A 57,342-nucleotide genomic window follows, 5' to 3' on the forward strand; every position below is an offset into this window, starting at 1 on the left:
AACGAGGGGTATAAAGCGAAATACGAACTTGGTGATTGGAAAAGATCCGAGCATAATATAGAGTACATGAAGTATAGGATAGAAGGGATGCATTGAAAATGACAGGAAGATTAGATGAAGATTTAAAAGATGTAACGTTACTTGGAAATCAAAATACAAAATATTTATTTGAATATAGCCCAGAAATTTTAGAGACATTTGATAATAATCATCCAAACCGTGATTATTTTGTGAAATTTAACTGTCCTGAATTTACAAGTTTATGTCCAAAAACAGGACAACCGGATTTTGCGACAATTTATATTAGTTATATTCCGGAACAAAAAATGGTGGAAAGTAAGTCATTAAAGTTATATTTATTTAGTTTCCGTAATCATGGGGATTTTCATGAAGACTGTATGAATGTTATTATGAATGACTTAATCAAATTGATGGACCCACGCTATATTGAAGTATGGGGCAAATTCACACCACGTGGTGGCATTTCTATTGATCCATATTGCAACTATGGCCGCCCTGGCACAAAGTATGAAAAAATGGCAGATTATCGCATGATGAATCATGATCTATATCCTGAAACAGTAGATAATCGCTGATGAAAAAGGATCTGTATGTAGCATACAGATCCTTTTTTCTATTATATTATGCATGTTGATTAATAACTGTATAGTTTTTATGATTTACAACTGTAAGAGGTTCCATATCTAGTTCTCTAAAATTCTCCATAATTGTTATATCAACAATAACAGAGTTTTTATTTACTTTTTGAACGCGACCTTGCATTCCACCTTTAAATTCAATGATATCTCCAGTTTCTGCGATTTTCATAAGCAACTCTCCTTGTTACAGTTTTGCGAAAAAGAACAAGTTTGTTCTTTTTTTATTTCCCTTTATTTTGAACTATATTCCCTTGTTTGTAAATGTTTCCATGAGAAATTTTCAAAAAATAGACATTTTTCATAAGAAATGTATGATTTTTATATTCTGTGAGGGTATCATGATAAAAAATGATTATATCAAGATATAGGAGTATAATAAATCAGGGGCGGTAAAATGATGTTTGAAATTTTTGGAAGTGTAGGGGCGATTCTTTTATTTTTATTTTCATATAAGCAATTAAAAATAATTCGTATGCATGAAACCAGTACTTATTTTGATGGGCTAGATGATGTGCACGCTTCCGTAAATCATGGTAGCGGTGCGGATATGTAAAGAGTATGACTTTCTCTTTCTCCGTGGTATGATGACAATAAGAAAAAGCACATAATAATACAAGTGATGAGCGTTGAATGGAGAGTGGAGAAAATGCAAATTTCTTTTATTCGTCACGGCCGCTCGAATCATGTTACAGAATCAATGACAGCTCCAGTGTTTCATGAATGGATGAAGCAGTATGATTTGAATGGTGTGGTAAAAAGGACTGACATACCAATTAAGACGATCGAAGCGATTGAATCTGCAAAGCTCATCGTAACGAGTGATCAAAAAAGAGCGGTACAGTCAGCGGCGGAATTAACAGATTCGCTTTCTTTTATACAAAGCTCACTTTTTCGAGAGGCAGAAGTACCGTCTAGGTTTCTTTTCCCTAAATGGGTGAAATGTAAGCCTGAAGTATGGACCTTTTTAGGGCGCACATTTTGGATGATTGGATATTCTAAAGGTGTTGAATCATACCGAGAAGTACAAGGAAGAGCGAAACAAGCGGCAGATACGTTAGTTGGTTATGCGATGGTACATGCGCATGTTGCACTTGTGGGGCATAGCTATTTTAATATGATGATTGGTGCAGAACTGCGGGCTAGAGGATGGTCTGGACCGCCCATTTTTCATAGGAAACCATGGAGCTGTACAGAGTATACATTTCATAAAGCGATGAACGGAAATGTATTGAATACCAATTTCACATAAAAGCACACGATTCAAATAAAGAATCGTGTGCTTTTTTTTAAGAGACGAAAGCTTTTTTATATAGTGGTTTTACTAGATGAACATAGGGTTCTCCGACAAGCATAACTGTTTTATCTTCTTGGTAACCAAGCTTTTTATATAAAGAGAAAGCTCGTTTGTTTTCTAAATTTACAAGCAATGCAATTTTCTCATAGCCTTTTTCATATGCGGCAATTTCTGCTGCTTTAATTAGTTTTGATCCAATACCTTGTCCGCCATATGCTTTTGAAACAGATAATGTATCAATGTAATATTCATCAAGATCGGCTTCTTTTTCTAGTGTAATAGTTGAATCCTGTTGATTCTTTCGTAAGTGTTTGATGATTGGAGTATCCAGTTGCTCTGCATCACTGCCATGATAGGCTACGATGATTCCAACTGCTGTTCCATCTTGTTCTTCAACGAAACAGTTCTCATAGCTAAGTCGATTTCCTTTTTTTGAAAACCAAGATTCAAGCCCTGCCAATACTTCCATTTCAGTTGTGCCACCTGTCATTTTTTCAGCAATTTCGTGCAGAGCATTGTACAATAAAGGTGATATTGCTTTTGCATCTGTCTTTGTTGCTTTCCGAATCATTACTATCCCTCCTAGTTGTCTATTCTTATTGTAACATAAAATAAAATTTCAACCAATGATTCGGAAATTTGTTAAAGTGTATAAGATAAACCTGCTATTTCAGCAGTTCGGTGGGGGGGAACTGCTATGTTAGTATATGATAGTTGCTGTAAATGTCAGAAATTTAATATTGTCGACTTGTAGAAGATAAGATACAATGAAATATTGCAGAGAGGTGAAATACATGGATAAACAATTAGCGAATACAATTTTAGATCAACTGAAAAATGGCGAGATAAAAGAGTATGTTGCACCAGAGGATGTATTTTATACATTTCGTGACGTTTTAGTAAATCGAGAAGATTTTAAACATTTTAGTGGAAATGCACAGCGCGGAGGAAAAATTATTTATACATATATGGAAACACCGCGTTCTTAATAGAATGAAAAAGGAGAGGGGATTTATGGGAGAATTTAAACAAGGTATTTTGCCGCATTGGGATTACATGTGGAAAGATGGAACCGGAAGAAGATTTGTAGGGATGGTCATGTTCCCGGAGAAACGTAAACGTGCGGAAGACGTGATAGAAAAATTAAAGGTAGCATATGAGCAAGAAACAAAAATTCGAGCATCGGTAAAGTTTCAGCATACATATCAAAATGTAGAGGGAACAGTTGTATATTTTGATGAAGAAGCACCGGTTTTTACAGTTCAAGATAAAGATGAGAATTTCCACCATTTATTTATAAAAGATATTTTACGTGTTGAATATTGTTAATAGATAAGAACAGTCTTTTTCTTTTCGGTAATTCTCTATATTTTTGCAATATGTAGCACATTTCTCTTTTAAGCAAATCGTTTTGGTGTTAGGAGGTAAATTCTTCTTGAATTTTTCATAACACTAACAAATAGATGGGTGTGTCATAATCATTCTCCTTTTTTCATTGTAATCATATTTTCTTATAGTGTATTAAGAAAAGAAAGCCTATGTGCTTTTCTATGGATAAATGATGTGTAATCGGTTTCGAACAGCTTTCGTTTTAAAGTCTGTTCTTTTTTGTGTGATGCTGGAGAAATATATTTCTCCAGCATTTATCGTTTTTTGACAAAACATATTGTTATCATTTTTGGAAATATGGTTAAATTCGTTGACAAGTTTTCCGAAAAGCACTTTATTGACATGAGTTTTAGAATGTTGTTTCATAGTCTTTGTATTGAAAAAAACGGCTTGTCATGTCGAAAAGTAAAAGTTAAAAAAAGAAAGAATTTATACATACATCTTGTGTCTTGTTTTGAAACGTAATACAATATGTAGAGAAAATGAAAATAGATAGAGATATTAAAGATAGAAGGGGAGGGTCGGAAATGTTGGTTGCATATGATTCTATGACAGGAAACGTGAAGCGTTTCATCCACAAATTAAATATGCCGGCCGTTCAAATTAACGATGACCTCATATTAGACGAAGATTTTGTTCTTATTACGTATACAACAGGTTTTGGAAATGTGCCGGAACGTGTTTTAGAATTTTTAGAGCGCAATAATGCAAATTTAAAAGGCGTATCTGCAAGTGGCAATCGCAACTGGGGAGATATGTTCGGTGCAAGTGCAGATAAAATCTCATCCAGATATGAAGTACCTATTGTATCAAAATTTGAGTTATCTGGAACAAATAAAGATGTAGAATTTTTTAAAGAGAGGGTGCGGGAGATTGCGACACATTGAACTGAATAATGAAATCACGCAAATGCAAGATGGTTTCTATCAGCTGCATAAAGATAAAGAAGCATTAGAGGTCTTTATGGAAGAGGCGAGAGAGAATACCGTTCATTTTAATAGCGTGGCAGAGCGAATGGAGTATATGAAGCAACACGATTACTATTACAACGTTCTAGACGAATATAAGTTGGAGGAAGTAGAAGAAGTATACAACGTTGCATACGGTGAAAACTTCGAGTTCCAATCTTATATGGCAGCATCTAAATTCTACAAAGATTATGCGTTAAAAACGGATGATCAAAAACAATACTTAGAAAGCTACCAAGATCGCGTTTCAATCGTGTCATTATACTTAGGACGTGGCGATGTTAAAAAAGCAAAACAATTTGCAAGCATGATCGTAAAACAAAACTACCAACCAGCGACACCAACCTTTTTGAATGCAGGAAGAAGCAGAAGAGGCGAAATGGTGTCTTGTTTCTTGTTAGAGATGGATGACAGCTTAAATTCGATCGGATTTAATATTAATACGGCGATGCAGTTATCAAAAATCGGCGGTGGCGTGGCTTTAAACTTAAGTAAACTACGTGCACGTGGTGAGCAAATTAAAGGTATCGACAACGCAGCAAGCGGTGTTGTACCAGTTATGAAATTGCTTGAGGATTCATTCTCATATGCGAATCAGCTTGGCCAACGAAAAGGTGCTGGAGCTGTGTACTTGAATATTTTCCATTGGGATATTATTGAATTCCTCGATACAAAAAAAATAAATGCCGACGAAAAGAGCCGTATTCAGTCACTTTCAATCGGAATTATCGTTCCAAGTAAGTTCTTTGAGCTTGCGGAGAAAAACGAACCATTCTATGTTTTTGCACCTTATACAGTATATAAAGAGTATGGAAAACATTTAGATGATATCGATATTGATGAAATGTACGATGAACTCATGAGCAACCCGAAAGTGAAGAAGAAACCACTTGATATTAGTGCTCGTGATATGCTTATTAAAATCGCAATGATCCAGCTTGAGTCTGGTTATCCATACTTAATGTTTAAATCAAATGCGAATAAGCAACATCCGTTAAAGGATATAGGAACTGTGAAGATGTCTAACTTGTGTTAATTATCTAGCACCTTCTAGTAGAAATGCTAGTCGAAAACTCCGTTAAACGGGGAAAGCCTCAATTTGAGGTAACCTACCGTGCTAAATCTTATCTTAGAATGAAGCGTATTAGGTTCAGAAGGTATCTTATTATTTTGTATAAGACATAGATTGAAGAACATCATAAAATAATAAGAGACTTTCTGAAAGACTAAGATAAGTAAAAGCCTAACGACTATCCCACATGGGAGTAGGGCGCAAGCAATTGGCGTTCGAAAAGCGGAGCACCTAATCAGATTATGCTGTAGGTGATGATATAGTCTGTCCTGTATGGTGACATATAGCAGTTGCGTAAGCAACGGGCTGAGAGTAGCGACCTCAGTCGAACATTAGAGACTGAAATCTTCCAGTTACAAGAAACATCCGAAATCAATGATTACGGCACAGATGACATTATCCGCCGTGATATTAACTGTAACTTAGGATCGTTAAATATCGTGAACTTAATGGAGAATAAAGAAATTCGTGAAGCAGTTCATGCGGGGATGGAAGCTTTAACAGCTGTTTCTGATATGACGGTTATTCCGAATGCACCGACTGTGAAAAAAGCGAATGATGAGTTACACTCTGTTGGTCTTGGTGCAATGAACTTACATGGATATTTAGCGAAAAATAAAATTGCTTATGAAAGTGCAGAAGCGAAAGAATTTGTTCGTACATTCTTTATGATGTTAAATTACTACTCCATTGAAAAAAGTATGGGAATTGCTAAAGAAAAGGGCGAAACATTTAAAGACTTCGATAAGTCTGATTATGCAAACGGCACATACTTTGAAAAGTATGAAACAACAGACTACAGTCCTGTAACTGAGAAAGTACAGCAGTTATTTGAAGGAATCTATATTCCAACAAAAGAAGATTGGACAAGTTTAAAAGAACAAGTACAGAAAAATGGTTTATACAACTCATATAGATTGGCAATCGCTCCGACACAATCGATCAGCTATGTTCAAAATGCGACTTCAAGCGTAATGCCGATCGTAAGTCAAATTGAGTCAAGAACGTATGCGAATGCAACAACATACTATCCAATGCCGTATTTATCAAAAGATACATTCTGGTATTATAAATCTTCTTACGATATGAATCAGTTTAAACTGATTGATTTAATCGCAGAAATTCAAGAGCATATTGACCAAGGTATTAGTACAATCCTTTATGTAAATAGTGATATTTCTACACGTGAGTTAGCACGCTATTATATTTATGCACATAAAAAAGGCTTAAAGAGTCTGTATTATACAAGAACACGTAAGTTAAGCGTAGAAGAGTGCGTTGCCTGCACAGTTTGATGATGTGTTCGTACACAAATTGTCTGAGAAGCATCTAGAATAGAGAGTAAGACACCATGAGCAGGGTTTTTCTGACCCTGCTCATGCTTAATTATAAAATTTAAGATTCTAACGTGCGGTTAGATTTTCATTGCGAAATGGAAGTTTTACCGCACGTTAGAACGGTTTAATGATATAGAGAAGGGGCGATTCAATGCGCGCGGTGAACTGGAATAAAAAAGAAGATGATTTTAGTTTAATGTTTTGGAAGCAAAACATCGCTCAATTTTGGACAGAAGAAGAGATCGCTGTATCTTCTGATAAAAATACTTGGGTGCAGTTATCAAAGGAAGAACAAATTGCTTATAAGCGTGTACTAGGTGGCTTAACGCTTCTAGATACAAAGCAAGGTGGCGAAGGAATGCCACTTGTTCTTGTTCACCTTGAGAACTTACAGGCGAAAAGCGTACTAGCTTTCATGGGAGCAATGGAAGAAGTACATGCGAAAAGTTACAGTCATATCTTTACGACACTCGCAACGGAAGAAGAAATTGATGAGATTTTTGAATGGGTAGATACCCATTCGTTGCTTGAGAAAAAAGCAGGCATTATTACAGGCTACTATCGCCGTTTATTAAAGCCGCAAGTAACGAAAAAAGAACTGTACATGGCAATGGTAGCAAGTGTGTTCTTAGAAAGTTACTTGTTCTATAGTGGATTCTTCTATCCGCTTTACTTAGCAGGACAAGGGAAATTAACTGCGAGTGGTGAAATTATTAACTTAATCATACGCGACGAGTCCATTCACGGCGTATTCGTTGGTATTTTAGCACAGCAAATCTTTGCAAAGCTTTCTGCGGAAGAACAACAAGAAGTACAAAAGGAAACGATGGATCTATTAGAGGAGCTGTATGAAATTGAAACAGCATACACAGAAGAAATTTATACATCCATTGGCCTTGTAGAAGATGTGAACCGTTTCGTTCGTTATAATGCGAATAAAGGGCTTATGAATTTAGGCTTAGAACCACACTTTGAAGAAGAAGAAATTAACCCGATTGTATTAAATGGTTTACGTACAGATACGAAAAACCATGATTTCTTCTCTGTAAAAGGGAATGGTTATGTAAAAGCAATGAATGTTGAAAAATTATTGGATGATGATTTTGTCTTTAATTTTTAGTATTTAATATGAAATAATGAAAAAGGCTGTCTTATAAATTTTATAAGACAGTCTTTTTCATTATGATTCAGTTTACATAATCTTATTATATTCAGTCTATTATTTATGTGTATATAAAATTATTTATTTTCGGATATATTAAATTGACCACTTTATAGCGGTGTGTTAAATTAAAATAGGAACAAGGGATAATATTCCAATGTATTTAAATTATGGTATGGAATGGCGGCTGTAACTACAAGCTTATTATTAGCTACATCGGCATGTAGCATATCTGATGTATTCGGTGGTAAAAAAGAAGAAGTGAGCAGTAAGGAAGATAAAGCAAACGATAAACAAAATAACAATAATAGTAATTCAAACAGTAATAGCAATAATAATGAAAATAACAATAACAATTCAAACAGTAATAGTAACAATAATGGAAATAACAATAATAGTAATTCAAGCAGCAATAGCAATAATAATGGAAACAACAATAGCAATTCGAACAGCAATAATAATAATAACCAAAGTAATAATCAAAAACCCTCTGGTAGTGTAACTTTAGAGCAACATGGAGTTATAGTAACTGTGCATTCAGTAGAACAAGCCGAAGATATTGTACGTGTTAAATATACAGTCAATAACACTACAGACATACCTGTATCTGCTGGTGCCCCTGGTGCAAAAATTGAGCAAAACGGTAAAAGTAAAATGCCGACTTCATTTGAAGGAAATTGGGATCAAAGGGGAATTGTAGCTCCTCATACGAGTGTAGATGGAACAAACCTCTATACTTTACCAAATATACCAAATGAATTCGATTTTAAAATTACTCCAACGTTTCAAGATGATTCGAAAATAAATTTAATTCAGCCATTTATTTTAAAAGTTAAAATGTAAAATAATAGGATGATTGAATTATACATATTTTTGATTTTTAGCTGTAGGTATGATTAAAGTTTAGATGATTGTCTTCAAAGTGAATAGAATAATAATTGAAAAACACCTCATTAAAGTCGTAAGTTTCGATTTTAATGAGGTGTTTTTTTGCACTTTATTTTTATCACGCATTAACGGGCAGTAATACCCCCACCTCAAGATTCAGAGAGAAACAAAGAAGATAGGTGGGGGATAAACTGCCCGTAAAAGCCCGATTGGTGAGGGCTAATAATCAGTGGGGGATGAAGAAAACCCCCACTGATTAAAGTTTCACTTTATTATTTTGAGGTCTTTTTTAGATATGCATTATTGCTTGTGGACTAGGAAAAGAGAAGTTGGAGCTAATTCTGAGTTTGTGAAGAAACATTACTAAGAAAAATTGTATTTTATATGTGCTATTCATATGTAAACAGTATGAGAGACTGAATAAGTTATGTCAAAATGAATAAAGGGAAAAGAAAAAATAGAAAATAACCCATTTATAATTTCTCAATACTATTTAAAATATGCCGATTTTATCGATTTTTTTAGTTGAAGAAATTTTGGCTCAAAAATTGCATAAATATTTTGAATAATAAGGGGGTTTTAGGATGAAACGTGTAACGGATTTCATTTTGTGAAAGCGTTTTCTATCAAACTATCAATCTTTACATGCAAATTAGGTATATAAAGTAGGAGGAATGATAAGTGGGGAAAGTAGGAAAAGTAGTTGAGTTAAAACGTTCATTAGGACTTTGGTCAATTGTTATGCTAGGAGTAGGATATATGACACCAATGGTAGGATTTGATACATTTGGAATCGTTTCTGACAAAACAGACGGACATGTTCCAGGAGCTTATTTGATTGCATTATTGGGGATGCTATTTACAGCTGCAAGCTACGGCAAAATGGTAAAAGTTTTTCCTACCGCGGGCTCGGCTTACACTTATACACAAAAGACAATTAGTGCAAGACTTGGATTTCTTGTTGGATGGTCAGCATTACTGGATTATTTATTTTTACCGATGGTGAATGCACTATTAACGAGAATTTATATGTCTGCACTTTTTCCTAATGTGCCTGCTTGGTTATGGGTAGTTGGTTTTGTAATGCTTATTACGCTTATAAATATTATTAGCGTGAATGTTACTGCCAATTTCAATACGTTCTTAGTAATATTCCAAGTGCTAGTAATGGTCGTGTTTGTTTTTCTCGTTATAAAAGGACTAATAGCAGGAGAGGGAACAGGAGAAGTTTTTTCCATTCAGCCGTTTTTTCAATCAGATATACAAATATCGCCATTAGTTGCTGGAGCTACCATTCTTTGTTTTTCATTTTTAGGATTTGATGCGGTAACGACGTTTTCAGAAGAAACACCAAATGCAAAGAAAACGATTCCTCGAGCTATTTTTCTTACCGCTTTAATTGGTGGTGTGTTATTCATTACAACTACGTATTTTACACAATCTTTTTTCCCAGATGCATCAGTTTTTAAAGATCAAGAATCTGCGGCTCCGGAAATTGCACTATATGTAGGAGGAAAATTATTTCAAACTTTCTTTTTAGTAGGAACGCTTATGGGGACAATTGCTTCAGGATTAGCATCACATACGAGTGTGTCACGGCTATTGTATGTAATGGGACGAGATAATGTTATCCCTCAAAAGATATTTGGATATATTCATCCGCGTTTGAGAACCCCAGTTTACAATATTATTTTTGTGGGTATTATTTCGTTATCGGCAATGTTCATAGATTTGGAAACGGCAGCTTCACTTATTAACTTTGGAGCGCTTATTGCGTTTACCTTTGTCAATTTATCTGTGATTGCTTACTATGTTATAAAACAAAAAAGATATAAAACGGTAAAAGACTTTTGTAATTTCTTAGTAATGCCTATTTTAGGAGCAGGTACAGTGGCGGTGTTATGGTTTAACCTCAATATCCATTCACTTGTTCTTGGACTTAGCTGGGCGGTTGTCGGAATTGGTTACCTTTTATATATTACGAACATGTTTCGTTCAGCCCCTCCGCAAATGCATTTTGAAGAAGTACAGGAAATATAACAAACAAAAAAACACTGGGTTTTCCAGTGTTTTTTTGTTTGCAGGTTTTAGAGGTGCAAGAACTATGCAATATTGCATAAGTGATTCAACTATTCATACGAAATGCAAGAGAATTGCATTCATGTTACATCGAAAAGGCTGAAGGAATGTTGTAGAATGATATATTTCCAGTTGGCACAATTATTGCTTTATAACACTAATAACTATATAAAAATGAGGTGTTATTGTGGCAGTTAAGTCAGAAAAAGAAAATGGAACTCAACCTATGCAGGAAAAGATTGAGTTAGAAAATCCTTTAGAAGAATTTCAGGCTATATTAAAAGAAGCACTCCATGTTTTGTGTTATCCGGATGAAGTATTCGAGTTTCTTAAGAAGCCAATGCGCTTTTTAGAAGTAAGTATTCCAGTTCGAATGGATGATGGGACGACAAAAGTATTTCAAGGGTATCGTGCGCAGCATAATGATGCCGCAGGACCAACAAAAGGTGGTATTCGATTTCATCCAGATGTCACAGCAGAGGAAGTAAAAGCACTTGCGGGCTGGATGAGTTTGAAGTGCGGAGTTACAGGACTTCCGTATGGAGGGGCAAAGGGCGGGATTATTTGTGATCCACAGAAGATGAGTTTCAGAGAATTAGAGCTACTTAGCCGTGGTTATGTAAGAGCAGTGAGCCAAATTGTTGGACCTACTAAAGATATTCCAGCTCCTGATATGTATACCAATGCTCAAATTATGGCTTGGATGCTGGATGAATATGATCATATTAGGGAATTTGATTCCCCGGGTTTTATTACTGGAAAGCCGTTAATGCTTGGAGGATCACAAGGTCGAGAAACAGCTACTTCTAAAGGGGTATTATACACGCTCCAATTAGTAAGTGAATTGAAACATATTCCACTTCAAAATATGCGGGTAATCATTCAAGGATTTGGTAACGTTGGAAGTCATTTAGCAAAATATTTATATGATATTGGTGTGAAAGTTGTAGGAGTGTCTGATGCTTTAGGTGGCATTTATAATCCAGACGGTTTAGATGTTCCTTATTTGTTAGAGAATCGAGATTCTTTTGGTGTAGTATCGAATCTTTTTAGCAAAACAATCCCTAACCAAGAATTACTAGAAAAAGAGTGTGATGTACTCATTCCAGCTGCCATTGGAGGAGTTATTACAAAAAATAATGCAGAGCGGCTCGGGTGTAAAATTGTAATTGAAGCTGCAAATGGTCCGACAACGAAAGATGCAATCACAATTCTAGAGGAGAAGGACATTTTAGTTGTTCCAGATATTTTAGCCAATTCTGGAGGCGTTATCGTCTCATATTTCGAATGGTGCCAAAATAACCAAGGATATTACTGGACAGAGCAATATGTTGATCAATGTTTAAAAGAGAAAATTACATCTAGCTTTTCTAATGTATTTAATACGTCGAAGCATTTCGGTGTAAACATGAAAATTGCTGCGTATATAGAAGGCGTTCGTAAAATTGTAGAGGCATCACGTCTTCGAGGTTGGTTGCATTTTTAGTTTAAAGGGAGGAATCGTATGAAACTGGATATTTTATTAGAACAAATTGAAAGGCAACCGATTGGTTATTATTGTATTGTGTCGAATCATCATCGATATGATATAGCAGTTACTTACTCGCAGCAATTTTTTGGAAAAGCAATGGTCACATCTATTCAAAATGGAAGAATGATTTTATTAAGTCAAGAAGACATCGAAGAAGAGCAATACTGGGCACCTAAGCTAGGAATTGAAATAGAAGATGTAGTGGATTTTCAAAGTTTTTTTTATACGATTCTCCAGTCACAAATGTTGTCTGAGCAGTATTAATATCACGTATAACCGGGAAAGAATATTTGAATGAGAAAGGAATGATATATTTTGTATTATGAGATTGTTATGAGCCCATGTTACGGAACAATTGAAAAGGTATCTATTAATGGAGACTCTCGGATTTATGAGTGGGAACCACTTTTTTCTATAAAAAATATGAATGGTGAGGTAGAAGTGATTAAGATGGGATGTAGCGGAGAAGTACATTCTTTAGAGGTAGAAGAGGGAGATAAAGTGATTCCAGGAATGGTATTAGCTTACGTTCAAGAAGATATTTTGATTGGCGGGAGCGATTAATCTCTCATAAAAAAGCTATTGTCAGATTAATTAAAAAAATCTGTTTTTAATGATACAATACAAATTAAGCAGTTTAAAGGAGGAATAGCAGAATGTTTTTCATTGCTCATAAAAAAATTAGACCTATTGTTTCTCTATCTATCGATCAATCTGAAAAGGAATGGAATATAGATTTTGAAAAAATGAAAGAATCTTTTTTGTTTTTAAAAAAGCAAGATCAATTATTTGCATACGTCCATGTTAAGGAGCTGTTATTAAAAAGTGAGCAATTAACTCCTGAAACATTACTCTCAAGTGCTATTTCACTAGACACAGTATGTCAGCTTAGCAAAAATATCTCTTTACCTGCTCTATTCCAAATTATTGGGGCACCAATTGCTATGGTTAAGAATGAAGACGGAGAGCTAAATGGTTATATAAGAAGAGAAGATGTGTTTGCAGAGCTATTTAAACAAGAAAATAAAAGTGTAGATTTACTGAAAATCATTTTAACGTCTATTCCAATGGGAATTTTTGTTGTGGATCGTGAAAAGAAAATTGTGAATTGCAATGAATCTGGTTTGAAGATGATTAAAGCAAATCAGGAAAAGGTAATGAATGTGCCTGCTGAACACATTTTTAATGGAGAACATATTAATAATGTGTTTGCGACAGGGAAAACGATTTTAAATCAGCTGCAAATAACAAATGAGATGGGAGTATTAGTTGATTACAGCCCTATTCCTAACTTTGATCAACAAATAGACGGAATGGTTATTATCGTGCAAGATTTACCGATGGTTGAGGATATGGCTATGGAAATTGAATATATTAAGGACTTAAATAAAGATTTAAATGCAATCCTATCTAGCATTTATGATGAAATATTAGTAGTCAATCGTAAGGGAGAATTAATTCGATATAGCGAAAGCGTTATTCATGACTTTTGGGGAAGGGACTTGAAGGAGCTTTTAGGAAAGAGCCTTTTAGAATTAGAGAGCAAAGGGCTATTTAGTCCCTCCGTTACTCGATTAGTGTTAGAGCAGCAGAAAAAGGTATCGATCGTTCAAGAAACAAAAAGTGGCCGGAAAATATTAGCTGTTGGAAATCCTGTATTTGATGATGATGGCAAGATTCATCGCATTATTATTGCATCAAGAGACATTACGGAAGCAACGAGATTAAAAACAGAATTACATGAGATGAAAAAGATATCAGAACAATATAAGAAAGAGTTAGATAGTTTTAAAAATCAGGATCGTTTTCTTAAGAAACTCATTTATTGTAGTCCGAAAATGGAGCAAATCATTAATCAAGCAAAAAAAATAGCTGATTTTTCTTCAACTGTTCTTATTTATGGAGAGTCCGGCGTCGGAAAGGAAGTAATCGCACAAGCCATTCATCAGCTGGGCAGCCGTTCTTCTCAGCCATTTTTGAAATTAAATTGTGGTGCGATTCCAGAACCGTTGTTAGAAAGTGAATTGTTTGGTTATACGAAAGGTGCCTTTACTGGTGCTGATAAAAATGGAAAAGAAGGATATTTTAAACGTGCAGACCAAGGGATTTTGTTTTTGGATGAAATTGGAGAAATGCCTTTACATTTACAAGTGAAATTACTTAGGGTGTTGCAAGAACAAGAAGTGATTCCGATTGGAAGCACTACATCTACGAAAATAAATGTACAAATTATTGCTGCTACGAATAAAAGTCTCGAAAAAATGGTGGAAGCTGGTACGTTTCGAGAAGATTTATTTTATCGCTTAAATGTAATTCCGTTGCAAGTTCCCCCGTTAAGAGAACGAATGGAAGATGTTCCAGTACTTGCATTTCATTTCTTACAGCAGTTAAATGAAAAATATAATAGAAACTATCATTTAACTCCTGATGCACTTAACTTACTAGAGTTTTATTCATGGCCAGGAAATGTACGAGAGTTACAGAATATGATTGAACGTTTAGTGGTATCAGCAGATGATCCAGTTATTGAGGCTGAATTTGTTAGTAAATTTTTAACTCCTGGATATGATTTTAAAAAATCAAAGCCGGTTATTACAAGAGTTTTACCATTGCAAGAAGCATTACATTCTGTAGAAGAGCAATTAATCTTACTCGCAATGAAGCAGTATAAAACAACGACGAAGGCAGCGAAAGCCCTTGGAATCAGCCAATCTTCTGTTAGTCGTAAATATCAAAAAATCGTGAATGACAAAGAAATGGAAGTTGATACAATTTCATATTTCTAAAAGGAAAAGGAGTAGCTTATATGAGCTGCTCTTTTTATTTAATCCGTAATTATGCGAAATGTAATAACCTATGCAAAAATGCATAGGTTTTTATGTTTTATTAGAGGGAATAGTCAGTTTTTTTAGGATTATTTGGTATTTAAAATGTTGGCACAATTATTGCTTATAGAATATATGAACGATCGACAAAGGGGGATTATATACAGTGCTAGATTTAAAAATGTATCTAAACGGTGAATGGAGAGATTCTAGTAATCGAGAGAAACGACCTATTATTAACCCTGCAAATGGCAAGGTTATCGCATATGCACCCGAAGGAACGATCGAGGATGCAAAGGAAGCGATAGAAGTAGCAAGAGCGACTTTTGATAGCGGGATTTGGTCAGAAACACCCGCTGCTGGAAGAGCATCTTATTTATTTAAAATTGCAGATGAAATTGATAAAAATATGGAAGAACTTACTCGCCTTGAAACAATGGATAACGGAAAAACATATCGTGAGGCAGAAGGTGATATTGGGGATGCGGCAGCTTGTTTCCGTTATTATGCTGGGCTTATTACAAAACCAGATGGACAAACCTATCATGTAGCTGATCCGATGCAAGCTATGGTAGTCAGAGAGCCAGTTGGTGTTTGTGGATTAATTGTTCCTTGGAATTATCCCTTACTAATGAGTGTATGGAAAATTGCTCCTGCTTTATCGGCTGGAAACACAATTGTATTTAAGCCTTCTGAGGTTACACCAATCACTGCAACAAAGCTATTCGAAATTTTTGAGAAAGTGGAATTACCAAAAGGTGTTGCGAATATGGTGATGGGTGCGGGACCAATAGTAGGAAATGAGATTGCGGCAAGTGAGAAAGTAGATATGATTTCCTTCACAGGTGGAACGAAAACTGGAAAGCACATTATGAAAACAGCAGCAGATAATATGAAAAAGATTTCGCTAGAACTTGGCGGGAAATCACCAAATATTATTTTTGAAGATGCAGATTTTGAAACAGCTGTCGATTACGCATTGTTTGGTATTTATGCAGGTACTGGTCAAGTGTGTTCGGCAGGATCAAGAATTCTCGTACAGGAAAGCGTTTACGATAAGTTTGTTGCTCGTTTTGTAGAACGTGCAAAGCAAATTAACGTCGGTCCTGGTGATAATCCAGAATCAGAGATGGGGCCACTTGTTAGTCAAGAGCATATGGAAAAGGTATTACGCTATATTGAGATTGGAAAAGAAGAAGGAGCGCAGCTTGCTTGTGGGGGAAATCGAATTACAGCTGATGGTAAAGGAGAAGGATTTTTCATTGAACCAACAGTCTTTGTCAATGTAAAACCTAATATGCGTATTGTTCAGGAAGAAATTTTTGGTCCAGTTGTAGTAATTCAAAAGTTCAAAGATGAACGAGAAGCAATTGAACTTGCAAATGGTACAGATTATGGTCTAGCTGGAGGAGTGTTTACAGTTGATGGGGCAAAAGCGATGCGTGTAATTCGTAGACTTCGTGCAGGCATTACTTGGATTAACAGCTATCATCCAACATATAATGAAGCGCCTTGGGGTGGATATAAACAAAGTGGTATTGGTCGTGGATTAGGTACGTTTGGTTTAGAAGAATTCCAGGAAATTAAACAGATTAATATAAATTTGGAAGTAGAACCAATTGGTTGGTTTGCAAAATAAAAATGATATAGGAGTGGTAGAGATGGGGACGAATGTACAAAGTAAATCTACGGAACAAGATGTGAATTACAATGGTGTTAATGATTATATTACGAAAGTACTTCAATTAATTGAAAAGGATAAAGTATCTGAGGAAGAAGCAAGCTGGATTACAAAAGAAACAGTAGAAGGATTCCGAGAGCACGTAAACCCTGGTTTCCTTGCATACAGAAAAACGGTAACAAAAGATGGACAATTTGCAGCTGTAGAATGGTCTGATGAAGGATCTTGCTTTATGGATATCAATGGTAAAAAGTATATTGATTGTTTAGGTGGATTTGGAATTTATAATGTTGGACACCGTAATCCAAAAGTAGTAAAAGCTGTAACAGATCAATTAAAACGCCAAGCACTTCATAGTCAAGATTTGTTAGATCCGCTTCGGGCTATTCTTGCGAAAATTTTGGCGGATATTACGCCTGGCGATTTAAAATATGCTTTCTTTACAAATAGCGGAACAGAAAGTGTAGAAGCAGCATTGAAACTGGCAAAAATGTACAGTGAACGGACAACTTTTATTTCAACAACACGTGCTTTTCATGGAAAAAGCCTTGGTTCATTATCTGGAACAGCAAAAGGAATGTTCCGTAAGCCGTTCTTACCATTAATTCCAGGTTTTCGCCATGTTCCATTCGGTGATATTGATATGATGAGAAAAACATTTGAAACATGTGCGTTAGTAGGAGAAGATGTTGCCGCTGTTATTCTAGAACCAATTCAAGGAGAGGGCGGGATTATTTTACCTCCAGAAAACTACTTGAAACAAGTGAGAGAATTATGTGATGAGTACGGATCTTTACTTATTTTCGATGAAGTCCAAACAGGAATGGGACGCACAGGGAAAATGTTTGCAGCAGAATTGTACGATGTTGTTCCAGATGTTATTTGTCTTGCGAAAGCCTTTGGCGGAGGTGTCATGCCTGCGGGTGCAATTGTTGCCAAAGAAAAAGTATTTAAAAGTTGGTTTGAAAACCCATTCATGCACACAACAACATTCGGTGGGAACCCACTTGCATGTGCAGCTGCAATCGCAACAATTCATGTTTTATTGGAAGAAAAATTACCGGAAAGAGCAGCGGAAGTCGGAAAATATTTCTTGCAAGGACTGAAGGCAGCAGCGAAAGGACATGAAGATAAAGTATTTGAAATTCGTGGTCAAGGTTTAATGATTGGTATCGAATTCCATAAAGATGAAATTGGTTATGAAGTATCCAAAGCGATGTTTGATCAAGGAATCCTTGTTGCGGGAACGTTAATTAACTCTAAAACAATCCGTATTGAGCCGTCCCTCACAATCAGTTATGAAGAAGTAGATACTGTAATCAATGCATTTAAAGAAGTACTATCTCAAGTGAAAGTACAATAGTCCTCTTATCCTGCATTAACGGAAAGTAAGCCCCCGCTTCAAGATTTAAAGAAATGTATAGAAGAAAGGCGGGGCTTATTCTTAGTAAGGGATGAAGAATAAGCTCACTGAGAAAAGTTTCACTTTATAAAATAACTTGTAAATACAAACCAGTAAACCATCATGTTGCATTTCTTTATAGTGGGCTTTACTGGTTTTTTACTATAGGAGGAGAGGGAGTGGAAGGAGCATTACAGGGAATCAAAATTGTTGATTTATCTCGCGTTCTTGCTGGTCCTTTTTGTACGATGATTCTCGGTGATTTAGGGGCTGAGGTAATAAAAATTGAGAATGTAGTAAACGGTGATGATACAAGAGAGTGGGGACCGCCTTTCGTTGGAGGAGAAAGTGCCTATTTTCTTTGTGCAAATCGCAATAAACAATCCCTTACATTAAATTTGAAATCGGAAATGGGAAAGGATATTTTGAAAAATCTTATTTCTGATGCTGATATTGTCGTGCAAAATTTCAAACCGGGAACACTTGAGCGAATGGGGCTTGGGTATGAGACGTTAAAAACAGTGAAGGAAGATATTATTCTAGCTTCTATTAGTGGCTTTGGTCAGAATGGTCCCGCTTCGCATCTTCCAGGCTATGACTATATGATTCAAGCAATGAGCGGTCTAATGAGTATAACAGGAGAAAGTGATAGAGAACCGGCGAAAGTAGGTGTTGCGATTTCAGATGTGCTGACAGGTCTCTTTACGTGCATTGGGATTTTAGCAGCTTTGCAGCATCGAAATAGAACAGGAGAAGGACAAGAAGTAGATATTTCTTTATTTGATTCACAACTAGCTGCATTAGTAAATGTGGCTAGCAATTATTTGTGCACAGGAGAGCTTCCGTTAAGACTTGGTAATCAGCACCCGAATATCGTTCCTTATCAGGTATTTGCGACGAAGAACGGAGACCTTGTGGTAGCGATAGGAAACGACGGACAGTTTCACAAATTTTGCCTCTTGCTCGGTAGACAAGAATTATCGAGTTCGGACCGTTATAAAACAAATGCAGTTCGTCTTCAAAATAAAGAGGAACTTGTAGCCATTATTGCAAAAGAAATGAAAAAGAAAGAAAAAGAGGAATGGAAGAAGCTTTTGGATGAAGTCGGCATTCCAAATAGTCCAATTTTCAACGTGAAAGAAGCATTAGAAACAGAGCAAGCGCAAGTACGAGAGATGATGATTCATATGGAGCATCCAACCATCGAAAATCTTAAACTTGTTGGTTCCCCATTGAAATTATCAAAGACACCAACGCTTATGAGGAAGCATCCACCACTTCACGGAGAACATACAGAGCGTATTTTGCAGGAATTAGGATATTCTTCGGAAAGAATTATCGAAATGAAAAAAAATCAATGGATATAAGGAGGCGTCAAAAATGAATTTTTCTTTGACAGAAGAACAACAAAGTGTAAGAAAAGTGGTAAGGGCGTTTGTAGATAATGAGATTATTCCGCATATTAAAGAATGGGATGAAAAAGGGCATTTTGAAGAAAAAATCTTGAAGCGTTTAGCAGAATTGCAATTTATGGGCGTTTGTATTCCAGAGAAGTATGGTGGCGTTGGTATGGACTATAACACGCTCGCTATTATTTGTGAGGAGTTAGAACGTGGTGATACGGCTTTTCGTACAGCTGTATCTGTACATACAGGACTGAATAGTATGACACTCTTGCAATGGGGAACAGAAGAGCAGAAGCGAAAATATCTCGTTTCACAAGCAAAAGGAGAAAAAATTGGAGCGTTTGGTTTAACAGAACCAAATGCAGGATCAGATGTCGTTGCGATGCAAACAACAGCGGTGCGAGAAGGAGACTACTATGTATTAAATGGATCGAAAACATGGATTTCTTTATGCGATGTAGCAGATCACTTTTTAATTTTTGCTAAAACAAATCATGAATTAAAGCACCGCGGTATCTCTTGTTTTATTGTAGAACGGACATTTCCGGGTGTAACGACAAAAGCAATAAAAGGAAAGCTTGGCATTCGGGCTGGCAATACAGGAGAAGTTTTTTTAGATGACGTTAAGGTACCGGCATCAAACCTTCTTGGTGAAGAAGGAGAGGGGTTTAAAATCGCAATGGCGTCATTAGATAACGGACGTTTTACAGTGGCTGCAGGTGCATGTGGATTAATTCAAGCGAGTTTAGAAGCAAGTATAAAGTATTGTGAAGAGAGAAAGACATTTGGCAAAGAAATTGGGAAACACCAGCTTGTGCAGCAAATGATTGCAAAGATGTCTGCCAATCTAGAAGTATCACGTTTATTGGTTTATAAAGCAGGGTGGTTAAAAAATGAAGGGAAGCGTAATACACGTGAAACGTCTTTGGCGAAATGGCTTGCTTGTGATGCAGCGTTCGAAGCAGCAAATGATGCAGTGCAGGTGCATGGTGCATATGGTTATTCGAATGAGTTCCCGGTAGAACGGTATTTACGAAATGCGAAAGCACCGGTTATTTACGAAGGAACACGTGAAATCCACACAATTATGCAGGCTGAGTATGCGCTCGGTTATCGTTCTGATAAAGAGCTTCGCAACATGTTACCGAAGTGGCCTTTTGAAGAGAGTGTAGTAGGAACATTAAATAAATAAATGGTACGGGAAGGCAGTGCAATTGAAATTGCACTGTTTTTTATTTTTTAATATATATTTCAAAATTACAAGTATTTACATTTGTTTTGTATTGGTGTATTATTTAACTAGTACACTAGAGCGATAGGAGGGAAGAAATGAAAATTGAGTTTTCTCCCAACATCCCGATTTATATTCAGGTGATGGAATACATAAAAAAAGAAATTGTAACAGGCCATTTACAGCCTGGTAATAAAATCCCCTCCGTACGTGAATTAGCGAGTGAATTACAAGTGAATCCGAATACGATTCAACGTACATTTCAAGAGCTAGAACGAGATGGTATCGTCGTGACACGTAGAGGAATGGGAAGATATGTGACGAGCGAAGGAGAGAAAATTATGGAGCTGCGTAAAGATATGGCAAAAGAGTTGCTTCATTCTTTTATAAACGGAATGGACAATCTAGGGTTTACAGAAGAAGAAATTCTCTCGATTCTCCGTTCTTCATTGGAAGAGAAAAAGGAGGAGAACTGATGGAGGGGTTAGTAAGAATAGAAGGCCTTTGGAAGCGATATGCTTTAAAGGCAGTGATTCGAGATTTGAAATTGACGATAACAGAAGGGAAAATTATAGGTCTTGTTGGAGATAATGGGAGCGGAAAAACGACGTTATTGAAAATGATTGTGGGCCTGCAGCATCCTTCTGAAGGAGAAATTTTGATTGATGGTAAGAAGGTTGGCTTAGAAACGAAAAAAATTGTTTCATTTATGTCGGATCGTCCGATATTTGATGAATGGATGACTGTAAAAGATGCTTTGTTTTTTTATCGTGACTTTTATCAAGATTTTGATATTCAAAAAGCAGTGGATACGGTAGCTGAATTCAAAATACCGTTAGAAGAAAAAATTACTTCTTTGTCCAAAGGGATGGTCGAAAAGCTACAGCTTATTTTAACGTTTTCGCGAAAAGCAAAACTATATGTATTAGATGAACCGCTTGGCGGAATTGATCCTGTTTCACGAGAACATGTGCTAGAGCTCATCCTCCAATTTTATCGTGAGGATTGTACTATTTTAATTTCTACTCATTTAATTGGCGAGATTGAAAATATCTTTGATGAAGTCATCTTTTTAAAGGATGGAGAAATTGTATTACATGAGAACGTGGAAGAACTTCGTTTTCAAAGAGGGAAGGCGGTAAATGAGCTGTTTAAGGAGGTGTTTGGAAAATGAGTCAACTCCTTCGATATTTATATAACTGTAATAGAAAGAAAATATGGGTAATTTATTTCGGATTTATTACTATTTCTTTAATTCTATTATTTAATATGAAGGGATCTTCGAGGACAATGATTCCAAATAGACAAGAAATAATATTAATCATATTTATATTATTATTTTGTATAACTGTATTTTCAATCTTCTTGCTGGCACTCTCTTCTTTTCGAAATATGTTAAAAGGTTCTATGATTCGGTATACTGCAATTCCATCAGAGAAATATATATATGCCAATTTGCTGTTTTTTATAATAATGTTTATTTTGCTATCTTTAATAAGTATTGCTTTTTTACATTTTCTTTCTTTAAATATATATGAGAAAAAGACAAGTGGAGAGATTCAACAAGCTATTAATAGTTTGTACAATTATGGTTTGTTCCATCATTTGTTTTCTATTTTTTTATGGATTGTAGATTTAATAAATACATTAGTTTCTGTGTATTTCATAATTGTAATTATAAAACTGTTTAATATAAAATCCTCATTAAGTAAGGTGCTATTTATATTTTTCTTTTTTATTTTTAGTGGAATTCAGCTTGCGGTAACTAATATTTTAGAAAAAATAGATCGATATATATTTTCTGTAAAAGATGCTGGATTTATAAATAAAAACGGTTTTTTTGAAACATCTTTTTATTTCAGTGATACTTCAAACATTACTTATTTATGTTTTAGTTTGTTGTTAATCTTTCTATTGGTATTAATGACAAGCCATATCATCGACAAAAAACTAGAATTTTAAAGGAGGAACAAGCATTGGGAAACGTAGTAGTAAAATTAGAAAACGTCCATAAAAAAATAGGTAGCACAGAAATTATTCGTGGTCTTTCGTTTGAAGTACAAGAAGGGGAAGTATACGGATTTCTTGGACCAAATGGTAGCGGGAAAACGACGACAATTCGTATGATGACAGGTCTTATTGCCATGACAGAAGGTGATATTACAATTTGTGGTCATAGCGTTCGTACAGAGCGTGAAAAAGCACTAGAGCATATCGGAGCAATTGTAGAGAACCCTGAACTATATGAATATATGACAGGGATGCAAAATTTAAAGCATTTTGCCAATATGGCAATTACGCCGATTAGCAAAGAACGTATTGCTGAAATTGTGAAGCTTGTAGATTTAGAGCACGCTATTCATAAGAAAGTAAAAACATATTCACTTGGAATGAAGCAACGTCTTGGAATTGCACAAGCACTTCTACATAACCCGAAGATATTAATTCTAGATGAGCCAACAAACGGATTAGATCCAGCTGGTATTCGCCAAATTCGTGATTATTTACAGCGTTTAGCGAAAGAAGAAAACATTGCCGTAATTGTATCGAGCCATCTGTTAAGTGAGATTGAATTGATGTGTGACCGTGTTGTTATCATTAAGAATGGTCAATTTGTACAAGAGTATAACTTGCATGAGCAAGCGAAAAACGATGAAACAGTTGTGGTAGCATTTGAAGTGGATCAAGTAGGGAATGCAAATGAAGTAATTAAAGGTAAGGCGCAAGGGAATGTAATTGTTACATCTGTAACGAAAGAGGAGATTCCAAAGCTCGTAAAAAAGCTTGTTCATGCTGATGTGCTTGTATATGGTGTAACGGTTCAAAATAAAACATTAGAAGATGAGTTCTTAGCGATTACAGGGGGAGTAGAGGCATAATGATAAAATTAATTCAAAATGAATTGTTAAAATTACATGCGAAAAAGGGTATGTACATTTTATTAGGCTTACTAGTAGTGTTAGAGATTGCAGCAGCCATTGTTATTAAAACATGGGCGCCGGCAGAAGTGCAATATGAAGGTTTTTTAGCATTTGCAGATGAATTTATGGCAATGGTTATAATGTTTGCTACGATTTTTGGAGTTACGCTTGCATCTCGTACCATTACAGAAGAGTTTCAAAAAGGAACGATTAAGCAATTGCTTATCCGCCCAAGAAAACGTGTTACTGTTTTATTTTCAAAATATGTGACAGTCGTATTAGCGATTCTTCTTATTTGTCTCATTTCTGTACCAATTGTTATGCTAATTGGATTGATTGTCTTTGGTAGTGGAACAGGTGAAGTCACATTTACAGTCATGATAAAGCATGTATTGTATAAGATTTTACCGATGTTATTTTACGCAACAGTTGCCTTTTTCCTAGCAAATATTTTTAGAAAATCTGTTTTACCGCTTGTTATTACATTATTCTTATTTTTCTTGGAAGGACTTATTCAAATCGTTTTCTTTCAATTTGCGAAAGGAATTGCAAAATATGTTGTTACATTCCATTTAAATTTAAGTGTGTATGATAACGATAAATTAATTAGTGGTGGTGCAAAACCGCCATTTACAGAATTTAATTTCACAACATCATTATTGCTTGTGATTGCTTATTTTGCAGTGTTACTCGTTGCATCAAGTGCATTGTTTCAAAAACGTGATGTATTATAATAATAAAAATCCCCGCGGCAAGCAGGGATTTTTATTAACCAATTTTTTCGTTTATTTTTTCACGATTCCAGCATTCTGTGTTTTCTAAACCTGGGATCTTTTTTAGCTTCTTTTTGTTTCATAGGGTCTTGCAGGGCAGTGAATGCATATGTATTTAAGAAGATAGTTGTAAAAAATAGACTTCTTAAATACATATTTTAATAGCAACCCAACAGAAGCCTCTTTCCTCAGGCATGTGTAAGGCATAGCCCATGTGGTAGGAAGTGGGTTATTTATCTTGCTATTCAGGGGCATTAATCCCCCCCACTGATGGAAGTTTCACTTTATTAAAAATGAACTGAGAAAAATAGGAAGAATTTTTACGATATTCATATTACAATATACATATATTACCTTGGAGGTGTTTTTTATTCAGTACGCATTTTCACGTATACGACTTCGTAGTTTTTTTATATGGATGATTTTAGGAACAATTGTAACATTAGTACCGTTATCTATTGTGAATGTTCCAGAGAATGTAATAGAAGTCGCGTTACAAACGCTTGTTTTTTTTGTGTTTCCATTGCTCTGGCTTTTCTATAAAACTCGTAACAATAATGTTTTGTTTACGAGTTTCTTTGATAAGCCAACAGCATTATCATGGAAGTTAATTATTATTGCAACTGCAATGGGAATGGTTTTTGCATTTGGTATATCTTTTATTCAGTTTTACATATTAGCGCATCTTTTTCCGGACTTCTTAATTGGAATGTTGAGTGAAGATATCATTGATATGAGTAGTCCTTATGCGCTAGTATTTAGTTTTATTTCAGCTTGTATTTTTGCACCAATTATGGAGGAAGTGATTTTCCGCGGTTTTTTCTTAAATCGTATGACCTATAAATGGGGAATTAAGCGAGCTATTATCATTTCTTCTCTTATTTTTGGCTTAGGACATTTTGATGTCATTGGCGCATTTTTATTTGGCGTTATTATGTGTCTTCTGTACATAAAAACGAGAAATATATGGACGAATATTGCTGTGCACGCATTAAATAATTTTATTGCAACAGTTATTCAATTCAGCAGTGGTGAAGGAGCAGATGAGGTGCCTCCTATTGCTGAATTGCAGTCACAAAGTAATTTATGGATTGGGCTCGTTGTGATCCTGATTAGCTTCATATGGCTGATTCCGTTTATTCGTCGAAATTGGCGTACTGTAACGGAAGTAGGGGTACCGTGTCTTCGTGTCATTGACGAAGGGAAGAAAATGGTGTCATTACAGAAACAAGAAGCGCATAGTTACAGTCAAGTCATTTTAACAGAACGACTCATGGCTGTAGAATTACCAGATGAAGCTGTGAATCAGTTAAGATTAGAAGAGAATGATTATGTTAAGGTTGAAGTAGCAGGCGATAAAATTATAATTACAAAAGATGAATCTCGCTATATAAATACAAATTAAAAAACCGACATAAACCCATTCTTTTTAGGTGGGAGAGAGCATCCGGCCATGCATAGAAGCGGTCAGATCCTTTTCCTGCCCCAGACATAGTGAAAACAAAGAGAGAAAACGAGTGCAGGTCACCTTTTGTTATCCATAGCCGCGGCTTATATGTAGAAAAATCAAAATGGATTTATATAATAATATGAGATTTAAAAATAAACAATAGCTCTCCATATTGATGTAGGAGAGCTGTTATTTTAATGGATGACAATCTCAACATGAAAATTATTTCCGTTTTTTACATATTTAATATCTGTGACGGTACGAACGGCTTTTAAAATTTCTACTTTTTCCCCAATTCGGGGTATGGTGGGAACATTATCCCAAATGCCAAGTAAATCATCCTCTTGCGTTGTTTTTTCGTAAAACCAGATTTTCACTGTGATGCCCCTTTCTCGAACTTTATGTATTTTAATACATAATAAAACATTTTTATTCTTTTTGTAAGGGGTTTTGAAAGAAATTTTGAATAAAAATTAATTTTACTCTTCTGGGAAAATGTGTTCAATATCAGGAGTAAGAGATACTTCTGATAATACGATATGAGAAACTGTTGTTGCATATGAAGAAACATCATTAATAAATTCTTCAAGCTCGACTAATGAAGGGACAGAGATTTTAACAATATAACAAAGGCTTCCTGTTACGCGATAACAAAAGCTTGCGGTTGGATACGATTGAATAAATTGCTGCATACGAGTTGTATCGCCATTTTTTAATGTGATTTCTAAAATACAGTCTAAAACAAGACCAGCCTTTTTATAATCGATATCAATTGTATACTTTTGAATTACGCCTTCACTTTCTAATTTACGCACACGTTCTGTAACAGAAGGAGCGGATAAGTTTACGCGTTTTGATAATTCACGCATGGAGAGACGGCTATCATTATATAATTCATTTAAAATTTTACGATCTAAACGATCTAATTGCATATGTAAATATACCCCCAATAAAATAATAATTATTGTAAAGAAAATCAATCAATAAAGATTCATATGAAATGTGAAAAGAATCTACTTTATTTTACAATAAAAGAGTAAGGAATAGGGGGAAGAATGATGGAGAGAATTTCATTATCAGATGTAGGAGAAACAAGATTTCAAAAATTATTAGGGCATTGTCCGGATTTACTACATGATTGGAGTTCATTAGAAAGCACATTATATGAAAAAGGAAAGCTTTCTGCAGAATTAAAAGAGCAAGTGCGAAGAACACTTGCATTTGGAAATGAATGTCCGTATTGCATGGCAAAAGGGAAACCAAATGATATACAAAAAGTAGAAGAGATAGGTGTTGCTGTAACTTTTGCACATTTATTTGTACATAATCGTTCGGCAATAGATGATAAGATGTTTCATGTATTAAAACAATATTGGAGTGAAGCAGAGATTGTGGAGCTGTGTGCGTATATTGGTTTTATTTCTGCTTCACAACAACTTGGATTTTTATTTCAATTACAAGCAGCAGAGTAGGGGGCAAACAGTGATGTGCCAAGTCGCGCTTATTATTATTGATGTTCAAAAGGCGTTTGATTTACCAAATTGGGGAAAGCGAAATAATCCTTTTGCAGAAGAGAATATCCAAATTTTATTAGAAGAATGGAGAAGAAAAAAATTACCGATTTTTCATATTCAGCATGTTAACAAAGATAATCCAGAATCTATGTTTCATCCAAATTCAAAAACGATTGCTTTTAAAGAAGAGGTAAAGCCAATACAAGGTGAACCAATCATTCAAAAGTGTGTAAATAGTGCATTTATTGGAACGAATTTAGAACAACTATTGAAAGACAATCATTGTAACTCGGTTGTTATTACGGGATTAACAACAAATCATTGCGTAGAGACGACAACTCGAGTGGCGGGGAATTTAGGATTTACAACCTATTTAGTCAGCGATGCAACAGCTACATTTGATCGCATAGGGCCAGACGGTACACAATATCGTGCAGAAGAAATTCATAAAATGACACTCGTAAATCTTTATGAAGAGTTTGCTACAATTACTACAACTGCTGAAGTATTAGAGAGAATAAGAAATCATTCACATGTAACAATGTAACGTTTCGGCTTAATATTATCGTAATAAAATATTTAATAATTATATAGAAAAAAATAAGAATATTTTGTATAATTACAGTATAATCATTTTGAAAGCAGGGGTGGCAGCAGATGGAACAAATTCCATTAAAGAAAATAGAAACGGTACTCGTTTTAGCTGAGGATGACAAACAAAAACAAAAAGAATTTTATGAGTTATTGCTAACAACCCATTTTTATGTTGCCGGATCTGTTGAGGCAGATGTTTCTGAAACAGAAGGAACAGTGCGCCTACGCTATTTCCAAGGTGAAGGAAGATGGATTGTCCCGTTCTTTACACAGTTGGAATTTGTACAAGAAGTGTTGCCGGAAGGAACACCCCTTATTACGATGCGTGGAAAAGAGTTGTTTGAAAACATTGATAAAGAGGCGACAGCCGTATTAAATGTTGGTACTGAATTTAATAAAACGTTTATACCAGAAGAGATTGCTGATATTGCATCAGGAAGAATTTTCAATTATTATAAGTAAAAAATTGTCGCCATTTTCCCTTGTGGTCATATCGTATTAATAGCTTGACCGAGAGAGAGGGAAGAACATGGCGAAAAATAATAATGCGAAGAAAAAATCATCTTCAAACACAAAACAAAAAAGTAATCAAAACAACAATAAAAGCAACAATAAAAATAAGAATAAGAAAAACAAATAAAAAAGGAGAAGCGATAAAAAGCTTTTCCTTTTTTGATTTTAATGAAGGGCTGGATGTTTTACTTACGTGTTATTGCTCGGTAGTACGGGATAGTTTCACCCCCGAAGGAATAGCCAATGTATTTTTCTCAGTATCCATTGTGACAGTAATACCAAGTGGAACGCCAATATTGGGTTGAATGTGTCCGATAGGAAAGCCAAACATAACCGGGATATTGTAATGGACGAGATAGTCATACAAAATGTCTTGTAAGGATAAAGAGTGTTTAGAGGCTATACAGTCTTGGCAACTTGTGAAAATCAGACCTGCACATTGACTCAGTTTTTCAGTTAAACGTAATTGATTGAACATACGATCAATGCGATATGGTTCTTCGCCGACATCCTCAAGTAATAAAATTTTATTTACTGTATTTACTTCATACGGTGTTCCAAGTGTGCTTGTAAGAACTGTTAAATTCCCACCAATTAACGGTGCGGAAACCGTACATGAGGATGAAGAAGCCAGACATTCTGCTGCTTTTAAAATAGTAGAATAAGGATGGAATAGCTGATTGAAAGAAGATAGAGAGAGAGAATCGAGTCCTTTACCGAGTGCTTCGATCATAGGTCCATGAAATGTAATGAGCTGTGCATACTGTGAAAAAGCGATGTGTAGAGCAGTAATGTCACTATAGCCCCAAAAGATTTTTGGATTGTTTCGAATGAGTTCATAATGAATATGAGGAAGAAGACGAGCGCTTCCATATCCACCTCTTGCACAAAAAACAGCTTTCACAATAGGGTTTGCAAACGATTCATGTAAATCGTGAAGACGCACTGCATCATTTCCAGCTAAATAACCATGTTTTTCATAGACACTTTGTCCAACGATAACAGATAGTCCCATTTGTTCTAGTATGTTTTTTCCTGCAAGAATGTGTTCAATTGTTGGCGGACCTGCTGGAGCAATAATCATAACAGTATCGCCTTTTTGTAGAGCATTTGGCTGAAGCATGTAATCTCCCCCTTTTCTTTCAATATATTCGTTTATAAGCAGTTCAATCCTTGTAAAAGAAGGGAAAAGTTTGTTGAAACAAGAAGATACTATATAAATCCATTTTGATTTTTCGACATATAAGCCGCGGCTATGGATAACAAAAGGTGACCTGCACTCGTTTTCTCTCTTTGTTTTCACTATGTCTGGGCAGGAAAAGGAACTGACCGCTTCTATGCATGGTCGGATGCTCTCTCCCACCTAAAAAGAAGGGTTATATGTCGTTTTTTTAATTTGTATTTATATAGATGAGAGGAGAGGAGAGAGAAGAATGTTTTCAAGCAGAGTAAATGATATATTAAAAACTCGATATCCCATTATTCAAGCAGGTATGGCAGGAGCAATTACAACACCGGAACTCGTTGCTGCTGTATGTAATAGTGGCGGACTTGGCACGCTAGGAGCAGGGTATATGAGTGCGGAACAAATTCGCCAAGCTATTCGTGATATACGCAAGTTAACAGACCGGCCGTTTGCAGTAAATCTATTAATTACGAAAGAAATACAGGTTGTTGAAGAAAAAGTAAAAGCAGCGAGACTTTTGTTAGAACCGATACAAAAAGAATTAGGAGTAGAAGAGGAAGAACAATCGGTGCAACTTCCAAAGAGTTATAAAGAACAGTTACAGGTTTTAATAGAAGAAAAGGTACCCGTTGTGAGTTTTGCTTTTCAAACGCTGACGAGAGAGGAAATTACATCATTGAAGCAAGAAGGAATAAAGGTAATTGGAACAGCAACAAATGTTGCAGAAGGAAAGGTACTTGCTGAAATAGGTGTTGATGTTATCGTGGGACAAGGTAGTGAAGCAGGGGGACACCGTGGAACTTTCATTGGAAAAGAGCAAGACTCCATGATTGGAACATTTGCGTTGATTCCGCAACTTGTAGCAGCAGTTCCAGATATTCCGATTGTAGCGGCAGGAGGGATTATGAATGGACAGGGCGCTGTTGCTGCTTATGCGTTAGGAGCAGAAGGTGTTCAAATGGGTACGGCATTTTTAACAAGTGAAGAAAGTATCACACATGAAGTACATAAAGAAGCGGTGCTACATAGTACAGATACAAGTACAACTGTGACACGCTCATTTTCAGGTAAATATGCAAGAGGTATTCGAAATGCATTTATTGAACAGCATAAAGGGAGAGAAGATGAGTTGCCGATGTATCCTGTTCAAAATGTGTTAACATCTAAAATACGCCAGACAGCGGCTAAACAAAATACGGGAGCATATATGTCTCTTTGGGCAGGACAGGCGTCTTCTTTAGCGAGAAGAGAGCCTGCACAGCAAATTGTGGAACGCATAGTGGAAGAAGCTAGAGTAACAGTAGAAAAGCTGCAGATACATGTATAAAAAGAACGCTTGAATCATTCAAGCGTTCTTTTTATTAGTTCGTTTTATAAAATTTTTGAACTGCCTCGTCGATGTATACCCAACCTTTCCAACCTAAATGCATATGATCTTTTAAGAAATATTTATCATATTCATGATTAGAAAAATCAGCGATAGGATATCCAGCTTGCTTAATTTGCTCATGAACTTTCTTGTAATATAATTCACGTCGTTCTTTTGGGAAACCTGCATAATCATACCAAGGTCCTTTAACTGGGACAGAAATGAAGAGTGGTTTTGCACCAGCCTGTTTTAAAAGATCAAGAACAATTTGTAAATCTTCATATTCTGGAGATTTATCATAAGACGCGTGTGCTAAATAGCCTTTGCGTTGCTTAACATCCTTAATTTTATCATGGAAATAAGAATCATCAATGCCAAATTTATTGGATTTAGAGTTAGCTGCACCAGTCTGATCAGCGTATTTGCGTGCTTCTTCCCAGGTCATGTTTTTCAACGCAGGATCAAGTTGTTGTTTAGGCGGTTTAATATTGAACATTGTTGTAAACAAGTCTTTACGATCTAAAATATTACGATAAATATAAGCAAATGGCTTAGCTGCAATAGCTTTTACTTTATGATTCGTATCATCATAGACAATGCCTTCTAGAGATGTTTTTAGTAATGTTTCTTTTTTTACAATATCAAAGTTTAATAAGCGCTTTGCAATATGTTTTTTCATTTCAGGCTGTAAGTCATTATTGAAAATAAAATGGTAGCCTTGTTGTTTTGAAAAGTTAGGTGCAAAGTGCAATTCATCAATGCCATGCGGTACAAACCATTGAGGCGAAAGAACAAAGATAATTTTCTTATCTTTTAAATCGTCCATTGTTGACGCAAAGTTTAATACATGGGTAAGGTTTTGTGTTCCGCCACGCCCGAGAAGAAATGGTGTAAAGCCTTCTGGTTTTACTTTAAAGTAGCTGGAGGGATGATAAGCATCCAGCCGTTTAAATTCCGATGAACCATACATCGGAAGGTACTTCGGATCTTCTAGCATTTTTTGCTGTAAAATCATACTTTGTATCTTCTCTGCTTCTACAGAAGTTGCAGCTTGTTCCACTTTTTTATCACTGACAAGAGGTAATAAAAAGCGTATTGGAATAAGTAAGAATACAGCAAAAAGGGCCAATGCTAGGAGCATCGGACCAAAAGTTGCTTTTTTCATCGCATATCTTCCAGTTTCTTAACGATCATGTTCGGTGTTGCCCACTCATCACGATCAAAATCAGAAATAGATACTTCAATTTCTAAACGCTCTTGGAATTCTACTAATAAAGATACTGTACCGAAAGAATCAAGGATACCTTCTTCGAATAATTGTACATCTGGATTTTCTTTTACAATATCGTTTTCGCATACTTCTTCTAAAATATCTAATACTTGCTCTTTAAATTCTGCCATTTTCATAAATCTCCTTTATATCTGTAATATATTATGTGTAACTTCTTAGTTGTAATGCATGTAAGAAGTTATTAACTAAAAGTATCTGTTTAAGTGACCAGAGAAGATTAGGAAACCAAAACAAACAACATGGAACGTAATAACAATTGCAACAACATGCATGATTTTATTGTTTGGCCAAAACTTATGCTTTTTGTTTTTTCGTTCAAAAATATCAAACAAGATAAACAAAGCAGCATGATAGAGGCCGTAAATGATATATTGATAAACATGCTGACCTGCAATGTGCCAAACACCCATAATGAAAAAGTTTAAAAATGCGCCGATATATGAAATCGTATATCGATTTTTAATTAATTTTTTCTTTGTTGCGAAAAAGACAAAGCGCATATAAATAAAATCACGGAACCAGAATGATAAGCTCATGTGCCAACGGTTCCAGAAATCTTTAATGTTACGACTGATAAATGGCTTATTAAAGTTTTCAGGTGTTTTAATACCCATCATATAACTTACACCAATTACGAATGCACTATAACCAGCAAAGTCAAAGAATAAATATAAGCTATAGCCATACATGTACATTATATTAGATGTAATTGTATCTACGTTAGCAAATGGTGCGTCTATAATATGTTGTTGTATTAAATGCGCAATGATGAATTTATACAGAAACCCTTGAAAAATACGATTCAAACCCGTATATAGTAGCTTCTCATATTCTTCAGCACTTGGTGGCTTCTGTATATCTTTTTGGAATCTTCGATAACGATCGATCGGTCCAGTTGAGATGGCAGGGAAGAACAGGACGAATTCCCAGAAATTAAAGAAAGAAATTTCTTTAATTAAACCATCACGAACTTCAAAGACCATTTGCACAGCTCTGAATGTTACATAGGACATACCAGCAAAAACAATAAATTTTAAGTCAGATGCAAATGGTGCGATTTTGGCCAAAACCAATGGTAAAATCGATAAAATAACAGCAATACAGAACGTAAGCGTGTTATTATTTCGTTTTCTTAATAATAAGTAGCCTTTAATAAGGATGTATTGCCAAATAATAAATGCCGCTAGCATCTTAGCTTGATGCATTTTATCTGAGAAGATAATAACAAGCATGATTAGCGTTAGGGCAGCATTATATTTGCGTAACATTTTACCTTTTAATCCAGCTACGATAGTAGGTATCAATAAAATGCCTACTATAGCGAAAAAATAAAATGATCCATATGCGGTCATGCTGTAACCTCACTCAATAATTTTTTGCGATCTACCTTTCCATTTGGTGTCATTGGAATAGAAGGTTGGTACATGAATTTTCTTGGAATCATGTAGTTTGGTAATCGCTCATTGAGTTCTTTTTTTATTGCAGATGTTAATTTGAATTCTTTTTCAAATGAATGTTCTCCAGGTACAACAACTGCTAATAAGTAATCGTATCGTTCACCTTTTTTTATAGGAATTACAACTGCTCCTTCTACATAAGAGCAAGCACGAAGGTGATGTTCGATTTCTTCTAATTCCATTCGATAACCATGTAACTTAATTTGGAAATCAAGACGACCGTTATAGAAAAGAAGACCATTTTCTACATAACCAGCGTCACCTGTTTTGTAAGCACGTTCGCCATCAATAACAGTGAATGCTTTTTCTGTTAATTCAGGGCTTCCTAAATAACCAACGCTTACGCTTGGACCAACAATTACGATTTCACCTTTTTCACCGTCTGGTGCAATTGAGCCATCTTCTTTCATAATAAGAAGGCGGCAATCGGATTTGCAGTAGCCGACTGGAAGGGATTGATAGGTATCAACGACTTCTTGTGTAACATGAATGCCTGTGACAGCTACAGTTGCTTCTGTTGGGCCGTACGTATTCATAATTGTTGCTTTTGGGAAGCGTTCTAATAATTTTCTTGCTACATCATTTGATAATACTTCACCACAGAATAAGAATGTTTTCATATTTGGCAGCATACTTTCAGAGAAAGATGGCTCCATTAAACACATTTCTGCAAAAGATGGTGTTGATGTCCATACACCTATATCTGATTGTTCTAAAGAAGTAAATAAGTCTTTTGGACGTGCAATCATATCTTTATCGATAGCCCAAAGTGTACCACCTGTTACTAACGATGGGTAAACATCCATCACAGATAAATCAAATGAGAAAGGTGCTTGGTTCACAAATACTTGTCCTGTTTGTAAGTTGAAATCTTCAACTGCCCATTTTGTAAAGCTTACAAGACAATTGTACGTAATTTGCACACCTTTTGGATTACCTGTGCTTCCTGATGTGTAAATAATGTAGAAGTTTTCATCATCTTTTACCGCATGTTTAGGATTTGGTGTTTGCCCTTTATGAGTAAAGAGAATATCTTTTAAGTTGTTTTCAGATACGATGCGAACTGGTAAGTCAGCTACGGTCACATCTGTTGGTGATAAAAGTAGCTTCGCACCGGAACTTTCGGCAATACGTAGTACACGATCAGCGGGTATAGATAAATCCACTGGAATGTAAGCATGTCCAGCTTTTACACACCCTAAAAAACTGACAATCATCTCTGGTTGCATATGGCCATATACCATAATTGGGGAATGATCATCTTCATATTCTGAAGAGATCCAATGGGCTAACGCATCAGAGTCTTCTTTCAATTGTTTGTAAGTAATTTTCGCATCTCGCCAAACGAAAGCGGTTTGGTCAGGCGTTTCAACCGCCCACTTTTCGATTTGTTCTAATAACTTCATAACGTTCCCACCCTAAAATTCATTGTAAATAAATGTGCTTGTGTTTGTATCATGGAATCCATACAACCATAGCAAAGTAAACAAAATTGCAAGATAATAAAAAGTTTTTGCAAACCATTGTGTGAGTGGTTTAGACCATATCTCTTTTAATCTTTCCATGTCTTTCCCTCTCTTATGAAATAGTAACTGTATGTAGGTATCATATCCTACTTTATTATGAAAAAAACAAAACTTCCACATTTTAGGTAAATAAAGGGCAAAAAGGCTCTTTTTTGATAGTAGCACTAAATACTAAAAAAGAAAATCCCTAACTTAGTAATTATATTACATTCTGTATGGAATTGTAATCGATTTGTTACCTTTGAAGTAAGAAGACAGTTTGGAGTGAATTTTTATCCCGCTATTCGTGGGCAGTAATATCCCAGCCTCAAAGTTCAGTAAAAAAGAAAAGGGGTTATCTGGAAATACTTCTGCTACAAGGACATTGTGTAATAACAATGGAATAAAGCTGGTAAGAATTAAAAAGGAGGTTGAAAGGAATGGCGCATATACAAAGGGATTGGTTAACATATATATCAGAAGAAAATATTATAAAGTGGCGACGACATTTGCATCAATTTCCTGAATTATCATTTCATGAGAAACAGACTTCACAATTTGTACATGATACATTATGCAAATTTTCTTCTTTCGAGGTGACAAGACCAACGCCATATAGTGTTATGGCAACGAAAAAAGGAAAGAAAATTGGCAAAGTAGTAGCGATTCGAGCGGATATGGATGCACTACCGATCCAAGAGGAAACGTCGCGGCCATATACATCAGTTGCTCCGGGGGTGATGCATGCATGTGGACATGATGCACATACGGCAATTTTATTAGGGACAGCGGAAGCGTTAGCAAAAATGGATGATAATTGGGAAGGGGAAATCCGTCTTTTATTTCAACATGCTGAAGAAGTACATCCAGGTGGGGGCCAAGAAATGGTGCAAGCTGGTGTAATGGATGGGGTCAATTGTATTATCGGCTTACATGTGATGTCTGGGTTAGAGAGTGGGAAAATTGGGATTGTATATGGTCCCATGATGGCAGCGCCAGATGTATTTACAATTGAAGTGAAAGGAAGAGGGGGACATGCCGCTCATCCAGAAGAAACGGTGGATCCCATTGCAATTGGGGCACAAATTATTACGAATTTACAACATCTTGTGTCCAGAAAAACAGGTGCTATTATGCAAAGAGTTGTTTCAGTAACGCAATTTCATGCGGGGACAGCAGATAATATTATTCCTGATGCAGCACATCTCATGGGAACCGTACGCTGTTTTGATCAAAAGTTGAGAAAAGAAGCGGAAGAGATGATTGAACAAATTGCAAAGGGAATTACAGGAGCACATGGTGCAACGTATAACTATACGTATCGCTATGGTTATGATCCGGTTATTAATGATGATGTCATTACGAACATAGTAGAGGAAAGTGCAGTAGAGTTGTTTGGGAAAGAGAGAATTGTAGCACTTTCTCCCTCGATGGGTGGAGAAGATTTCTCTGCATATTTGAGAAAATGTCCAGGATGTTTTATTAAATTAGGAACTGGGAATCAGCAAAAAGAGACTGTTTATCCGCATCATCACCCGAAATTTGATGTGGATGAATCGGCTTTAGTTTATGGAGCGCAATTATTTTTACAGGCGACAATAAAGCTACTAAAAATCTAAGTAAGGATTGGGAGCAAACATTCATTAAGATTTATCCCGCATTAATGTGCAGTAATACCCCCATCTCAAAATTCGGCAGGAAGCAAAGCAGTTAGGCGAGGGATAAACTGCACGTAAAAGCCCGATTGGTGAGGGCTAATGATTAGTGGGGTCCCACTAATCAAAGTTTCACTTTATATCGTACAAAAAAAGGCAACTGCGATTATCGCAGTTGCTTTTATATTCTTTCCGTTAGAGAGGGTTTTGAGAAAGAACTATGCTCATTTATAGTATATGAACTCCCAACGGACAAGCTTGTACCTTTTCATCATTTTTTTAAAAATAGTTATTGACTTTGATAATCGTTTTCAATTAATCTAATCTTATAATTGAAATTGATAATTATTATCAATTGATTGGAAGGTAGGGGAATGAAAGAGGGAAAGATGAAGAAATTTCGCTTTCAACAAAGAAAAATTAAAAATAAAGATGAACATATAGAGTGGCAGTAGCGTGTCATTCGTGATGAATGCGTAGCAGAAGACATAATAAACAAAATAGAAAAAGTGATACATAATCAAGGGAGAGAGTCAAATGAGTAAATTAGTAATGATCTTTGCAAGTATGAGTGGAAATACAGAGGAGATGGCGGATCATATTGCAGGAACTATTCGCGAAACTGGAAAAGAAATTGAAGTCATTGATATGATGACAATGCCGGAAGCATCTGTATTAGAGGGATATGATGGAATTATTCTGGGAGCGTATACGTGGGGGGATGGAGAACTACCAGATGATTTCTTGGATTTCTATGACGAGATGGAAGAGATTGATTTAGCAGGTAAAAAAGCAGCGGTGTTTGGATCTTGTGATTCTGCATATCCAAAATATGGTGCAGCTGTTGATATTTTAGTAGAAAAGTTACAAGAATGTGGTGCAGAAGTTGTACTGGAAGGATTAAAAGTAGAATTAACGCCAGAAGAAGAAGATGTAGAGAAATGTCTTCAATTTGGTGCAGAGTTTGTAAAACACCTTTCTTAATGGTGAGAGGGAGATGAAGAGCGAGTGCAGGGGAAAATCTCAATGAAAACGATGACGGATTATCATTTATATGATTTTATGCGCTGTCCGCATAAATTTTATTTCCGTTATATAAAAAGAAGAGAACCGTCTTCGTTTGAATGGAAGCAAATGGTTCAAGCGATTGTAAATCAAATTATAAGTGACTATTACATGTCACCAGCAGAAAAACAAACAACAGTGCTTGTATTAGAGTTACTAGAAAGACATTGGGGTAAAGTGCGTATTGGAATGTTTTCTTCAAAAGCAGAATATTATATTGTTCTTGCAAAGTTAACTGATCACCTGTTGCGGTATGTAAAAGGTGATTCGGGCGGAACACCACCTTTATTTTTATATGAAAAGTTACAAACATATATGGAAGAGTTGGGTGTGTATATTTCATTAACGCTTGAAGTCGGGGAATGGTCTACACAATCATTTGTGATTAAAAAATTTGTTGTCGATGCAAACGAAGAAATGCTCGCTCTTTTTCAAAAGTTAACAGCTGTGTTTTGCTATAAAGCTTTTGGTGTTCTTCCAGAGAAAATTGAGATTATTAATTTAATAGAAGGGACTAGCAGTGAGTATGTTCCAAAGCAACAAGATATTATGACTGGAATGAGTGATCTGTATAGGATGAAAGAAATTTTACAGCAAGCAGAGCATTATGTAGAAAGAACATTTCACTCTGAATGTATTGGATGTGCCTTTCGTAATGAATGTAAAGTTGATGAAGTAAAAGATGAACCTATACAAAACAATTCTATAGTCCATTAAAAGGGTGCGATTTCGTACTCTTTTTTGCTGTTGACATGAAAAGCTTTTCATCATTTACGCTACATGTGTAAGGCGAAAATAGAAGAGGGAGAGATGATCAATGGAAAACGAATTTGAAGTGTTTCAATGGTTAAAAAACCAACAGGCCCCTTTTTTCGTTCAACTGCAAATTTTTCAAGCGTTTCAAATGTATAAGTTAATCGTAGAAATGGATAAGAAACTGATGATGTATGAGGAAAAGGAAATGAGGGAAAGTGTTTAGCACATTCCCTGAAATATTTGCCCAAGCTCCTTTTGATTTTCTTCCATCATTTTTATATCGTTTATCTCAAAAGTATATATAAGGTTGTGCAATAGAGGGCTATATTGATAAAAGTGAATGATGCGTTCAAAGAATGATGAATCGCGATGAGGAGCGAGTGTGCGGTATTGTTTATATACTTCATATGTAAATTCACTACCGAAGTCGTTATATAGCCCAGCAAAATCAAAGGCAGGGTCTCCAATTTGGGCATCTCCGAAATCTATAATGCCGGCAATCTGTTTTCGCTTCTCATGAAATAAAATATGCTGATGCGTGAAATCGGCATGAATAATGGTTTGTGAAAGAGCGGATACATGTATTTGTTCAAAAAAAGCTTCAAAGAAATAATCAAGTACTTTTCTTTTTGGCGTTGTGAGCGTACTAGAAAGATAATGTTCCAGTTTACTTTGAAGGTGCCGCCAGTATGAGGTAGGATGTTCAACTGAAAAGCCACATTTTATTGCGCTTTCCACCGGAATCATATGTAAAGCAGCGAGAAATGAAGCGAGTTGTGTTATGATTTTATTTTGTTCATGGGGTGTTAAGCGTTCTAATGTTTCTCGAGTAAATGGTTCACCATGAATGAGTTTATAATAACTGCATATAGGAATTTTATCTGTTTTCTTTTTATATAAAAGGTGATATTGCGGAACCTTTATATTTTGTAAGGATTGAGAAAGTGCCTCGCATAATTGTTTTTCACGGGGGATTTTTTTTGCATACTCAAGTTTTCGTGGGAAACGAAATAGCCATTCCTGATTGATGATAATAGCTACATTGTCCCAGCCCTTGTCATTTTGTTTACAAGAGTGTATCTTCACATTTGGTAGTGCTCGCTGTACATGTTGAATATAAGAATTCATTTTATTAATCCTCTTTTCGCTTCTTATTTAAAAGCTCTGGGTAATTGACTTTCTATTCAATATTATCAGAAATCAAAAAGAGAGTGTATGACGCAATAGACGACTATCAAGTATCTGAAAATCTAAGTAGTAAAGAAGCGAATCAATTATTTTTTGATGAAATGAAGTTAAGCTATACAATGAAGATTGTAAAAGAAGAGAGCATTTTTAAAATTTGTGAACAGCAACAGAGTGTACGTTAAAAAATGTCCCCAGTGTGGGGACATTTTTTTGTTTTCACAGGTTTTCATTTTGTTGACCAATTTCCTTCTTACTTATTTCAAGATTTCCCTGTTCGACTTGCTTTAGTTCATTTACTGAATCTCCAGCATAACCTTTTTGCGTTTTTACCACTCTTTTACGAAATGTTGAGGATTGATTTGTCATACGTAAGCCTTCTTTCATTTAAAAATAAACGAAAATAATGAGTACAAGTAATATTGCTCCGAATATACCAATCCCGATTAAAAAAGAAGTGTTTTTGTATCGAGGTGGTTTATGAACATCTTGTCGATATCCAGGAGAAATTTCAGGAGCGAACTCTTCATCATAGGAAGAATGTTCTTTCTTTTCATCCATATGTTTGCACCTTTCTTTTTTACTAGGTTGTACGTTACGAAGAGGAACTATGCAGGACGAGGAAAAGAGGAAATAAAAAAGCCGCGAATATTAGCGGCTTTTTTGCATTGCATATTTTTTCTGTACTTGAAAGAGACGAATGAGCAGAAAGGCTGCGCCAAATGCTAATCCTAAAATAAGACCGATCCAATATCCTTTTGCTTCCCAAGATGTGTATGTCGCCAGTACATAACCAAGTGGGAGACCGATGATCCAATATGCAATTAGTGTCATAACTAGGGCGACATTCACATCTTTATAACCACGCAATGCACCTTGTACTGGAGTAGCGATTGCATCAGAAATTTGGAATAAAATCGCAAATATTAGAAACTCTTTTGCTAAATGATGGACAGCCGCATCTGCTGTATAAATAGATGCAATTTGATCGTCGAAGAAAAAGAGGAGAACAGAATAGAATAGGGCAAAAGCAATTGCGAGCCCTATGCCGATAAACCCGTATTGTTTTGCGCTTTCATAGCGAGTTGCTCCAACTTCAAAGCCGACTGTAATGGTCATAGCCATTGCTAAACTTAAAGGCGTCATATATAACAGTGTTGCAAAATTCATTGCTGCTTGATGGGCGGCAATTGTTGTTGTATCAAAGTTGCTCATAAATAACGTAACTGCAGCAAAAATACTCGTTTCAAAAAAGATAGCAAAGCCGATTGGTACGCCGAGTGTTAATAGTTCTTTCCAACTTGAGATAGAAAGGCGATATAAACGCTGAAATATACCGAACGATGCAAAAGGTTCTTTCGTATGGATAATAATAATGGTGATGAGTAAAATGCACCAATATGTCGCAGTGGAAGCAATTGCTGCGCCAACTCCACCTAACTTTGGAAAACCAAAATGGCCAAAAATAAATACATAATTTAAAATGACGTTAATTGGTAAAGAGAGTAAAGTAATAATCATCGAGGTGCGCGTTTTTCCTAATGCATCGATAAAGCCACGAAATACCGTATATACAAATAATGGAATAATACCGATTGCGATAATACTTAAAAATTGATCTGCGATACTTTCAACTTGTTCTTCTAAATTCATTGCATGTAAGATTGGAGTAACAGCAAAGTATCCGATGATAATTACAATGAAGCTGACTAGAATTGCTAAGTAAACAGCTTGCATAACAATATGAGGTACTTCTTCTTTTTGTTTGGAACCGACAAGTTGAGCGACAATTGGCGTCGTTGCCATTAAAATTCCTGTTAATCCAGTACTAACAGGAATCCAGATGCTCGTACCAATCGCAACCCCTGCTAAATCAGTGGAACTCGCATGTCCAGACATTGTTGTATCAAAAAAGCTCATGGCAAATAAAGACATTTGCGTCACGAAAATCGGGAAAAATAGTAAGAAAAATTGTCTCATTTTCTGTGAGAGTGAAGTTGTTTCTTTCATAAAGACTCCTTTCCATATAAGACCAAACACGCACAAACGGACAGTAACTCTGCTTACAAAATCAAAGTATAGATAAGAGGGAACTGCCCGTGAGAGCTCGATTGATGAGGGCTAATTATCAGTGGTGGGTAAAGAACACCCACTGATAAAAGTTTCACTTTATCATACAATTTAAAACGAAAATAGAAAAGAAATACACTTCGGACAAATCACTTGTATATTTTGAAGCAATTTGAAAAAAAGGTGCACTTTAAAAGAGGATAAGGTATTATGAGAAGGTATGAAAAAAAGTATATGTTAAGGTATTAAGGAGGCACGCCCCGTGGCTGATTGGTTAATTGGTTTAATTATGGGGGCTGTTGAAGGATTAACGGAATTTTTACCGGTTTCATCAACAGGTCACATGATTTTAACAGGACATTTAATTGGATTTGAAGGAAATAAAGCAAAAACATTTGAAGTTTTTGTTCAGTTAGGATCGATTCTAGCAGTTGTCGTTGTATTTTGGAAACGATTATGGTCTTTGGTAGGCATTGGGAAAGTAACACAAGGACCATCTTTAAATTTAATACATATTATTATCGGAATGATTCCAGCAGGATTACTTGGATTCTTATTCCATAGTAAAATTAAAGAAGTTTTATTTGGACCAGGACCGGTTGTTATTAGTTTAGTTGCTGGTGGTATTTTAATGATTATTGCTGAGAAGTTTTCAAGACCAAGTACAGCAAAAACATTGGACGAGATTACATATAAACAAGCATTTACAATCGGGATGTTTCAATGTTTAGCGCTATGGCCAGGATTTTCACGTTCGGGGTCTACAATTAGTGGTGGATTATTAGCTCGTGTATCTCATACAGCAGCAGCTGAATATACATTTATTTTAGCAGTTCCAATGATGGTAGCTGCAACAGGGTTAGATTTAATTAAAAGCTGGGATGTATTAAGCGTAGCAGATATCCCTCTATTTGCAAGTGGCTTTATTACAGCATTCGTTGTGGCAATGCTTGCAATTGTTTCATTCTTAAAATTATTAGCACGCGTGAAATTAACACCATTTGCATACTATCGTTTTATTGTAGCTGCGGTGTTCTATTTCTTCATTATGTGATAAAAAAACTGCCAAATGGCAGTTTTTTTATTTTGCTATCTTTTCAATCATATTTTCCATCACATGCTCCCAAATTGAGGTGTCAGAAGCTAACGTTTCACGGAATCCAGCATACATTTCTTTTTGCTTTTCTTCAAATTGTGGATCGTCTTTTCCAGGTAATGTGGCACGCATGGAAGTAACTAATTCTTGTATTTTTGGAGCGCGTGGTCCCCAAACTGCTTTTTCGTTTCCAGCTGCGTCAATAAAAATAAAGATTGGGATCGCACGTGCTGTTCCGTTTGTTAAGTATTGATCCATTAACTCTAAGTTTTCATCACGGATAAGAAGGCTCATTTCAATATTCGCAACTTCACAAATGCGCTTCATAACAGGAACGCAAAGAAGAGCATCGCCACACCAGTCAGCTGTTAATACGATGACACGCCAGCCGTCATTTTGACAATCTTCTAAAACGGGAAGCAATTCGTTTGGAATTAAAAAATTATTATAAATATGTAACAGTTCATATTGGTTAACAGTCATGTTATTTACATATGTATCAAAGGACATACCTTTTTCAGCCCATTGTTGTAATGTCATATGGAACACCTCTTTCTAATTTGCTTTTATTGTATCAATTTTAGTACAGAAAAGCTTGTAACTTTACTTTTCCTGTTTCTTTTTATTAGTAGGCCATAATTTATCTAGTGTAAAGAAAATTGCGACAATTAGCAGTTCACCTATATTTGATATAGTAATACTCTCCATCCAATCATCTGCTATATGAAGAACGAGCCAATCAAATGAAATTTCTAAGATAGAAAGAAGAATAAAAGAGAGCCATTTTGGTAGTTGCTCTAATACTGATTTTAAAAATACTTTAAAAAATAAAATAAAAAAGCTACTAATTCCGTCTAGAATGAGAGTAAAGAGAAAAAAGAGTAGAAGTGCAGTTCGTGATGTGTATTCTATGCCAACGAGACGAAATACGCCGACAGATGCAAAGAAGATTATTGCAAAAGCAATAATTATGAGAAGGGTAATACTACTAATAACAATTGTTTTTTCTTTTCCACTTAAATCTGAAAACTTTTCTTCATCCTTATCCATCATACACCTCCAAAAAGTTTATTGAGAGGAGTTTTCTTTCATAATATTTAGTATATCATAAATAATTTGGTGGATGATGAAAACAAAAAAGAGTGCAGTAAAGCGCACTCTTTTTGTGGCTGAAGTGATTTTCAGCATGTTAGAAAAGCAACCTTTATCATTCATTTCCAAATGAATAGCAAAAGATACATGTTCTAGTGGTTAAAATAGAATTTTCATGAGCGGAAAGTTTTAGTTCGTAATGAAGGGCTAGTAAGCAAATTGAACGCTTAGTGCATATTAGCATGGGAAAAAAGGTGACAAAATGTGAAAAATAAGGTAATATAATTCATAATGTTTTTATTTAACTATATGAAATAAATGAAGGAGATGTAAGCGGTGTCTCAAAATCGTGAACAATTGATGGAGGATTTATCTACACATGTTTTTGCAATGTTTCGCTCGGTGCGTAATGATATTGGAAAAATTTTTGGGGGCTACATTCCATGGAATGAGTTTCTTGTACTTCGTATATTAAATCGTAATGAAAAAGAGATGGTTTCTCGTGTAGCAAATCAATTACATGTATCAAATAGTCATATTACAGCTGTTACAGAAAAATTAATTAAAAAAGGATTTGTGACACGTTCACGTTCTACATCTGATCGTCGTGTTGTGTATTTGGAAATTACGGAACAAGGAAAAGAGTTAGTTGCGAAGATGGAAGTCGCGAAAAAACAGTACCTAAAAGAAAAATTTTCAACGCTATCTGAAGAAGAAATGCAAGTTATGGTGTCTATTTATAAAAAGCTAATATAGTAAGAAGTGGTACTTATATTTCATATTGTGAAGTGAAAGATAGAAAGACGGAGTGTTTCATGGAGCATCTAGATCAAAGACGAAAAATAATCAAAGTCTTCACGTTAATGTGAAGACTTTTGTGTTTTGTGCGTGCTGAAGTTGAGCCTCATAATCTGAAAAGAAATATAAGCAGAAGCTTGTTAATGGATAAGAAAGAAGTGTGTAACAAGGTGTGTATGTATTACGCAAGAACAGGCAGTCATACTTCTACCTCGAAGTTCCGAAGAATGAAAGTAGTTAGGTGAGGGGAAACTATCCATAAGACCCCGATGGGTGAGAGATTCCCCAGTGTAGGAAGTAGCAGGAAAGACAATACTACTACCTATAAAAGATGGAAGGAGGGGGAAAGATGACAAACCGTAAAGGGAGTCAAGGAAGTGGCAATCAAGGATCACCGAAAACAGGGCAGTTCCAACAAGAGTTTGGTTCGGAATTTGTGAGTGGTGATGATAATAAAGGGAAGGAATATCGTTCGAAAAAAGGAAGTAAATCAAAAAAGGAGTGATACAATCACTCCTTTTTTGTATTATGAAGCTGCTGAGCTGTCTGCATCATATTTTTTTTCTGATATAGTATAGAAGTAATCTTTAATAGCGTAGTCCTCATGCCTAGTTCTTTTTTTAAATAATGAGTATATCTTGTTGAACTAATGGGTGCTTTCGTTCAATAAGACATACAAAAGGACCAAACCTGGTCCTTTTTCTTTTGCTCAAATTATTAACACTGATGTTTAAACAAGGCTTTGTAAATAAAAGAAATTATGAAGTAATTCATACGTAGAAAGAAGATTTGTTACATATGTTATTAAAAAAATAAGCCACCTTGTCAATGCAAGGTGGCCTGGAAGGGGGACAATTTATGTCAATTTAATTAGGGATGGAAAGCTGTTCGAGACACTGGGGAATGTCTCATTATTAGGGAGGAACAGCTTCGATAGTTATACTATAAAAGATAGGTGTGAATTCAATGTGAACTTGAAGTGAAAGGGATGGGGATTTTCAAATTTTTATCCCGCTATTTGTGGGCAGTAATACCCCCACCTCAAAGTTCTCCAAGAAGCAGAGAAGTTAGGTGGGGATAAACTGACCGTAAAAGTCCGATTGGTGAGGGTTAATGATCAGTGGAGGATAACGGTCCACTAGAGCCCGGTTGTTGGTAGTTTTCTATCGGTGGGAGAGGAAGAAAGTTACCATTGATAGAAGTCTCACATTGTATGAAAATAAAAGTTGAAATCTATGAAAAAAAGGATTATGCTCAACTATATTATGAGAGTATAAGGATGTATTAAGGGAGTTAGTGATATGGAAGCAGCAAAAAAACAAGACTTTAAAAATCGTTTGATACGATTAAGTCCGCCGCAAATTTTAGCAATGGGCTTTTTTTGTTTAATTGTTGTCGGAGGATTGTTATTAAAACTACCTTTTGCGACAAAAGAGTCTATTAGTTGGGTGGATGCCTTTTTCACTGCAACATCAGCGGCCACTGTAACAGGGTTAGGTGTTGTGGATACTGCAAGCACTTTTACAATGTTTGGTCAAATTGTCATTATGCTACTAATTCAAACAGGTGGTCTTGGATTAATGACGATTGCAATTTTAATTGTTTGGGTATTAGGAAAGAAAATTGGATTGCGCCATCGTCTATTAATTGGAGAAGCATTCAATCAAACAAATATCGGTGGTCTTGTGAAATTAGTAAAACGTGTCTTTATTTTTTCTATTTGTATTGAACTAGTTGGAGTTGTTTTTTTATCTATTCGTTTCATTCCGGAATTTGGATTTGGGAAGGGACTATATTATAGTTTCTTTCACGTCATAGCAGCTTATAATAATGCGGGATTTGCCCTTTGGCCCGATAATTTAACACGTTATGTAGGGGATCCAATTATTAATATTGGAATTTGTTCTTTAATTGTTACAGGTGGTTTAGGATTTACCGTGTTAATTGATATATGGTATAGTCGTAGTTTTCAGAAACTATCACTTCATTCAAAAATTATGATTGTTGGAACAATTGCCCTCAATATAATTGCGATGATTGTGATTTTGTTATTGGAGTATAATAATGTGAAAACGTTAGGATCGTTATCTCTAAGCGAGAAACTGTGGGCTTCATTCTTCCAAGGTATTACACCAAGGACGGCTGGATTTAATACTGTTGATTATGGAAGCATGGAAGAATCGTCAATCTTGTTTACGATGATTTTAATGTTTATTGGGGCAGGAAGTGTTTCAACAGGTGGAGGAATTAAATTAACGACATTTGTTATTTTAATTACATCGGTTGTTGCCTTTTTTAGAAAGAAAGAAGACTTTGTTTTATTTCATCGTTCAATCAAAATGTTTACAGTAACAAGGGCACTGGCAATTGCAGTTGCCAGCCAAATTCTTATTTTTGCAGCGGTTTTTGTATTAATGCTGACGGAGAACTTTAGTTTTATTCAGTTGCTGTTTGAAACGATCTCTGCATTTGGTACAGTTGGATTAACAATGGGAATCACAGCGGAATTATCAGCTATTGGAAAATGTATTATTATGTTTGTTATGTTCTGTGGATTAATTGGACCTTTAACACTTGTATTTACCCTAGCACGACCAGCGAAGGAAAAAATTCGTTATCCATCAGAAGATGTTTTCACAGGATAAGGTATCACGCAAAAAGCGAGATACCTTTTTTCTTTAAGAGGATGTTCAAAAAGTCCGGTAAAGATAGCTGTCGTATTTCTTCGTTACGTCGCCAGTCCGGTACTCGTGTAGTTCCATCTACACTCCGTATCCTCCTGGCTTCCGCGCCTCGAACTACTCGGCTCTCTTTATCCTCCTTTTTGAACACGTACTTAATTACTTTTTTAAAAAAGTGAGAACAATAATCCGATAATCGCAGCGCGGAATAAGAGAGCAACAAGTGCTGCAATTCCACCGATAATAGCTGCAATGCTCCCTGTAACGGTAGCACCACGATTATAAGCATATATACCAAGTAGAACAGAAACAAGTCCAAAAAGTATTGGAAATGTGAAGAGTGATAATACAGCGAGAGCAAGAGCGATAAACCCAGCTGTTGAACCAGCTGTTTTTGATTTTACTTCGTCTTTATTATCATAATTGATGTGCTGAGGTGCAACTTCTGTTGCATACTCTTCTTTATAATCGCCTTCTTCTCTACGATGTTCATCAAATTTATCAGTCAAGGTGATTTCTCCTTTCGTAACAAGGTTCTTTAGTAGTATGTATGTATTTTTATTTTTTATCCCGTATTAGCGAGCAGCAATACCCCCCACCTCAAATTTCTGCAAGAAGTAAAGAAGTTAGGTGGGGGATAAACTGCTCGTAAAAGCCCGATTGGTGAGGGCTAATAATCAGTGGGGGATGAAGAAAACCCCACTGATCAAAGTTTCACTATCCCGCATGAATGAACTGTAGGCACGACACCGCAAGATTTGAAGGTTGAAATGTGCCAAAAGATAGCAGCTTTAAATGAATTGTAAAACTTGGTATGAGTTCCTCTATTTTGGAAAGGATAAAAAAGAATTAAAAGGAAAAAGGTGGTTTGTATGATGGAACATCCAATTGAAAATTTAATGAAAACGGCAATGACAAACTTAAAAGAGATGGTTGATGTGAATACAATTGTCGGAAGTCCTGTTTCAACAGCAGACGGAAACGTTGTTTTAACAGTCTCTCAAGTTGCTTTTGGCTTTGGGGCAGGAGGAAGCGACTTTAAAGGAAATGTGTCTGTAGGAAAAAATGGAACAGGGCAAGGGCAACAAAAAGAGGCGGGGCAAGGACATCCGTTTGGTGGTGGAAGTGGTGGAGGGGTTTCGATAAACCCGGTTGCGTTTTTAGTGGTAGGAACAAAAGGAGTGCAAGTTTTGCATTTACATAGTGGTACACATCTGATTGAAAAAGCCTTAAATATAGTTCCAAGTACCGTCGATAAGTTCGTAAATGGTCGTTAAAAAGCGGACTTGCATTTTTTAGGAATTATGATATATTAGAAAAAGTGTGTTTAGAGATCGATAAATATAACTGAAATATAAATATATATGATTTAAGAAATAAGGGAGAGGTAGTTATGATTAACATCAAGAATTTTACTGTTGGTTTATGCATGTTAGTGAGCGGATTTGTTGTGTATGTAGTTAAAAAAAAAGCACAGTTCTAAAAACAGACCGATCGTAATGTCTGTTTTTATTTTTGGGAAAACATTTGACATGTTTGTATATTAGTGTTAATATAATATTTCGTGTCTCAGTTACAGCTAGTATGGATTGAATATTTCTTATGGATACAGTATAGAAGATTTGCGAAAGATCGGGCAGTTATGCCAACAACTTTTGTAAACAGACCCAAAAAGTTGTATTTATAAGCTTATACACATACTAGTGTATAAGGAGCGGTCATTGGAGCCGTATTGATGAGAGAGAGGTAGGGCTTTCATCCAGTATATGTTACTTTCCCATTAGGTGAATATAAAAAAGAGAAGTCTCCTTTTTCATAAGGAGACTTCTCTTTTTTATACATGTTACATTAAATAATTGCATCATCTTTTAAAGACTACTTTCAACTCTTTGACAGATTTCATCAGTTGTTAAGCCACTTGCTTCAATGATAGATCCTTTTATCTCCGCATTCTGAATCCCCATGACATTAGAATCTAGCCCAGTTACGACACAACAATCGCATCCTTGCGCATCATTTTCGGATTGTAATGAGATGATCTCATATCCTTTTTGTTGCAATGCTTGTTGAACATCTGTTAACGAATTTTCAACGCCAATTTTCGCCATACTCTTCACCTCCTGCCATCTAGTAATATGGTCCATTTTTTTGGGAAATATTCGTATTTTGTAGAAAAGATGGCAAAGAGGAGACTAAATTAGTCGTTATATACACCTGTTAACATTTGACTTACGAATTGGTTATTTAAGTGCTCTTGGGCGGAATCGTCATTAGAGTGCACATTAATAGATGCGATAAAGCTATTGTTTTGTTCCGGTTCTTCATTTGGATATACTTCTACATAATTGTTAAATTTACAAAGTCCTTTTGTATTCATTAGATCAAATAGTTGTAACATCTCCACCACTTCTTGTCTTGTTCCTTTAATTTGTACACATGCCATATTATTTTCCTCCTTTGTTTGAAAAATTGCTTTTTGAAAATAGGTTTATGAAAGCAACATGAAAAATATGATTATTATTTTTATACAGTATTCTTTTTCCTCATTTCACTCCTTTTCATTCAAAATTCGCTTTTGTTCGCAAATACACGAAATAAGACGTCCGTTTATTGAATACAATAGATTCGCATCATTTTCTAAAAATCCTTCTTCTAAACAAATGTTTTTTAGAACGAAAAAAAACGAAAAATATTTTTCTTTATTTTGTAACCGTTAACAATGTTGATATATCAATATAAACAAGCAAGTACATAAGTTTAAAAATTATAAATTTTCAAAAAATTATCTTGATTTATTTAAAAAGGAGAGTAAACTAGGAAACAATAAAAAACTCACAGAATATAGGGGGGCGCTTTCAAGTGAACGAGCAATGGATTTCCTTAAATGGAGAATTTGTTCCAAAAGACGAAGCAAAAGTTTCTGTTTATGATCATGGTTATTTATATGGTGATGGGGTGTTTGAAGGAATTCGTGTCTATAGTGGCAACGTCTTTCGGTTGAAGGAACATCTCATTCGTTTATTCGAGTCAGCAAAATCCATTATGTTAGAAATTCCATATACGTTAGAAGAAGTGACCGGTATTGTTGTTGAAACCATTCGCCAAAATCAGCTTTCTAACGGTTATATCCGTTTAGTAGTATCAAGAGGTGCTGGAAACCTCGGTTTAGATCCCGATTCGTGTTCGAATCCAAATGTGGTTGTAATTGCGGAACAATTAGCGTTATTTCCGTCAGAATATTACGAAAAAGGAATTCCGGTTGTGACAGTTGCAACACGTCGCAATCGTCCAGATGTATTAACACCACAAGTGAAATCTTTAAACTACTTAAATAATATTTTAGTGCGAATTGAAGCGAAGCTTGCGGGTGTGCAAGAAGCACTTATGTTAAATGAACAAGGTTATGTTGCAGAAGGATCTGGCGATAATGTGTTCATTGTAAAAGGAAATAAATTAGTTACACCGCCAAGTTCTGCAGGCGCATTAGAAGGAATCACGAGAAATGCGATTTTGGAAATTGGAGAAAAACTCGGATATGACGTAAGAGAAGAATTATTTACACGTCATGATGTATACGTAGCTGATGAAGTATTTTTAACAGGAACGGCTGCTGAAGTTATCGCTGTTACGACAGTTGATGGAAGAATTATTGGTTCTGGAAAACCTGGGCAACATACAAACCATTTATTAGAAGAATTTCGTAAGTTAGTTGTGGAAGATGGCGAGAAAATTTACGAAGAGAATAAAGTTGGATGATAGAAGAGTAAATGACATTCGTGATCTGTTACGAATATCCAAAAAGAGGACTGGATATGTCAGCTCGTTATGAAATTGTAAAGCGTTGATAGGGAGGAGTAGTTGATTGTGAAGCCTCACAGAGAGTCGGTGGTTGCTGGAAACCGATGGTTCACGTTGACGAACATCACCCTTGAGTGCCAAGCTGAAGCATTTGTCTAGGCTTGGACGGTAGCTCCGTTATTAGCTAGGCTCAATAAAGAGTCTCTGAGGCAAGAAATGTTCTTGCAAAGAAGGGTGGTACCGCGAAATCTTTCGTCCCTTCAGCACATAGCTGGAGTGTGGGCGTAAGGTTTTTTTAGTGTATAAACAACTTTAAAGGAGGTTCATAAGAGCGATGTCTTCAAAAACGGAAGAAAAATTGGCAACCGGTGCACAGCTGTTGTTAGAAGCGCTAGGAAAGGAAGACGTAGAAGTTATTTTTGGTTACCCGGGAGGTGCTGTCCTGCCGCTATATGATGCGATTTATGATTGTGAAATTCCTCATATTTTAACAAGGCATGAGCAGGGCGCTATTCATGCGGCAGAGGGATATGCACGAATTACAGGTAAACCGGGTGTTGTCATTGCGACAAGTGGACCTGGTGCCACAAATGTTATTACTGGTCTTGCAGATGCCATGATTGATTCACTACCACTCGTTGTGTTTACTGGTCAAGTGGCGACAACGTTGATTGGAACTGATGCTTTTCAAGAAGCGGATATTATGGGCCTTACGATGCCGGTAACAAAACATAATTATCAAGTGCGTAATGCTTCTGATCTGCCGCGGATTATTAAAGAAGCATTCCATATTGCGAAAACGGGTCGACCAGGACCGGTCGTTATCGATCTTCCAAAAAACATAGTAGTAGAAAAAGGTGAGCGATGTAGCGACGTACAAATGGATTTACCAGGTTACCAGCCAAATTATGAGCCTAATCCACTGCAAATTAACAAATTGTTACAAGCAATTGAAGTTGCAGAAAAGCCGTTGATTTTAGCGGGAGCTGGTGTTCTGCATGCGAAAGCTACAAAGGAATTAACTGCTTTTGCTCGCATGTATCGTATACCAGTTGTTCATACGCTTCTTGGATTAGGCGGATTTCCACCAGCTGATGAATTGTTTCTAGGAATGGGCGGAATGCATGGGTCGTATACAGCGAATATGGCATTGTATGAGTGTGATTTACTCATTAATATCGGCGCAAGATTTGATGATCGTCTGACAGGGAATTTAGAGTACTTTGCAAAAGGGGCTACAGTCGCACATATCGATATTGATCCAGCGGAGATTGGAAAAAATGTGTATACAGAAATTCCGATTGTAGCCAGTGCGAAACAGGCACTAGAAGCACTGCTTGTATGCAAGGAACGAAAGGAAAATCATGGAGAGTGGCTATCACTGTTAAAGAGTAGAAAAGAAAAATATCCGTTTTCTTATCGTGAAGATTCTAAAGAAATTAAACCACAAGCGGCAATTGATATGTTATACGAAATTACGAAAGGAAAAGCAATTGTAACGACAGATGTTGGCCAACATCAAATGTGGGCTGCTCAATATTATCCACTTAAGGATCCTGATAAGTGGGTAACTTCAGGAGGACTCGGAACAATGGGATTTGGATTTCCAGCTGCCATTGGTGCACAAATTGCAAAACCAGAAGAACTAGTTGTAGCGATTGTTGGCGATGCAGGATTTCAAATGACATTACAAGAGCTAAGCGTATTGAAAGAGCATTCTCTCCCAGTTAAAGTTTTGATTTTAAATAATGAAGCGTTAGGCATGGTGAGACAGTGGCAAGATGAATTTTATAATCAACGCTATTCTCACTCTTTGCTTTCTTGTCAACCAGACTTTGTGGCACTTGCTCATGCGTATGGCATAAAAGGAGTGCGAATTGAAAATGCATTACTTGCAAAAGGGCAGTTACAAGAAGCGATTGATTTGCCAGGACCAGTTTTAATTGATTGCCGGGTGCTTCAGTCCGAAAAGGTTATGCCGATGGTTGCTCCTGGAAAAGGAGTTCACCAAATGGAGGGGGTGGAGATATGAAACGGATTGTTACGGCAACCGTACGAAATCAGAGTGGGGTATTGAACCGAATTACAGGCGTCATGACACGAAGGCACTTTAATATTGAAAGTATTTCCGTTGGGCATACGGAATCATCGGATGTTTCACGGATGACACTTGTTGTTCATGTTGAGAACGAACAACAAGTAGAGCAACTTATCAAGCAGCTTCATAAACAAATTGATGTGTTAAAAGTGTCTGATATTACAGAAGAAGCATTAATTGCAAGAGAGCTCGCTCTTATTAAAGTAGCAACGACAAGTGTATCCAGGTCAGAATTGTACAGTTTAATTGAACCGTTCCGAGCCGCTGTAATAGACGTTGGGAAGGATTCCATCGTCGTGCAAGTAACAGGGATGCAAGAAAAAGTAGAAGCGCTCATTGAGCTATTGCGCCCATATGGCTTAAAAGAAATTGCAAGAACAGGTGTTACAGCATTTACGCGCAGCATGAAAAAACAAGATAAGCAAATCATGTTAATCCATTAATCATTTAAATATAGGGGGAAAAAGAAAATGGCAAAAGTTTATTATGAGAAAGATGTAACTGTAAATGTATTAAAAGGAAAGAAAGTAGCAGTTATTGGATATGGGTCACAAGGTCATGCGCATGCGCAAAATTTACGTGATAACGGTTTTGATGTGGTAGTTGGACTACGCCCGGGTAAGTCATGGAAAAAAGCGAAAGAGGATGATTTCTCTGTATATTCCGTAGCTGAGGCAGCAAAATCCGCTGATGTAGTGATGGTGCTTCTTCCAGATGAATTACAACCGGAAGTATATGATGCAGAAATTGCACCGAATTTACAAGCAGGAAATTCACTAGTATTTGCACATGGATTTAACGTTCATTTTGATCAAATTACACCACCAGAAGATGTAGATGTATTTCTAGTAGCACCAAAGGGACCGGGTCACCTTGTACGTCGTACGTTTGTAGAAGGCGCAGCTGTACCAGCGTTGTTTGCGATCTATCAAGATGCAACAGGAACAGCAACTGAAAAAGCATTATCGTATGCTGATGGAATTGGAGCAACACGCGCAGGCGTATTACAAACTACATTTAAAGAAGAAACGGAAACGGATTTATTTGGAGAACAGGCCGTACTTTGCGGCGGTGTGACTGCACTTGTAAAAGCAGGATTTGAAACATTAGTAGATGCTGGTTATCAGCCGGAACTTGCATATTTTGAATGTTTACACGAACTAAAGCTAATTGTCGATCTGATGTATGAAGGTGGACTTGAAAATATGAGATATTCTGTTTCTGATACAGCACAGTGGGGTGATTTTGTATCGGGACCACGTGTCGTAACAGAGCATACGAAGCAAGCAATGGGTGAAGTATTAAAAGAAATTCAAGATGGTACATTTGCAAGGGGATGGATTGCAGAGCATAAAGCAGGAAGACCACATTTCCACGCAACGAATGTACAAGAAAATGAACATCAAATTGAAGTTGTAGGACGTAAATTACGTGAGATGATGCCGTTTGTACAACCGAAAGTGAAAGTGGAGGTTAAATAATATGAAACAGGTTTTGTTCATGGATACGACGCTTCGTGATGGCGAGCAATCACCGGGAGTCAACTTGAATGAACAGGAAAAGCTGCAGATTGCTAGGCAATTAGAGAAGCTCGGGATTGATGTGATGGAAGCGGGATTTGCATCCGCTTCTGAAGGTGATTTTCATTCAGTGAAACGCATTGCTGAAACGATTCAAAATGCATCTATTATGAGTTTAGCAAGGGCCAAGGAAAGCGATATTCGCAGGGCGTATGAAGCGGTAAAAGGAGCGGTATCACCTCGATTACACGTATTTTTGGCAACGAGCGATATTCATATGAAATATAAGCTATGTATGTCAAAGGAAGATGTACTAGATAGTATTCATCGCTCTGTAACCTTAGGTAAATCTTTGTTTCCCACTGTACAGTTTTCAGCAGAAGATGCAACAAGGTCAACTTATTCCTTTTTAGCAGAAGCAGTGGAAGTTGCGATTCGGGCCGGTGCAGATGTTGTTAACATTCCAGATACAGTAGGTTATACAAATCCAGAAGAATATTATTCTCTTTTTAAATACTTAAAAGAATATGTTCCCTCCTATGAAAAAGCAATTTTTTCTTGTCATTGTCACGATGATCTCGGTATGGCTGTGGCGAATTCATTAGCAGCGATTGAAGGAGGAGCATTGCAAGTAGAAGGAACGATTAACGGAATTGGTGAACGCGCTGGTAATGCTGCTTTAGAAGAAGTAGCAGTCGCTCTTCATATTCGAAAGGACTATTATGGAGCACAGTCTTCTTTAACATTAAAAGAAATAAAAGCAACGAGCACCCTTGTTAGCCGATTAACAGGCATGATTGTTCCGAAGAATAAGGCCATTGTTGGTGCAAATGCATTTGCGCATGAATCGGGTATTCATCAAGATGGTGTATTAAAAGAAGTAACGACATATGAAATTATTGAACCAGAACTTGTTGGTGAAGTGCAAAATTTATTTGTACTTGGAAAGCATTCGGGACGTCATGCCTTCACTGAAAAAATGAAAGAACTTGGCTATGAGATTACAGAAGAAGAGCGAGACATAGCATTTGGAGCATTTAAGAGATTAGCAGATCGAAAAAAAGAGATTACAGAAGAGGATTTACGAGCACTTGTATTAGGAGAAACAGCATTTTCAACACAACAGTACAGTATTAAACAGCTGCAAGTACACTTTGTATCAAATAGTACACAATGTGCAACGGTTGCACTGGAAGATGCAGAAGGAAATGTATACGAGGATGCAGCAACAGGTGCTGGTAGTATCGAATCGATTTACAACGCGATTCAAAGAATTCTAGGATTGGAGTGTGAACTAGCAGATTATCGTATTCAATCGATTACGCAAGGTCAAGACGCACTTGCACATGTTCATGTCGAATTAAAAGAAGGAAATCATCAAGTTTCAGGATTTGGGGTTGCACAAGATGTACTGGAAGCATCAGCAAGGGCCTATGTGCATGCAGCGGGAAAGTTAAAAGCGTTGCTGTCACTTACAAAGTGAAGCTTCTATAAGTGGGGGATGTAGTTCCCCACTTAACTTTTTCAATTAGAGAGTTTACTGCCAGTTAGAGCTTGATAAAAAGATAAAGGGGTGCTGATGAATGGAGAAACGTATCGTTTGTTTAGCAGGTGATGGTGTTGGACCAGAAGTTATGGATAGTGCTAAGCAAGTATTACAAATGGTAGAAAGGTTGTATGGTCATCGTTTTTATCTACAAGATGAACATTTTGGTGGGGCTGCTATTGATTCTTTCGGGCAACCGTTGCCACCAAGAACATTAACAGCATGTTTAGCGAGTGACGCTGTATTGCTTGGTTCAGTTGGTGGACCACGCTGGGACGGTGCGAAGGAACGGCCTGAAAAAGGGTTACTTGCACTTCGAAAAGGACTCGGGGTATTTGCAAATGTTCGTCCTGTTACTGTAGAAGCAGCGACTTCGCATTTATCACCATTAAAAGCAACTGACGCATTAGATTTTGTTGTCGTTCGTGAATTAACAGGAGGTATTTATTTCTCTTTCCCAAAAGAAAGAACAGAAGAGGTAGCGA

At 36.2% G+C, this 57,342-nt stretch carries 65 protein-coding genes, 1 pseudogene and 1 other annotated feature (2 of these 67 running past the window's edge); of the genes and pseudogenes, 47 read left to right on the forward strand and 19 right to left on the reverse strand.

Going from position 1 to position 57,342, the window contains the following annotated elements:
- On the forward strand, positions 1-14 hold the 3' portion of the coding sequence (gene queE, locus QUF99_RS09930; RefSeq protein WP_289369807.1) for a 7-carboxy-7-deazaguanine synthase QueE. Its footprint begins 703 nt before the window's first position; only the last 14 of its 717 coding nucleotides appear in the window; its start codon lies beyond the left edge, outside the window; its stop codon occupies positions 12-14.
- Between the two features lie 84 nt (positions 15-98).
- Positions 99-596 carry a preQ(1) synthase gene (gene queF / locus QUF99_RS09935; protein WP_286124092.1) on the forward strand — a complete coding sequence of 166 codons (498 nt, stop codon included), beginning with the start codon at positions 99-101 and terminating at the stop codon, positions 594-596.
- A 46-nt stretch (positions 597-642) separates the two neighbouring features.
- On the opposite strand, the gene QUF99_RS09940 is transcribed toward queF, so the two are convergent.
- Positions 643-828 carry a YkvS family protein gene (locus QUF99_RS09940; protein ID WP_000683952.1) on the reverse strand — a complete coding sequence of 62 codons (186 nt, stop codon included), beginning with the start codon at positions 826-828 and terminating at the stop codon, positions 643-645.
- 225 nt (positions 829-1,053) lie between these two features.
- On the opposite strand from QUF99_RS09940, the gene QUF99_RS09945 reads away from it, so the two are divergent.
- Complete coding sequence (locus tag QUF99_RS09945; RefSeq protein ID WP_289369808.1) at positions 1,054-1,212, forward strand: hypothetical protein; 159 nt, start codon at positions 1,054-1,056, stop codon at positions 1,210-1,212.
- A gap of 93 nt (positions 1,213-1,305) precedes the next feature.
- Positions 1,306-1,908, forward strand: a complete 603-nt coding sequence (locus QUF99_RS09950; RefSeq protein WP_289369809.1) for a histidine phosphatase family protein — start codon at positions 1,306-1,308, stop codon at positions 1,906-1,908.
- 37 nt (positions 1,909-1,945) lie between these two features.
- On the opposite strand, the gene QUF99_RS09955 is transcribed toward QUF99_RS09950, so the two are convergent.
- Positions 1,946-2,524, reverse strand: coding sequence for a GNAT family N-acetyltransferase (locus QUF99_RS09955; RefSeq protein ID WP_289369810.1), 579 nt, complete (start codon positions 2,522-2,524; stop codon positions 1,946-1,948).
- A gap of 223 nt (positions 2,525-2,747) precedes the next feature.
- On the opposite strand from QUF99_RS09955, the gene QUF99_RS09960 reads away from it, so the two are divergent.
- The 22 genes and pseudogenes from QUF99_RS09960 (at position 2,748) to QUF99_RS10065 (ending at position 26,023) form a co-directional block, all read left to right on the forward strand.
- Entirely contained in the window at positions 2,748-2,942 is a 195-nt protein-coding gene (locus QUF99_RS09960) for an abortive phage infection protein (RefSeq protein WP_289369811.1), read from the forward strand.
- A 25-nt stretch (positions 2,943-2,967) separates the two neighbouring features.
- Complete coding sequence (locus QUF99_RS09965; RefSeq protein WP_289369812.1) at positions 2,968-3,282, forward strand: hypothetical protein; 315 nt, start codon at positions 2,968-2,970, stop codon at positions 3,280-3,282.
- Positions 3,283-3,869: 587 nt separating this feature from the next.
- Positions 3,870-4,229, forward strand: coding sequence for a class Ib ribonucleoside-diphosphate reductase assembly flavoprotein NrdI (gene nrdI / locus QUF99_RS09970; protein ID WP_286124098.1), 360 nt, complete (start codon positions 3,870-3,872; stop codon positions 4,227-4,229).
- Positions 4,216-5,343: pseudogene (locus QUF99_RS09975) on the forward strand (ribonucleotide reductase N-terminal alpha domain-containing protein); the annotation flags it as partial. The gene nrdI and the pseudogene QUF99_RS09975, both read left to right, overlap by 14 nt.
- A 329-nt stretch (positions 5,344-5,672) precedes the next feature.
- Positions 5,673-6,677: a ribonucleotide reductase large subunit gene (locus tag QUF99_RS09980; protein WP_353958393.1), complete on the forward strand. Its 1,005-nt coding sequence runs from the start codon at positions 5,673-5,675 to the stop codon at positions 6,675-6,677.
- 193 nt (positions 6,678-6,870) lie between these two features.
- Positions 6,871-7,839, forward strand: coding sequence for a class 1b ribonucleoside-diphosphate reductase subunit beta (gene nrdF, locus QUF99_RS09985; protein ID WP_289369814.1), 969 nt, complete (start codon positions 6,871-6,873; stop codon positions 7,837-7,839).
- A 222-nt stretch (positions 7,840-8,061) separates the two neighbouring features.
- Entirely contained in the window at positions 8,062-8,724 is a 663-nt protein-coding gene (locus tag QUF99_RS09990) for a hypothetical protein (protein ID WP_289369815.1), read from the forward strand.
- A 726-nt stretch (positions 8,725-9,450) separates the two neighbouring features.
- Positions 9,451-10,809 carry an APC family permease gene (locus tag QUF99_RS09995; RefSeq protein WP_289369817.1) on the forward strand — a complete coding sequence of 453 codons (1,359 nt, stop codon included), beginning with the start codon at positions 9,451-9,453 and terminating at the stop codon, positions 10,807-10,809.
- Between the two features lie 226 nt (positions 10,810-11,035).
- A complete protein-coding gene (locus QUF99_RS10000; RefSeq protein WP_483298596.1) occupies positions 11,036-12,334 on the forward strand; it encodes a Glu/Leu/Phe/Val family dehydrogenase in 1,299 nt (432 codons plus the stop codon).
- 18 nt (positions 12,335-12,352) lie between these two features.
- Entirely contained in the window at positions 12,353-12,643 is a 291-nt protein-coding gene (locus QUF99_RS10005) for an SAV0927 family protein (RefSeq protein WP_286124101.1), read from the forward strand.
- A 51-nt stretch (positions 12,644-12,694) separates the two neighbouring features.
- Positions 12,695-12,943, forward strand: coding sequence for a biotin/lipoyl attachment domain-containing protein (locus QUF99_RS10010; RefSeq protein ID WP_286124102.1), 249 nt, complete (start codon positions 12,695-12,697; stop codon positions 12,941-12,943).
- Positions 12,944-13,035: 92 nt separating this feature from the next.
- The gene (locus tag QUF99_RS10015) at positions 13,036-15,165 is read left to right on the forward strand and encodes a sigma 54-interacting transcriptional regulator (RefSeq protein WP_289369819.1); all 2,130 of its coding nucleotides are present in this window, start codon (positions 13,036-13,038) and stop codon (positions 15,163-15,165) included.
- Between the two features lie 205 nt (positions 15,166-15,370).
- The gene (locus tag QUF99_RS10020; protein ID WP_289369820.1) at positions 15,371-16,843 is read left to right on the forward strand and encodes an aldehyde dehydrogenase family protein; all 1,473 of its coding nucleotides are present in this window, start codon (positions 15,371-15,373) and stop codon (positions 16,841-16,843) included.
- A gap of 22 nt (positions 16,844-16,865) precedes the next feature.
- On the forward strand, positions 16,866-18,248 hold the full coding sequence (locus QUF99_RS10025) for a putrescine aminotransferase (RefSeq protein ID WP_289369821.1): 1,383 nt from the start codon (positions 16,866-16,868) through the stop codon (positions 18,246-18,248).
- 218 nt (positions 18,249-18,466) lie between these two features.
- Positions 18,467-19,654: a CaiB/BaiF CoA transferase family protein gene (locus tag QUF99_RS10030; protein ID WP_289369822.1), complete on the forward strand. Its 1,188-nt coding sequence runs from the start codon at positions 18,467-18,469 to the stop codon at positions 19,652-19,654.
- Positions 19,655-19,667: 13 nt separating this feature from the next.
- On the forward strand, positions 19,668-20,885 hold the full coding sequence (locus tag QUF99_RS10035) for an acyl-CoA dehydrogenase family protein (protein WP_289369823.1): 1,218 nt from the start codon (positions 19,668-19,670) through the stop codon (positions 20,883-20,885).
- A gap of 137 nt (positions 20,886-21,022) precedes the next feature.
- Positions 21,023-21,400: a GntR family transcriptional regulator gene (locus QUF99_RS10040; protein ID WP_289369824.1), complete on the forward strand. Its 378-nt coding sequence runs from the start codon at positions 21,023-21,025 to the stop codon at positions 21,398-21,400.
- The gene (locus QUF99_RS10045; protein WP_289369825.1) at positions 21,400-22,098 is read left to right on the forward strand and encodes an ABC transporter ATP-binding protein; all 699 of its coding nucleotides are present in this window, start codon (positions 21,400-21,402) and stop codon (positions 22,096-22,098) included. Before QUF99_RS10040 ends, QUF99_RS10045 begins: the two co-directional genes overlap by 1 nt.
- Positions 22,095-22,886 (forward strand): ABC transporter permease, encoded by a 792-nt coding sequence (locus tag QUF99_RS10050; protein ID WP_289369826.1) that lies wholly within the window; start codon positions 22,095-22,097, stop codon positions 22,884-22,886. The genes QUF99_RS10045 and QUF99_RS10050 overlap by 4 nt, the downstream gene beginning before the upstream one ends.
- A 14-nt stretch (positions 22,887-22,900) precedes the next feature.
- Entirely contained in the window at positions 22,901-23,803 is a 903-nt protein-coding gene (locus tag QUF99_RS10055; RefSeq protein WP_289369828.1) for an ABC transporter ATP-binding protein, read from the forward strand.
- Positions 23,803-24,579 (forward strand): ABC transporter permease, encoded by a 777-nt coding sequence (locus tag QUF99_RS10060; RefSeq protein WP_289369830.1) that lies wholly within the window; start codon positions 23,803-23,805, stop codon positions 24,577-24,579. Before QUF99_RS10055 ends, QUF99_RS10060 begins: the two co-directional genes overlap by 1 nt.
- 409 nt (positions 24,580-24,988) lie before the next feature.
- A complete protein-coding gene (locus QUF99_RS10065; RefSeq protein WP_289374614.1) occupies positions 24,989-26,023 on the forward strand; it encodes a CPBP family intramembrane glutamic endopeptidase in 1,035 nt (344 codons plus the stop codon).
- Positions 26,024-26,262: 239 nt separating this feature from the next.
- Here the strand turns inward: QUF99_RS10065 and QUF99_RS10070 are convergent, their stop codons facing one another.
- A complete protein-coding gene (locus tag QUF99_RS10070) occupies positions 26,263-26,445 on the reverse strand; it encodes a DUF3913 family protein (protein WP_174099499.1) in 183 nt (60 codons plus the stop codon).
- 102 nt (positions 26,446-26,547) lie between these two features.
- Positions 26,548-27,000: an Lrp/AsnC family transcriptional regulator gene (locus QUF99_RS10075; RefSeq protein ID WP_286124117.1), complete on the reverse strand. Its 453-nt coding sequence runs from the start codon at positions 26,998-27,000 to the stop codon at positions 26,548-26,550.
- A 123-nt stretch (positions 27,001-27,123) separates the two neighbouring features.
- Between QUF99_RS10075 and QUF99_RS10080 the strand changes: the two genes are divergently transcribed.
- The 3 genes from QUF99_RS10080 (at position 27,124) to QUF99_RS10090 (ending at position 28,638) form a co-directional block, all read left to right on the forward strand.
- Entirely contained in the window at positions 27,124-27,540 is a 417-nt protein-coding gene (locus QUF99_RS10080; protein ID WP_289369831.1) for a carboxymuconolactone decarboxylase family protein, read from the forward strand.
- 13 nt (positions 27,541-27,553) lie between these two features.
- Positions 27,554-28,129 (forward strand): cysteine hydrolase family protein, encoded by a 576-nt coding sequence (locus tag QUF99_RS10085; RefSeq protein ID WP_483298623.1) that lies wholly within the window; start codon positions 27,554-27,556, stop codon positions 28,127-28,129.
- 110 nt (positions 28,130-28,239) lie between these two features.
- Positions 28,240-28,638, forward strand: coding sequence for an SseB family protein (locus tag QUF99_RS10090; protein WP_289369834.1), 399 nt, complete (start codon positions 28,240-28,242; stop codon positions 28,636-28,638).
- A 247-nt stretch (positions 28,639-28,885) separates the two neighbouring features.
- Here the strand turns inward: QUF99_RS10090 and QUF99_RS10095 are convergent, their stop codons facing one another.
- Positions 28,886-29,812: a S66 peptidase family protein gene (locus QUF99_RS10095; RefSeq protein WP_289369835.1), complete on the reverse strand. Its 927-nt coding sequence runs from the start codon at positions 29,810-29,812 to the stop codon at positions 28,886-28,888.
- A 310-nt stretch (positions 29,813-30,122) separates the two neighbouring features.
- Between QUF99_RS10095 and QUF99_RS10100 the strand changes: the two genes are divergently transcribed.
- Positions 30,123-31,202 (forward strand): NAD(P)H-dependent flavin oxidoreductase, encoded by a 1,080-nt coding sequence (locus QUF99_RS10100; RefSeq protein WP_289369838.1) that lies wholly within the window; start codon positions 30,123-30,125, stop codon positions 31,200-31,202.
- 34 nt (positions 31,203-31,236) lie between these two features.
- On the opposite strand, the gene dltD is transcribed toward QUF99_RS10100, so the two are convergent.
- From dltD to QUF99_RS10125, 5 genes are all read right to left on the reverse strand, one after another.
- Entirely contained in the window at positions 31,237-32,409 is a 1,173-nt protein-coding gene (gene dltD, locus QUF99_RS10105) for a D-alanyl-lipoteichoic acid biosynthesis protein DltD (protein ID WP_289369839.1), read from the reverse strand.
- Positions 32,406-32,645, reverse strand: a complete 240-nt coding sequence (dltC, locus tag QUF99_RS10110) for a D-alanine--poly(phosphoribitol) ligase subunit DltC (RefSeq protein WP_286124124.1) — start codon at positions 32,643-32,645, stop codon at positions 32,406-32,408. The genes dltD and dltC overlap by 4 nt, the downstream gene beginning before the upstream one ends.
- Before the next feature lie 75 nt (positions 32,646-32,720).
- Positions 32,721-33,887 (reverse strand): D-alanyl-lipoteichoic acid biosynthesis protein DltB, encoded by a 1,167-nt coding sequence (dltB, locus tag QUF99_RS10115; RefSeq protein ID WP_289369840.1) that lies wholly within the window; start codon positions 33,885-33,887, stop codon positions 32,721-32,723.
- Positions 33,884-35,398, reverse strand: coding sequence for a D-alanine--poly(phosphoribitol) ligase subunit DltA (gene dltA / locus QUF99_RS10120; protein ID WP_289369841.1), 1,515 nt, complete (start codon positions 35,396-35,398; stop codon positions 33,884-33,886). Before dltA ends, dltB begins: the two co-directional genes overlap by 4 nt.
- A gap of 12 nt (positions 35,399-35,410) precedes the next feature.
- On the reverse strand, positions 35,411-35,557 hold the full coding sequence (locus tag QUF99_RS10125) for a teichoic acid D-Ala incorporation-associated protein DltX (RefSeq protein ID WP_286124127.1): 147 nt from the start codon (positions 35,555-35,557) through the stop codon (positions 35,411-35,413).
- Positions 35,558-35,937: 380 nt separating this feature from the next.
- On the opposite strand from QUF99_RS10125, the gene QUF99_RS10130 reads away from it, so the two are divergent.
- The 4 genes from QUF99_RS10130 to QUF99_RS10145 all read left to right on the forward strand — a co-directional run bounded on the left by QUF99_RS10130 (position 35,938) and on the right by QUF99_RS10145 (position 39,196).
- Positions 35,938-37,116 (forward strand): amidohydrolase, encoded by a 1,179-nt coding sequence (locus QUF99_RS10130; RefSeq protein WP_483298597.1) that lies wholly within the window; start codon positions 35,938-35,940, stop codon positions 37,114-37,116.
- 573 nt (positions 37,117-37,689) lie between these two features.
- Positions 37,690-38,136, forward strand: coding sequence for a flavodoxin (locus tag QUF99_RS10135; RefSeq protein ID WP_289369842.1), 447 nt, complete (start codon positions 37,690-37,692; stop codon positions 38,134-38,136).
- Positions 38,137-38,160: 24 nt separating this feature from the next.
- Positions 38,161-38,934, forward strand: coding sequence for a hypothetical protein (locus QUF99_RS10140; RefSeq protein WP_289369843.1), 774 nt, complete (start codon positions 38,161-38,163; stop codon positions 38,932-38,934).
- Positions 38,935-39,034: 100 nt separating this feature from the next.
- Positions 39,035-39,196: a hypothetical protein gene (locus tag QUF99_RS10145; protein WP_289369845.1), complete on the forward strand. Its 162-nt coding sequence runs from the start codon at positions 39,035-39,037 to the stop codon at positions 39,194-39,196.
- Here the strand turns inward: QUF99_RS10145 and QUF99_RS10150 are convergent.
- Positions 39,193-40,101: an aminoglycoside phosphotransferase family protein gene (locus QUF99_RS10150; protein WP_289369846.1), complete on the reverse strand. Its 909-nt coding sequence runs from the start codon at positions 40,099-40,101 to the stop codon at positions 39,193-39,195. The genes QUF99_RS10145 and QUF99_RS10150 overlap by 4 nt on opposite strands.
- 44 nt (positions 40,102-40,145) lie before the next feature.
- Here QUF99_RS10150 and QUF99_RS10155 point away from each other — a divergent pair, with 44 nt between their 5' ends.
- Positions 40,146-40,343: a hypothetical protein gene (locus tag QUF99_RS10155; protein WP_289369847.1), complete on the forward strand. Its 198-nt coding sequence runs from the start codon at positions 40,146-40,148 to the stop codon at positions 40,341-40,343.
- A 34-nt stretch (positions 40,344-40,377) separates the two neighbouring features.
- Here QUF99_RS10155 and QUF99_RS10160 read toward each other — a convergent pair whose 3' ends face one another.
- The 3 genes from QUF99_RS10160 to QUF99_RS10170 all read right to left on the reverse strand — a co-directional run bounded on the left by QUF99_RS10160 (position 40,378) and on the right by QUF99_RS10170 (position 42,168).
- A complete protein-coding gene (locus QUF99_RS10160) occupies positions 40,378-40,527 on the reverse strand; it encodes a hypothetical protein (RefSeq protein WP_286124133.1) in 150 nt (49 codons plus the stop codon).
- A gap of 18 nt (positions 40,528-40,545) precedes the next feature.
- On the reverse strand, positions 40,546-40,719 hold the full coding sequence (locus tag QUF99_RS10165) for a 2-isopropylmalate synthase (protein ID WP_289369848.1): 174 nt from the start codon (positions 40,717-40,719) through the stop codon (positions 40,546-40,548).
- Positions 40,720-40,809: 90 nt separating this feature from the next.
- Entirely contained in the window at positions 40,810-42,168 is a 1,359-nt protein-coding gene (locus tag QUF99_RS10170) for an MATE family efflux transporter (protein WP_289369849.1), read from the reverse strand.
- A gap of 322 nt (positions 42,169-42,490) precedes the next feature.
- Here QUF99_RS10170 and bacA point away from each other — a divergent pair, with 322 nt between their 5' ends.
- Entirely contained in the window at positions 42,491-43,282 is a 792-nt protein-coding gene (bacA, locus tag QUF99_RS10175) for an undecaprenyl-diphosphate phosphatase (RefSeq protein WP_289369850.1), read from the forward strand.
- 27 nt (positions 43,283-43,309) lie between these two features.
- On the opposite strand, the gene QUF99_RS10180 is transcribed toward bacA, so the two are convergent.
- Positions 43,310-43,864: a thioredoxin family protein gene (locus tag QUF99_RS10180; RefSeq protein ID WP_289369851.1), complete on the reverse strand. Its 555-nt coding sequence runs from the start codon at positions 43,862-43,864 to the stop codon at positions 43,310-43,312.
- A 63-nt stretch (positions 43,865-43,927) separates the two neighbouring features.
- Complete coding sequence (locus QUF99_RS10185) at positions 43,928-44,374, reverse strand: YrvL family regulatory protein (protein ID WP_289369852.1); 447 nt, start codon at positions 44,372-44,374, stop codon at positions 43,928-43,930.
- A gap of 378 nt (positions 44,375-44,752) precedes the next feature.
- Here QUF99_RS10185 and QUF99_RS10190 point away from each other — a divergent pair, with 378 nt between their 5' ends.
- From QUF99_RS10190 to QUF99_RS10200, 3 genes are all read left to right on the forward strand, one after another.
- Positions 44,753-45,172 (forward strand): MarR family winged helix-turn-helix transcriptional regulator, encoded by a 420-nt coding sequence (locus QUF99_RS10190; protein ID WP_289369854.1) that lies wholly within the window; start codon positions 44,753-44,755, stop codon positions 45,170-45,172.
- Positions 45,173-45,563: 391 nt separating this feature from the next.
- Positions 45,564-45,719 carry an imidazoleglycerol-phosphate dehydratase gene (locus QUF99_RS10195; RefSeq protein ID WP_289369855.1) on the forward strand — a complete coding sequence of 52 codons (156 nt, stop codon included), beginning with the start codon at positions 45,564-45,566 and terminating at the stop codon, positions 45,717-45,719.
- A gap of 796 nt (positions 45,720-46,515) precedes the next feature.
- Entirely contained in the window at positions 46,516-47,859 is a 1,344-nt protein-coding gene (locus QUF99_RS10200; RefSeq protein ID WP_289369856.1) for a TrkH family potassium uptake protein, read from the forward strand.
- Between the two features lie 203 nt (positions 47,860-48,062).
- Here QUF99_RS10200 and QUF99_RS10205 read toward each other — a convergent pair whose 3' ends face one another.
- Entirely contained in the window at positions 48,063-48,404 is a 342-nt protein-coding gene (locus QUF99_RS10205) for an imidazole glycerol phosphate synthase (RefSeq protein WP_289369858.1), read from the reverse strand.
- A 366-nt stretch (positions 48,405-48,770) separates the two neighbouring features.
- Between QUF99_RS10205 and ytfJ the strand changes: the two genes are divergently transcribed.
- Entirely contained in the window at positions 48,771-49,172 is a 402-nt protein-coding gene (gene ytfJ, locus QUF99_RS10210) for a GerW family sporulation protein (protein ID WP_289369859.1), read from the forward strand.
- 116 nt (positions 49,173-49,288) lie between these two features.
- Positions 49,289-49,378, forward strand: coding sequence for a phosphoribosyl-ATP pyrophosphatase (locus tag QUF99_RS10215; protein ID WP_286124142.1), 90 nt, complete (start codon positions 49,289-49,291; stop codon positions 49,376-49,378).
- A gap of 385 nt (positions 49,379-49,763) precedes the next feature.
- On the opposite strand, the gene QUF99_RS10220 is transcribed toward QUF99_RS10215, so the two are convergent.
- Together QUF99_RS10220 and QUF99_RS10225 are read right to left on the reverse strand one after the other, a co-directional pair.
- A complete protein-coding gene (locus tag QUF99_RS10220) occupies positions 49,764-50,003 on the reverse strand; it encodes a YkuS family protein (protein ID WP_289369860.1) in 240 nt (79 codons plus the stop codon).
- Positions 50,004-50,092: 89 nt separating this feature from the next.
- Positions 50,093-50,338 (reverse strand): DUF3911 family protein, encoded by a 246-nt coding sequence (locus QUF99_RS10225; RefSeq protein ID WP_289369861.1) that lies wholly within the window; start codon positions 50,336-50,338, stop codon positions 50,093-50,095.
- 416 nt (positions 50,339-50,754) lie between these two features.
- Here QUF99_RS10225 and ilvE point away from each other — a divergent pair, with 416 nt between their 5' ends.
- From ilvE to leuB, 6 genes are all read left to right on the forward strand, one after another.
- A complete protein-coding gene (ilvE, locus tag QUF99_RS10230) occupies positions 50,755-51,651 on the forward strand; it encodes a branched-chain-amino-acid transaminase (protein WP_289369862.1) in 897 nt (298 codons plus the stop codon).
- Positions 51,652-51,727: 76 nt separating this feature from the next.
- Positions 51,728-51,956 (forward strand) — a binding site (T-box leader).
- Between the two features lie 71 nt (positions 51,957-52,027).
- Positions 52,028-53,725 (forward strand): acetolactate synthase large subunit, encoded by a 1,698-nt coding sequence (gene ilvB / locus QUF99_RS10235; protein WP_289369863.1) that lies wholly within the window; start codon positions 52,028-52,030, stop codon positions 53,723-53,725.
- A complete protein-coding gene (gene ilvN, locus QUF99_RS10240) occupies positions 53,722-54,234 on the forward strand; it encodes an acetolactate synthase small subunit (RefSeq protein WP_289369864.1) in 513 nt (170 codons plus the stop codon). Before ilvB ends, ilvN begins: the two co-directional genes overlap by 4 nt.
- 27 nt (positions 54,235-54,261) lie before the next feature.
- Complete coding sequence (gene ilvC, locus QUF99_RS10245; RefSeq protein ID WP_289369865.1) at positions 54,262-55,272, forward strand: ketol-acid reductoisomerase; 1,011 nt, start codon at positions 54,262-54,264, stop codon at positions 55,270-55,272.
- Position 55,273: 1 nt separating this feature from the next.
- Positions 55,274-56,794 carry a 2-isopropylmalate synthase gene (locus QUF99_RS10250; protein WP_289369867.1) on the forward strand — a complete coding sequence of 507 codons (1,521 nt, stop codon included), beginning with the start codon at positions 55,274-55,276 and terminating at the stop codon, positions 56,792-56,794.
- Between the two features lie 100 nt (positions 56,795-56,894).
- A protein-coding gene (gene leuB, locus QUF99_RS10255; RefSeq protein ID WP_289369868.1) for a 3-isopropylmalate dehydrogenase crosses the window boundary here: on the forward strand, positions 56,895-57,342 show its beginning. The gene runs 617 nt beyond the window's last position; only the first 448 of its 1,065 coding nucleotides appear in the window; the start codon lies at positions 56,895-56,897; the stop codon falls past the right edge of the window.

This window comes from Bacillus sp. DX4.1, from assembly GCF_030348195.1.
In the GTDB taxonomy this organism is placed as follows: domain Bacteria; phylum Bacillota; class Bacilli; order Bacillales; family Bacillaceae_G; genus Bacillus_A.

Bases quoted from the DNA above. Each gene is read 5' to 3' on its own strand.
- queF (WP_286124092.1), top strand. From the start codon at position 99: ATGACAGGAAGATTAGATGAAGATTTAAAAGATGTAACGTTACTTGGA.
- QUF99_RS09940 (WP_000683952.1), bottom strand. From the start codon at position 828: ATGAAAATCGCAGAAACTGGAGATATCATTGAATTTAAAGGTGGAATG.
- QUF99_RS09945 (WP_289369808.1), top strand. From the start codon at position 1,054: ATGATGTTTGAAATTTTTGGAAGTGTAGGGGCGATTCTTTTATTTTTA.
- QUF99_RS09950 (WP_289369809.1), top strand. From the start codon at position 1,306: ATGCAAATTTCTTTTATTCGTCACGGCCGCTCGAATCATGTTACAGAA.
- QUF99_RS09955 (WP_289369810.1), bottom strand. From the start codon at position 2,524: ATGATTCGGAAAGCAACAAAGACAGATGCAAAAGCAATATCACCTTTA.
- QUF99_RS09960 (WP_289369811.1), top strand. From the start codon at position 2,748: ATGGATAAACAATTAGCGAATACAATTTTAGATCAACTGAAAAATGGC.
- QUF99_RS09965 (WP_289369812.1), top strand. From the start codon at position 2,968: ATGGGAGAATTTAAACAAGGTATTTTGCCGCATTGGGATTACATGTGG.
- nrdI (WP_286124098.1), top strand. From the start codon at position 3,870: ATGTTGGTTGCATATGATTCTATGACAGGAAACGTGAAGCGTTTCATC.
- nrdF (WP_289369814.1), top strand. From the start codon at position 6,871: ATGCGCGCGGTGAACTGGAATAAAAAAGAAGATGATTTTAGTTTAATG.
- QUF99_RS09990 (WP_289369815.1), top strand. From the start codon at position 8,062: ATGGCGGCTGTAACTACAAGCTTATTATTAGCTACATCGGCATGTAGC.
- QUF99_RS10005 (WP_286124101.1), top strand. From the start codon at position 12,353: ATGAAACTGGATATTTTATTAGAACAAATTGAAAGGCAACCGATTGGT.
- QUF99_RS10015 (WP_289369819.1), top strand. From the start codon at position 13,036: ATGTTTTTCATTGCTCATAAAAAAATTAGACCTATTGTTTCTCTATCT.
- QUF99_RS10025 (WP_289369821.1), top strand. From the start codon at position 16,866: ATGGGGACGAATGTACAAAGTAAATCTACGGAACAAGATGTGAATTAC.
- QUF99_RS10035 (WP_289369823.1), top strand. From the start codon at position 19,668: ATGAATTTTTCTTTGACAGAAGAACAACAAAGTGTAAGAAAAGTGGTA.
- QUF99_RS10040 (WP_289369824.1), top strand. From the start codon at position 21,023: ATGAAAATTGAGTTTTCTCCCAACATCCCGATTTATATTCAGGTGATG.
- QUF99_RS10045 (WP_289369825.1), top strand. From the start codon at position 21,400: ATGGAGGGGTTAGTAAGAATAGAAGGCCTTTGGAAGCGATATGCTTTA.
- QUF99_RS10050 (WP_289369826.1), top strand. From the start codon at position 22,095: ATGAGTCAACTCCTTCGATATTTATATAACTGTAATAGAAAGAAAATA.
- QUF99_RS10060 (WP_289369830.1), top strand. From the start codon at position 23,803: ATGATAAAATTAATTCAAAATGAATTGTTAAAATTACATGCGAAAAAG.
- QUF99_RS10075 (WP_286124117.1), bottom strand. From the start codon at position 27,000: ATGCAATTAGATCGTTTAGATCGTAAAATTTTAAATGAATTATATAAT.
- QUF99_RS10080 (WP_289369831.1), top strand. From the start codon at position 27,124: ATGATGGAGAGAATTTCATTATCAGATGTAGGAGAAACAAGATTTCAA.
- QUF99_RS10085 (WP_483298623.1), top strand. From the start codon at position 27,554: ATGTGCCAAGTCGCGCTTATTATTATTGATGTTCAAAAGGCGTTTGAT.
- QUF99_RS10090 (WP_289369834.1), top strand. From the start codon at position 28,240: ATGGAACAAATTCCATTAAAGAAAATAGAAACGGTACTCGTTTTAGCT.
- QUF99_RS10095 (WP_289369835.1), bottom strand. From the start codon at position 29,812: ATGCTTCAGCCAAATGCTCTACAAAAAGGCGATACTGTTATGATTATT.
- QUF99_RS10100 (WP_289369838.1), top strand. From the start codon at position 30,123: ATGTTTTCAAGCAGAGTAAATGATATATTAAAAACTCGATATCCCATT.
- dltD (WP_289369839.1), bottom strand. From the start codon at position 32,409: ATGAAAAAAGCAACTTTTGGTCCGATGCTCCTAGCATTGGCCCTTTTT.
- dltC (WP_286124124.1), bottom strand. From the start codon at position 32,645: ATGGCAGAATTTAAAGAGCAAGTATTAGATATTTTAGAAGAAGTATGC.
- dltB (WP_289369840.1), bottom strand. From the start codon at position 33,887: ATGACCGCATATGGATCATTTTATTTTTTCGCTATAGTAGGCATTTTA.
- dltA (WP_289369841.1), bottom strand. From the start codon at position 35,398: ATGAAGTTATTAGAACAAATCGAAAAGTGGGCGGTTGAAACGCCTGAC.
- QUF99_RS10125 (WP_286124127.1), bottom strand. From the start codon at position 35,557: ATGGAAAGATTAAAAGAGATATGGTCTAAACCACTCACACAATGGTTT.
- QUF99_RS10130 (WP_483298597.1), top strand. From the start codon at position 35,938: ATGGCGCATATACAAAGGGATTGGTTAACATATATATCAGAAGAAAAT.
- QUF99_RS10135 (WP_289369842.1), top strand. From the start codon at position 37,690: ATGAGTAAATTAGTAATGATCTTTGCAAGTATGAGTGGAAATACAGAG.
- QUF99_RS10145 (WP_289369845.1), top strand. From the start codon at position 39,035: ATGGAAAACGAATTTGAAGTGTTTCAATGGTTAAAAAACCAACAGGCC.
- QUF99_RS10150 (WP_289369846.1), bottom strand. From the start codon at position 40,101: ATGAATTCTTATATTCAACATGTACAGCGAGCACTACCAAATGTGAAG.
- QUF99_RS10160 (WP_286124133.1), bottom strand. From the start codon at position 40,527: ATGACAAATCAATCCTCAACATTTCGTAAAAGAGTGGTAAAAACGCAA.
- QUF99_RS10165 (WP_289369848.1), bottom strand. From the start codon at position 40,719: ATGGATGAAAAGAAAGAACATTCTTCCTATGATGAAGAGTTCGCTCCT.
- QUF99_RS10170 (WP_289369849.1), bottom strand. From the start codon at position 42,168: ATGAAAGAAACAACTTCACTCTCACAGAAAATGAGACAATTTTTCTTA.
- QUF99_RS10180 (WP_289369851.1), bottom strand. From the start codon at position 43,864: ATGACATTACAACAATGGGCTGAAAAAGGTATGTCCTTTGATACATAT.
- QUF99_RS10185 (WP_289369852.1), bottom strand. From the start codon at position 44,374: ATGGATAAGGATGAAGAAAAGTTTTCAGATTTAAGTGGAAAAGAAAAA.
- QUF99_RS10195 (WP_289369855.1), top strand. From the start codon at position 45,564: ATGACAAACCGTAAAGGGAGTCAAGGAAGTGGCAATCAAGGATCACCG.
- QUF99_RS10200 (WP_289369856.1), top strand. From the start codon at position 46,516: ATGGAAGCAGCAAAAAAACAAGACTTTAAAAATCGTTTGATACGATTA.
- ytfJ (WP_289369859.1), top strand. From the start codon at position 48,771: ATGGAACATCCAATTGAAAATTTAATGAAAACGGCAATGACAAACTTA.
- QUF99_RS10215 (WP_286124142.1), top strand. From the start codon at position 49,289: ATGATTAACATCAAGAATTTTACTGTTGGTTTATGCATGTTAGTGAGC.
- QUF99_RS10220 (WP_289369860.1), bottom strand. From the start codon at position 50,003: ATGGCGAAAATTGGCGTTGAAAATTCGTTAACAGATGTTCAACAAGCA.
- QUF99_RS10225 (WP_289369861.1), bottom strand. From the start codon at position 50,338: ATGGCATGTGTACAAATTAAAGGAACAAGACAAGAAGTGGTGGAGATG.
- ilvB (WP_289369863.1), top strand. From the start codon at position 52,028: ATGTCTTCAAAAACGGAAGAAAAATTGGCAACCGGTGCACAGCTGTTG.
- ilvN (WP_289369864.1), top strand. From the start codon at position 53,722: ATGAAACGGATTGTTACGGCAACCGTACGAAATCAGAGTGGGGTATTG.
- ilvC (WP_289369865.1), top strand. From the start codon at position 54,262: ATGGCAAAAGTTTATTATGAGAAAGATGTAACTGTAAATGTATTAAAA.
- QUF99_RS10250 (WP_289369867.1), top strand. From the start codon at position 55,274: ATGAAACAGGTTTTGTTCATGGATACGACGCTTCGTGATGGCGAGCAA.